The 57,332-nt window shown below is 56.3% G+C and carries 50 protein-coding genes and 5 pseudogenes (1 of these 55 running past the window's edge); 34 read left to right on the forward strand and 21 right to left on the reverse strand.

The window, feature by feature from the left end:
- Positions 1-178 precede the first annotated feature (178 nt).
- Positions 179-1,186 carry a hypothetical protein gene (locus tag A3OI_RS0103275; RefSeq protein WP_018402909.1) on the reverse strand — a complete coding sequence of 336 codons (1,008 nt, stop codon included), beginning with the start codon at positions 1,184-1,186 and terminating at the stop codon, positions 179-181.
- Positions 1,187-1,369: 183 nt separating this feature from the next.
- Here A3OI_RS0103275 and A3OI_RS0103280 point away from each other — a divergent pair, with 183 nt between their 5' ends.
- Together A3OI_RS0103280 and A3OI_RS0103285 are read left to right on the forward strand one after the other, a co-directional pair.
- Positions 1,370-3,157: an autotransporter assembly complex protein TamA gene (locus A3OI_RS0103280; RefSeq protein ID WP_018402910.1), complete on the forward strand. Its 1,788-nt coding sequence runs from the start codon at positions 1,370-1,372 to the stop codon at positions 3,155-3,157.
- Entirely contained in the window at positions 3,154-6,945 is a 3,792-nt protein-coding gene (locus tag A3OI_RS0103285; RefSeq protein ID WP_018402911.1) for a translocation/assembly module TamB domain-containing protein, read from the forward strand. Before A3OI_RS0103280 ends, A3OI_RS0103285 begins: the two co-directional genes overlap by 4 nt.
- An 18-nt stretch (positions 6,946-6,963) precedes the next feature.
- On the opposite strand, the gene A3OI_RS19215 is transcribed toward A3OI_RS0103285, so the two are convergent.
- Both A3OI_RS19215 and A3OI_RS22550 read right to left on the reverse strand, forming a co-directional pair.
- Positions 6,964-7,464: a gamma-glutamyl-gamma-aminobutyrate hydrolase family protein gene (locus A3OI_RS19215; RefSeq protein ID WP_018402912.1), complete on the reverse strand. Its 501-nt coding sequence runs from the start codon at positions 7,462-7,464 to the stop codon at positions 6,964-6,966.
- Positions 7,465-7,529: 65 nt separating this feature from the next.
- The gene (locus A3OI_RS22550) at positions 7,530-7,688 is read right to left on the reverse strand and encodes an amidoligase family protein (RefSeq protein WP_018402913.1); all 159 of its coding nucleotides are present in this window, start codon (positions 7,686-7,688) and stop codon (positions 7,530-7,532) included.
- Between the two features lie 202 nt (positions 7,689-7,890).
- On the opposite strand from A3OI_RS22550, the gene lexA reads away from it, so the two are divergent.
- Entirely contained in the window at positions 7,891-8,499 is a 609-nt protein-coding gene (gene lexA, locus A3OI_RS0103300) for a transcriptional repressor LexA (protein WP_007348730.1), read from the forward strand.
- 42 nt (positions 8,500-8,541) lie between these two features.
- The gene (locus tag A3OI_RS0103305; RefSeq protein WP_018402914.1) at positions 8,542-9,006 is read left to right on the forward strand and encodes a cell division inhibitor SulA; all 465 of its coding nucleotides are present in this window, start codon (positions 8,542-8,544) and stop codon (positions 9,004-9,006) included.
- A gap of 41 nt (positions 9,007-9,047) precedes the next feature.
- Here the strand turns inward: A3OI_RS0103305 and A3OI_RS0103310 are convergent, their stop codons facing one another.
- Together A3OI_RS0103310 and A3OI_RS0103315 are read right to left on the reverse strand one after the other, a co-directional pair.
- Complete coding sequence (locus A3OI_RS0103310) at positions 9,048-9,320, reverse strand: hypothetical protein (RefSeq protein WP_018402915.1); 273 nt, start codon at positions 9,318-9,320, stop codon at positions 9,048-9,050.
- A gap of 48 nt (positions 9,321-9,368) precedes the next feature.
- The gene (locus A3OI_RS0103315; RefSeq protein ID WP_018402916.1) at positions 9,369-9,845 is read right to left on the reverse strand and encodes a DUF6586 family protein; all 477 of its coding nucleotides are present in this window, start codon (positions 9,843-9,845) and stop codon (positions 9,369-9,371) included.
- A gap of 372 nt (positions 9,846-10,217) precedes the next feature.
- On the opposite strand from A3OI_RS0103315, the gene A3OI_RS23630 reads away from it, so the two are divergent.
- The 9 genes and pseudogenes from A3OI_RS23630 to A3OI_RS0103360 all read left to right on the forward strand — a co-directional run bounded on the left by A3OI_RS23630 (position 10,218) and on the right by A3OI_RS0103360 (position 17,336).
- Positions 10,218-10,385, forward strand: coding sequence for a hypothetical protein (locus A3OI_RS23630; protein WP_018402917.1), 168 nt, complete (start codon positions 10,218-10,220; stop codon positions 10,383-10,385).
- 19 nt (positions 10,386-10,404) lie between these two features.
- Positions 10,405-11,020: pseudogene (locus tag A3OI_RS24580) on the forward strand (sigma 54-interacting transcriptional regulator); the annotation flags it as partial.
- A 292-nt stretch (positions 11,021-11,312) separates the two neighbouring features.
- Positions 11,313-11,564 (forward strand): annotated as a pseudogene (gene fliE, locus A3OI_RS19225) (flagellar hook-basal body complex protein FliE); the annotation flags it as partial.
- Between the two features lie 76 nt (positions 11,565-11,640).
- Positions 11,641-12,429: pseudogene (fliF, locus tag A3OI_RS22555) on the forward strand (flagellar basal-body MS-ring/collar protein FliF); the annotation flags it as partial.
- Positions 12,430-12,510: 81 nt separating this feature from the next.
- Entirely contained in the window at positions 12,511-12,603 is a 93-nt protein-coding gene (locus A3OI_RS24390) for a hypothetical protein (RefSeq protein ID WP_323806867.1), read from the forward strand.
- Positions 12,603-13,553, forward strand: a complete 951-nt coding sequence (locus A3OI_RS23635) for an EscU/YscU/HrcU family type III secretion system export apparatus switch protein (RefSeq protein WP_018402922.1) — start codon at positions 12,603-12,605, stop codon at positions 13,551-13,553. Before A3OI_RS24390 ends, A3OI_RS23635 begins: the two co-directional genes overlap by 1 nt.
- Before the next feature lie 20 nt (positions 13,554-13,573).
- A complete protein-coding gene (locus A3OI_RS0103350) occupies positions 13,574-14,359 on the forward strand; it encodes an enoyl-CoA hydratase/isomerase family protein (RefSeq protein ID WP_018402923.1) in 786 nt (261 codons plus the stop codon).
- A gap of 2 nt (positions 14,360-14,361) precedes the next feature.
- Positions 14,362-16,506 (forward strand): acetate--CoA ligase family protein, encoded by a 2,145-nt coding sequence (locus A3OI_RS0103355; RefSeq protein ID WP_018402924.1) that lies wholly within the window; start codon positions 14,362-14,364, stop codon positions 16,504-16,506.
- A complete protein-coding gene (locus tag A3OI_RS0103360) occupies positions 16,503-17,336 on the forward strand; it encodes an enoyl-CoA hydratase-related protein (RefSeq protein ID WP_018402925.1) in 834 nt (277 codons plus the stop codon). The genes A3OI_RS0103355 and A3OI_RS0103360 overlap by 4 nt, the downstream gene beginning before the upstream one ends.
- 86 nt (positions 17,337-17,422) lie before the next feature.
- Here A3OI_RS0103360 and A3OI_RS0103365 read toward each other — a convergent pair whose 3' ends face one another.
- From A3OI_RS0103365 to upp, 6 genes are all read right to left on the reverse strand, one after another.
- Entirely contained in the window at positions 17,423-17,860 is a 438-nt protein-coding gene (locus A3OI_RS0103365; RefSeq protein WP_018402926.1) for a copper chaperone PCu(A)C, read from the reverse strand.
- A gap of 59 nt (positions 17,861-17,919) precedes the next feature.
- Entirely contained in the window at positions 17,920-18,540 is a 621-nt protein-coding gene (locus A3OI_RS0103370; RefSeq protein WP_018402927.1) for an SCO family protein, read from the reverse strand.
- Between the two features lie 43 nt (positions 18,541-18,583).
- Positions 18,584-19,435, reverse strand: a complete 852-nt coding sequence (locus tag A3OI_RS0103375; RefSeq protein ID WP_018402928.1) for a hypothetical protein — start codon at positions 19,433-19,435, stop codon at positions 18,584-18,586.
- Positions 19,436-19,546: 111 nt separating this feature from the next.
- Positions 19,547-20,719 carry a copper-containing nitrite reductase gene (gene nirK, locus A3OI_RS0103380; protein ID WP_018402929.1) on the reverse strand — a complete coding sequence of 391 codons (1,173 nt, stop codon included), beginning with the start codon at positions 20,717-20,719 and terminating at the stop codon, positions 19,547-19,549.
- A gap of 300 nt (positions 20,720-21,019) precedes the next feature.
- Positions 21,020-22,318: a uracil-xanthine permease family protein gene (locus A3OI_RS0103385; RefSeq protein WP_018402930.1), complete on the reverse strand. Its 1,299-nt coding sequence runs from the start codon at positions 22,316-22,318 to the stop codon at positions 21,020-21,022.
- A gap of 2 nt (positions 22,319-22,320) precedes the next feature.
- Positions 22,321-22,959 (reverse strand): uracil phosphoribosyltransferase, encoded by a 639-nt coding sequence (gene upp / locus A3OI_RS0103390; protein ID WP_018402931.1) that lies wholly within the window; start codon positions 22,957-22,959, stop codon positions 22,321-22,323.
- Between the two features lie 307 nt (positions 22,960-23,266).
- Between upp and A3OI_RS21570 the strand changes: the two are divergent.
- Both A3OI_RS21570 and A3OI_RS19250 read left to right on the forward strand, forming a co-directional pair.
- Positions 23,267-24,109 (forward strand): annotated as a pseudogene (locus A3OI_RS21570) (FHIPEP family type III secretion protein); the annotation flags it as partial.
- A 62-nt stretch (positions 24,110-24,171) separates the two neighbouring features.
- A pseudogene (locus A3OI_RS19250) lies at positions 24,172-24,381 on the forward strand (DUF2802 domain-containing protein); the annotation flags it as partial.
- Between the two features lie 38 nt (positions 24,382-24,419).
- Here A3OI_RS19250 and A3OI_RS0103405 read toward each other — a convergent pair.
- A complete protein-coding gene (locus A3OI_RS0103405; RefSeq protein WP_228702881.1) occupies positions 24,420-24,944 on the reverse strand; it encodes a hypothetical protein in 525 nt (174 codons plus the stop codon).
- 119 nt (positions 24,945-25,063) lie between these two features.
- On the opposite strand from A3OI_RS0103405, the gene ccmA reads away from it, so the two are divergent.
- The 9 genes from ccmA (at position 25,064) to ccmI (ending at position 32,460) form a co-directional block, all read left to right on the forward strand.
- Positions 25,064-25,705 carry a cytochrome c biogenesis heme-transporting ATPase CcmA gene (gene ccmA / locus A3OI_RS0103410; protein WP_018402935.1) on the forward strand — a complete coding sequence of 214 codons (642 nt, stop codon included), beginning with the start codon at positions 25,064-25,066 and terminating at the stop codon, positions 25,703-25,705.
- Entirely contained in the window at positions 25,695-26,402 is a 708-nt protein-coding gene (gene ccmB / locus A3OI_RS0103415) for a heme exporter protein CcmB (protein WP_018402936.1), read from the forward strand. Before ccmA ends, ccmB begins: the two co-directional genes overlap by 11 nt.
- A gap of 35 nt (positions 26,403-26,437) precedes the next feature.
- Complete coding sequence (locus A3OI_RS0103420; RefSeq protein ID WP_018402937.1) at positions 26,438-27,187, forward strand: heme ABC transporter permease; 750 nt, start codon at positions 26,438-26,440, stop codon at positions 27,185-27,187.
- The gene (gene ccmD / locus A3OI_RS0103425; RefSeq protein ID WP_018402938.1) at positions 27,187-27,435 is read left to right on the forward strand and encodes a heme exporter protein CcmD; all 249 of its coding nucleotides are present in this window, start codon (positions 27,187-27,189) and stop codon (positions 27,433-27,435) included. The genes A3OI_RS0103420 and ccmD overlap by 1 nt, the downstream gene beginning before the upstream one ends.
- A 14-nt stretch (positions 27,436-27,449) precedes the next feature.
- A complete protein-coding gene (gene ccmE, locus A3OI_RS0103430) occupies positions 27,450-27,920 on the forward strand; it encodes a cytochrome c maturation protein CcmE (protein ID WP_018402939.1) in 471 nt (156 codons plus the stop codon).
- A gap of 79 nt (positions 27,921-27,999) precedes the next feature.
- Positions 28,000-30,036 (forward strand): heme lyase CcmF/NrfE family subunit, encoded by a 2,037-nt coding sequence (locus tag A3OI_RS0103435; protein WP_018402940.1) that lies wholly within the window; start codon positions 28,000-28,002, stop codon positions 30,034-30,036.
- A complete protein-coding gene (locus tag A3OI_RS0103440; RefSeq protein ID WP_018402941.1) occupies positions 30,036-30,572 on the forward strand; it encodes a DsbE family thiol:disulfide interchange protein in 537 nt (178 codons plus the stop codon). Before A3OI_RS0103435 ends, A3OI_RS0103440 begins: the two co-directional genes overlap by 1 nt.
- Complete coding sequence (locus tag A3OI_RS0103445) at positions 30,572-31,084, forward strand: cytochrome c-type biogenesis protein (protein WP_018402942.1); 513 nt, start codon at positions 30,572-30,574, stop codon at positions 31,082-31,084. Before A3OI_RS0103440 ends, A3OI_RS0103445 begins: the two co-directional genes overlap by 1 nt.
- Positions 31,085-31,143: 59 nt before the next feature.
- Entirely contained in the window at positions 31,144-32,460 is a 1,317-nt protein-coding gene (ccmI, locus tag A3OI_RS0103450) for a c-type cytochrome biogenesis protein CcmI (protein WP_018402943.1), read from the forward strand.
- 76 nt (positions 32,461-32,536) lie between these two features.
- Here ccmI and A3OI_RS0103455 read toward each other — a convergent pair whose 3' ends face one another.
- Genes A3OI_RS0103455 through A3OI_RS0103480 form a run of 6 tightly spaced genes read right to left on the reverse strand, consistent with a single transcriptional unit; the run spans position 32,537 to position 39,405 of the window.
- Positions 32,537-34,027, reverse strand: coding sequence for a BatD family protein (locus tag A3OI_RS0103455; RefSeq protein ID WP_018402944.1), 1,491 nt, complete (start codon positions 34,025-34,027; stop codon positions 32,537-32,539).
- A complete protein-coding gene (locus A3OI_RS0103460; RefSeq protein WP_018402945.1) occupies positions 34,021-35,874 on the reverse strand; it encodes a VWA domain-containing protein in 1,854 nt (617 codons plus the stop codon). The genes A3OI_RS0103455 and A3OI_RS0103460 overlap by 7 nt, the downstream gene beginning before the upstream one ends.
- Positions 35,867-36,892 (reverse strand): vWA domain-containing protein, encoded by a 1,026-nt coding sequence (locus A3OI_RS0103465; RefSeq protein ID WP_018402946.1) that lies wholly within the window; start codon positions 36,890-36,892, stop codon positions 35,867-35,869. Before A3OI_RS0103465 ends, A3OI_RS0103460 begins: the two co-directional genes overlap by 8 nt.
- A complete protein-coding gene (locus A3OI_RS0103470) occupies positions 36,889-37,425 on the reverse strand; it encodes a DUF4381 domain-containing protein (RefSeq protein ID WP_018402947.1) in 537 nt (178 codons plus the stop codon). The genes A3OI_RS0103465 and A3OI_RS0103470 overlap by 4 nt, the downstream gene beginning before the upstream one ends.
- The gene (locus A3OI_RS0103475; protein WP_018402948.1) at positions 37,422-38,411 is read right to left on the reverse strand and encodes a DUF58 domain-containing protein; all 990 of its coding nucleotides are present in this window, start codon (positions 38,409-38,411) and stop codon (positions 37,422-37,424) included. Before A3OI_RS0103475 ends, A3OI_RS0103470 begins: the two co-directional genes overlap by 4 nt.
- A 7-nt stretch (positions 38,412-38,418) precedes the next feature.
- Complete coding sequence (locus A3OI_RS0103480) at positions 38,419-39,405, reverse strand: AAA family ATPase (RefSeq protein ID WP_018402949.1); 987 nt, start codon at positions 39,403-39,405, stop codon at positions 38,419-38,421.
- Between the two features lie 189 nt (positions 39,406-39,594).
- Here A3OI_RS0103480 and A3OI_RS0103485 point away from each other — a divergent pair, with 189 nt between their 5' ends.
- The 4 genes from A3OI_RS0103485 to A3OI_RS0103500 all read left to right on the forward strand — a co-directional run bounded on the left by A3OI_RS0103485 (position 39,595) and on the right by A3OI_RS0103500 (position 46,854).
- Positions 39,595-44,508: an NAD-glutamate dehydrogenase gene (locus tag A3OI_RS0103485; protein WP_018402950.1), complete on the forward strand. Its 4,914-nt coding sequence runs from the start codon at positions 39,595-39,597 to the stop codon at positions 44,506-44,508.
- Positions 44,509-44,573: 65 nt separating this feature from the next.
- Positions 44,574-45,254, forward strand: coding sequence for a carbonate dehydratase (can, locus tag A3OI_RS0103490; RefSeq protein ID WP_018402951.1), 681 nt, complete (start codon positions 44,574-44,576; stop codon positions 45,252-45,254).
- Positions 45,255-45,268: 14 nt separating this feature from the next.
- Positions 45,269-46,363 (forward strand): class I SAM-dependent methyltransferase, encoded by a 1,095-nt coding sequence (locus A3OI_RS0103495; protein ID WP_018402952.1) that lies wholly within the window; start codon positions 45,269-45,271, stop codon positions 46,361-46,363.
- Positions 46,360-46,854 carry a hypothetical protein gene (locus tag A3OI_RS0103500; protein ID WP_018402953.1) on the forward strand — a complete coding sequence of 165 codons (495 nt, stop codon included), beginning with the start codon at positions 46,360-46,362 and terminating at the stop codon, positions 46,852-46,854. Before A3OI_RS0103495 ends, A3OI_RS0103500 begins: the two co-directional genes overlap by 4 nt.
- A gap of 224 nt (positions 46,855-47,078) precedes the next feature.
- Here A3OI_RS0103500 and A3OI_RS0103505 read toward each other — a convergent pair whose 3' ends face one another.
- Positions 47,079-47,693 carry a riboflavin synthase gene (locus A3OI_RS0103505; protein WP_018402954.1) on the reverse strand — a complete coding sequence of 205 codons (615 nt, stop codon included), beginning with the start codon at positions 47,691-47,693 and terminating at the stop codon, positions 47,079-47,081.
- A 150-nt stretch (positions 47,694-47,843) separates the two neighbouring features.
- Between A3OI_RS0103505 and A3OI_RS0103510 the strand changes: the two genes are divergently transcribed.
- The 5 genes from A3OI_RS0103510 to A3OI_RS0103530 all read left to right on the forward strand — a co-directional run bounded on the left by A3OI_RS0103510 (position 47,844) and on the right by A3OI_RS0103530 (position 52,163).
- The gene (locus A3OI_RS0103510) at positions 47,844-48,761 is read left to right on the forward strand and encodes a hypothetical protein (RefSeq protein ID WP_040474908.1); all 918 of its coding nucleotides are present in this window, start codon (positions 47,844-47,846) and stop codon (positions 48,759-48,761) included.
- Positions 48,762-48,856: 95 nt separating this feature from the next.
- Entirely contained in the window at positions 48,857-49,540 is a 684-nt protein-coding gene (locus A3OI_RS0103515; protein ID WP_018402956.1) for a TetR/AcrR family transcriptional regulator, read from the forward strand.
- 38 nt (positions 49,541-49,578) lie between these two features.
- Positions 49,579-50,079, forward strand: a complete 501-nt coding sequence (locus A3OI_RS0103520; protein WP_018402957.1) for a L,D-transpeptidase — start codon at positions 49,579-49,581, stop codon at positions 50,077-50,079.
- Positions 50,080-50,158: 79 nt separating this feature from the next.
- Positions 50,159-51,403, forward strand: a complete 1,245-nt coding sequence (locus A3OI_RS0103525) for a mechanosensitive ion channel family protein (protein WP_018402958.1) — start codon at positions 50,159-50,161, stop codon at positions 51,401-51,403.
- A complete protein-coding gene (locus A3OI_RS0103530; RefSeq protein ID WP_018402959.1) occupies positions 51,387-52,163 on the forward strand; it encodes an S-methyl-5'-thioinosine phosphorylase in 777 nt (258 codons plus the stop codon). The genes A3OI_RS0103525 and A3OI_RS0103530 overlap by 17 nt, the downstream gene beginning before the upstream one ends.
- A 22-nt stretch (positions 52,164-52,185) precedes the next feature.
- Here the strand turns inward: A3OI_RS0103530 and A3OI_RS0103535 are convergent, their stop codons facing one another.
- Entirely contained in the window at positions 52,186-52,839 is a 654-nt protein-coding gene (locus A3OI_RS0103535) for a CsiV family protein (protein WP_018402960.1), read from the reverse strand.
- A complete protein-coding gene (gene mfd, locus A3OI_RS0103540; RefSeq protein ID WP_018402961.1) occupies positions 52,836-56,345 on the reverse strand; it encodes a transcription-repair coupling factor in 3,510 nt (1,169 codons plus the stop codon). The genes A3OI_RS0103535 and mfd overlap by 4 nt, the downstream gene beginning before the upstream one ends.
- 201 nt (positions 56,346-56,546) lie before the next feature.
- Between mfd and A3OI_RS0103545 the strand changes: the two genes are divergently transcribed.
- Positions 56,547-57,332: the 5' portion of a glyceraldehyde-3-phosphate dehydrogenase gene (locus A3OI_RS0103545; RefSeq protein ID WP_018402962.1), read on the forward strand. The gene runs 684 nt beyond the window's last position; the window shows 786 of its 1,470 coding nt (coding positions 1-786); it begins with the start codon at positions 56,547-56,549; its stop codon lies beyond the right edge, outside the window.

A 57,332-nucleotide genomic window follows, 5' to 3' on the forward strand; every position in this document is an offset into this window, starting at 1 on the left:
GTTTTACCTTTCGCCAGCATGATCTGAGTCTTCCAGAGCGCCGAACTGAGGAAGCATTCGGCGGTGGGTCTTAACGACCTGTCACGAACGTAGCGGGTTGGTGTCCGCTTTCCCTGGTCAACCTGGCTTGCAGAATGTTCTCTACAAGCCCCGTCCTTTAGGGCGGGGTAGTTGACTATCACGGCAGGTTTTCGCGCCAGCGTTTGACCTTCACCTGTTTTTTTACGGCTTCCAGAACTTCCTGAATCATCTCGGTCAGCGCCTGGTTGGCCTGGTGCCCCATGGGCGCTGATTCGCTGTTTGGCAACACAGCTGCCACCAAGTCATCAATAAAGGCGTGATTGGCGCTTGAGGCCAGGTCTTCCAGAATTTGATGAACAATGTTAGCGACAACATCCCCCACCGAGTCTTCCAGGGTGCGGGCGATGGTTCCACCAACCACCGGTAACAGCTTCAAACGCGACAGTTCGATGTTTTGCTGCAGAGCGTGGTCAACCCGAGCTTCCAGATAGTTGCGCAGGGCACCGCGATTTGGCACGTAGCTTTCCGCGGCGGCTTTTGCAACCCGGGCAGACAGCCAGTTACTGATCATTTGCCGTCGCGGATACAGCACCTGCTGCTGAATTCGGTTCACCAGCGGAGAACCCCGGCCGGCTTCGTACTGAATGCCACTGACGACTTTTAACACGATACGGTCTGAAAGCTCTTCCATGAACGCTTCGTAATAGAAGTTGATGAACTGATAAGCCCGATACTGGGTAATATCAATGATGCCGTAGCGGTGCAACCGGTGCACAATCGAGATCACTCGCAGCAAGCGTAAAATACGGAAGCCGCCAACCGGTATACAGCCCACCAGGTCGTACCAGTGAATGAATGGGTAGAAGTACCAGCGGCCGTATTCGCGGGTTTTCACCGCGTGACCCCAGCGGACAAAAAATTCCGTCAGAAAGACGGCTACAAACAGTAGGTCGTAAAAAATAAAGTTTTCGTGAATTGGCTGATAAGCCGCTTGCAGTGCCGGGAAGATTTCTTTCAAGGTATTTTGAATGGCGACAAAGCTGTAAATCGAATCCCAGATGATGAAGGCCATATTTACCATCAACAGGCCCAGCATCAGAAAATCCAGCAGAAACCAGATAAACTCATGGCTGGATCCGAGTTTTTGACGGTTTATATTCAACATAATGAAAGAGGTCCGGCTGGTAACTTGTGAGCGTTTTAAAGAGGGTTGCCCGCCAAGGTTAGCGCATTTTAGGTGGCTGAACGACTCTTGTCAGCAGTGGGTAAGCTACACTGCGGCATCTCAAAAAATTCAGGCGCGCCAGGTTGCACAGACTCCCGGCGGCTTAAGAACAGAATTCACTCCATGGCATCACAAACAATTCTGGCCGGCCTGCGGCGCACCGGGCTTGCAATGCTCGCACTGGTTGGCGTGTCAATGCCAGCTCTGGGCCAGCAGGTGAAAGTACAGGTGCAGGGCGATTATCCGCAATTGCAGGATAACGCCGAAGCGTTTATTGGCGATGTGGAAGGGCGCAGCGCGAGTAATCTGCGGCGTTATGCCTCTACCGCGGTAAGTCAGGTCAGCGAAGCGCTGCAGGCACTGGGTTATTACAACCCAGAGATCAGCTGGAAGCTAGAGCCGGGCGATGCCGATGCCGATGCCGACGCTGACGCTGACGCTGACAATCAGCCACGCCTGCTTCTAACCATTGTGCCCGGTGAACCGGTGCGAGTAAAAACACGGCAAGTCGATATTAGCGGGCCGGGGGCAGAAGACTCCAAATTTAGTGGCAACCTGCCGGCCAAGCCGGCGTTGGGCGACGTGCTCAATCATGGCGATTACGACGCCCTGCGCAATACTTTTCCTACCCGCGCCCGCCGCCGCGGTTATTTTGACGGCAAACTGACCACCCATGCACTGACCGTAAACCCGCAAATCCTCGAAGCTGACATTGCTCTAGCGTATGACAGCGGTGAGCGCTATCGCCTGGGCGAGGTTGCCTTTGCCGAAGGCCACTGGTTTGAGTTAGAACTTCTAGACAAGTTTGTCAGTTTTGAGCCGGGCACCCCCTATCACGCCGATGAAATTGCCAAGCTAAGCAGCGACCTGTCCGCAAGCGGTTATTTTGCCGGGGTTAATATTAACGCCGTGCCAGAGAGTGCGGAAGACGGCGTCATTCCGGTGCAGGTTGAGCTCACCCGTCGGGAACGTCGCTCGTTGTCTGCCGGCGTGGGTTTTTCGACCGACGTAGGGCCGCGTTTCCGTGGTAACTGGCGCGAGCACTGGGTAAACCCGCAGGGCCACAGTCGTGGTGCCGACACCGAACTCGCGCAGCTGCGGCAAAGCGTCAGCGCCTGGCATGAAATCCCGCTGGACCCGCCAATGACCGACCGCCTGCGTTTCGGTGGCGGTTTGCAGCGTGAAGACATCGAAGATGTTCAATCGGAGCTGGCCACCTTGGGTATGCAATGGCAACACCGATTTGAAACCGACTGGCTCCAGATTTTATCGCTGCGCTGGGAGGGCGAGCGCTATACCATCGGTAACGATGACGAATCCGATACCAGTAGCCTGCTGTTGCCAGGCGCGGGTTATTCCCGGCTGGCTCAAGACTCGGCGCTGGATCCTTCGCAAGGCTACAACCTGCGCTTTGACATCAGCGGTGCCCACAGTGCCTTGCTGTCTACCGCCGACATCCTGCACATTAAGGCTTCCGCCAAGGGCCTGACCACCCTGGCGTACAAGCATCGTTTTCTGGCGCGTTTCCAGATCGGCGGGCTAGGCACCAACAGCTTCACGGATGTGCCACCGTCGTTACGATTTTTTGCCGGTGGTGACCAGAGCGTGCGCGGCTACGGCTATGAAACCCTGTCACCACTAAATGATAGTGGTGCCACCGAAGGCGGGCGCTACCTGATTGCTGGCAGTGCTGAGTACCAGTACGAGTTTGTAAACAATTGGCGTGCTGTGCTGTTTGTCGACCACGGTAATGCCGTTAATGATTTGCTTGATCCGCTGGCCACCGGAGCCGGCGTTGGTGTGCGCTGGATAAGTCCGGTAGGGCCGCTGCGGCTGGATCTTGCCAAGGGCCTGAACCCGGAATTCGGCGGTGACTGGCGCATACACTTTTCCATGGGGCCGGAATTGTGAGTACAGAACAGAATCAAAAACAGCAACAGCCGCCGCCGGCTAAGTCCGCAGCCACGAAAAAACCGCGGCGCCGTGGCTGGTGGTTCTGGGTGCTTATTGTTACTGCCATCGTACTGCTCTTGCCGCTTTTGCTTTTGACTTTTATGCTGCTCGCGCTGCGCTCGGAAACCGGCACGGCTTGGGTTATTGAGCAGATCCCGGGGCTGGAAGTGCAAGCCGGGCAGGGCTCTTTGTTGGACCGCTGGCAGGCCACATCTTTAAGCTGGCGCGGTTATGGCGTTGATTTGCAATTGCAGGCGCCGGATTTGCAGTGGTCGCCGCAGTGCTTGCTGCAAAAGCGGCTGTGTGTGGACCATCTACGGGCGCAAACCATAGAGCTGAACCTGCAGCCGTCTGCCGACGAAAACGATGGCGCCAGGTCTGACATTCAACTGCCCGACATCGGTCTGCCGTTGGGTATTCGCGCAGACCAGATTCGCCTGGGCGAGTTTTTTGTTAACGGCAACAAAATCTGGGACACGGTAGAGCTGGATGCCGGCGGCGCCGGTGAAAGCTGGCTGATAGACCGGGCGTTTTATCAGCGTGACGACGTTCAGGTAACCGCATCCGGGCGGGTTCAAACCCGTGGTGACTGGCCGGTTGACCTGAACCTCAGTGCCGTATTGCCGCCGCCCTCAGGGGATCGCTGGAAAATAGATCTGGCTTTGGCGGGCAGCGTGCGCGACCTGCGCGTTAGCGGTAGCAGTCAGGGCTACCTCGACGCAATTCTTGAAGGCAGTGTCGAGCCACTGCAGGCAGACCTGCCTGCTAGCCTGAACATTCGTTCCGATACTTTTTTGGCAGCTCCGTCTTTACCATCAACGCTCACGCTGAACAGCCTGAAACTGGCGTTGCAGGGTTCTTTAGCCGACGGTTTCGAAACCAGCGCCCAGGCTACTTTGCCCGGCATCACTGGCCCGGTTGAACTTAACCTGGCTGGAAAAGTGACCACCCAGGGCGCCGACAATATTGAGCTGACATTGGCTGCAGACAACGCCGGGCGCGACGGAACCCTGGCGCTGACCGGCAGCGCAGCCTGGCTGCCTGAGTTGGCCGCCGATGCCAATCTGACCATGAACGCCTTTCCCTGGTACACCTTGCTGCCCGATATGCAGGAACCTCCGGTCAACATCGATACCTTGAAGCTGCGGGCAAACTGGCAAGACCAACGCTATACCGCCACGTTGGCGGCCACTGCCGGTGAGGCCAGTCTGGAGTCGCAACTTGAGGGCGATCTGCAGCAACTGACTATTTCCCGCTTACAGGTGCAAACCGGCGCCGGCAACTTAATGGGTAATGCCAACGTTGGTCTGGCGCAGCCGCTATCGTGGCAGGCTACGCTGGAGATGCAGAAATTCAACCCGGGTTATTGGGTGCCGCAATTGCAGGCCAGTCTGGATGGCAGCATCCGTTCCAGTGGCCAGTGGCCAGAATCGGCCAGCATGCCAGAGATGTCCGCAGACGTAGATCTTGCCGGCCTGTGGCGTGGGCAAACCACCCGTATAAAGGTTAAAGCCAGTGCCGCAGACGGGCTATGGCAGGTGTCTCAATTAAATGCCGCTATTGGTGACAACACCTTGGCTGGCAAAGGGCAGTGGGGCCAGCAGTTACAAGCCCAGCTGGACCTGGATTTGCCTGAGCCAGAAGCGATTCTGGAAAGTCTGCGCGGGCAGGCCCGCGCCCGTTTAACGGTAAAAGGCACGGTGCAGCAGCCCCAGGCAGATATCCGTATTTCAGCAACGGCTTTGGCCTGGGAAGACCAGCTGCAACTCGCGGGCGTGGAACTCAGCGCTAACCTTGATGCGGCGGGCGCAATCCGCAGCCGGCTTCAAGCCCGAGGCATTGAAGCCGGTGGCCAGACCGTTGAGCAGCTGGACGCAACGCTGGATGGCACGCGCCAGAAACATAAGCTGGTTCTGGACATGATTCACCGCGAGGTTGAAGTTCGCCTGGCGCTGGCGGGTGCGGCGGGTGAGCAGTGGCAACAATGGCAAGGCGAGCTCAGGCGCGGTGAGGTGCTGGTAACCGGGCAGGACCAACGCTGGCAGCTGCGCCAGCCCGCAGCCCTGTTTTTCAAGGCCGCGACAGGAAGCACCGAGCCGCAACTAACCTTTGCCGAACATTGCTGGCAGTGGCAACAAAGCGCCTTGTGCGCCGGCGACCAGACCCTGCTGCCGGTGGCAGATGTTGAATACCGCATCATTAACTTGCCGGCGAAGGCGCTGGCGCCATTGTTGCCGGAAAATCTGCGCTGGCAGGCCAATATCAATGGCAGCATCGATTTTTCCATGGGCGCCGGAGGCCCCAGCGGCGCGATAGAGCTGGATGCCGGCGCGGGTGACTTCGAAATTCTGCTGGATGGCGACTGGAAAACCTTGCGCCACAGCGCATTGTCTACCCGCTTAACGTTGCAGCCGTCTGAGGCGCAGTTAATGTTGGCGTTGGCCGGGCCAAAACTGGGATCGCTAAAAGCAGACCTGAGTATTGACCCGGCTGCGTCCGAGCGCACCCTTAGCGGCGACTTCCAGCTCAGCGGTATGGACATCGCGCTGTTGGGCATTTTCACTGGGCTGGAAGAGGTAGCCGGCCAGATTAACGGCCGGGGTGAGCTGTCTGGCCCGCTAATGCGGCCCGCGGTGAATGGCGAATTAACTCTGTCTGACGGCCGGGTGATTGACCCACGCCTGCCCCTGGCCATGGAGCAAATCAACGTCACCGTTGAAATGCTGGGCTACAACGCCAATATTAACGGTTTGATTCGAGCCAATGAGCGCAGCGAACTGGCGCTTCAGGGCGAGCTTGACTGGCAAAGCGACCTGCCCAGCGGCAGCGTGTCTTTGCGCGGCGAACGCCTGCCCATCAACATTGAGCCTTACGCCGAGCTGGAAGTAGCGCCGGACTTGACCATCGCCTTTACCCGCGGTGAATTGTCGGTGAACGGCAGCATAGACGTGCCTCGCGGCGCTATCGAAATCCGCGGGCCGCCGCCGCGGGCAGTATCGGTGTCTGATGACGAAGTGATTGTGGGGGTTGAAAAACCCGAGCCGGTGATTCGCTCGTTGATGATGGACGTGGTGGTGAACGTAGGCAGCCCCGATGATAAGGTCACGTTTGCGGCGTTCGGCGCTACGGGCGACCTTAGCGGTACCCTGCGGATTGGCAACAATATGGATACCCGCGGTACCTTGCGGCTCAACAACGGTCGCTTTGAAGCCTATGGCCAGGATTTGACCCTGCGTAAAGCCCGGCTGCTGTTTGTAGGCAACCTGAGTCAGCCTTATCTGGAACTGGAAGCCGTGCGCACGGTAGGAACGGTCGTCGCCGGGCTGCGCCTGAAGGGCCCGGTGCAGTCGCCTGAGACCGAAGTGTTCTCCAGCCCGGAGATGCCACAAACCGATGCGCTGTCGTACCTGATTCTGGGTCGGGCCCCGCAAAGCCAGCAGGACGACGGCCAAATGAGTCGCGCAGCGCTGTCATTGGGTCTGAACCAAGCCAACAAGATAACGGGCGCGTTGGGCGCAGAGTTTGGCATTCGTGATTTGACCCTTGAAGCCGAGGGCAGCGGCGACCAGACCGCGGTGGTGGCCAGCGGTTATCTGACCGACGAACTCAGCATCCGTTACGGCGTGGGCATTTTTGAGCCGGTGACCACGGTGGCGTTAAGGTACGATTTAGGGCGCTATTTCTATCTCGAGGCCGCCAGTGGTCTGGCGGCCTCGCTGGACATTTTTTATACCCGAGATTTTTGAAGTATGGTTAACGCACGGCTAAGGCTCCGCGTTTAGTCTGGCCATTTTCAGGCGACAGGCTTCGTCTACAAAATGGCGGAATATACGGCGGTGGCCGTTGTGGTAAAGCAGATACTCTGGGTGCCATTGCACCCCCATTAGCCACTGGCCACGGGTATTTTCGATGGCCTGCACGAACAGATCGTTATCCACCGCCACTACGCGCAGGTCTTGCCCCAGTCTTTTAATGGTTTGGCTGTGAATACGATTTGCACCGATAACCGGCGCCCGCATGATCTGGCTCAGGCGAGTGTGATCCACCACCTTCACGGTTTGCAGGGGCAATAGCAGCGGGCGATGGCGTGTGTTCTGCCGCAGTGGGGTCACGTTTTGGCACAGGGAGCCGCCGCGATGCACATTAATCAACTGTGCGCCGCGGCAAATTCCCAGCACCGGCAGGTTCAGGGTTTCCGCTTCTATCAGCAGGCTAACGTTCACCCTGGCACCGGGGCGTATGTAATGGGTGCGCGCACCTTGCATGCGCAGCGCCAGCGTAATCAGCCGCTGGGCCGGTTCGCGTCGGCGCGGTCCACTGATGCCAATGGTCAGCTCGGCCGCGGCGCGCCGTTCAGCAGATTGGCGACTTCGCGCACCAGCGCTTCATAGCTTAAACCCGAAAGCTCGATTTCTACACCAACCCGGCGCTCTGCTCCGCTGGCAGTGTGGGTTACAGAGGGAATTTTGCAGACGTTCTTTTGCGTCATTATTACACCCTTCACTCAGTTTTCAGCGCTGCAAGCGCGGCCTGTAACGACAGAATTACCATAGCATATTAGGTGCCTGACTCTGGTAACCGAGCAAGTGGGGAAAATGCCATAAACAGGGTTTACACTGGATAAAACACTGTATATAGTCAAACCACTGTATAAACAAACAGGGTATGTTATGACGCAGCGGATCCCAAATATGAAACTCACTGCCAGGCAGTCCCAAGTGCTGGATATCGTCCGCCGCTACCTGGATGAAACCGGGTATCCGCCCACCCGCGCCGAAATTGCAGCTGAGCTGGGTTTCCGCTCCGCCAATGCGGCAGAAGAGCATTTGCGGGCTTTGGCACGCAAAGGCGCTATTGAAATGGTGCCCGGCGCCAGCCGCGGTATTCGCCTGCCAGAAAGCGAGCAGGACCTGGGTTTGCCGGTGATTGGCCAAGTGGCAGCCGGTAGCCCGATTCTGGCTCAGGAGCACGTGGAAGACCACTGCACTTTAAAGCCCGGCTTTTTTTCGCCGGCGGCGGATTACCTGCTGCGAGTGCGTGGTATGAGCATGAAGAATATCGGCATTCTAGACGGTGACTTGCTGGCAGTACACAGCACTCAGGACGTTCACAACGGCCAGATTGTGGTGGCCAGGGTAGGTGATGAAGTAACCGTGAAGCGCTTCCGTAAAGAAGGTAACAAAGTGTATCTGGTGGCGGAAAACGATGACTTCGCGCCGATTGAAGTGGATCTGACCGAGCAGGATCTGTTCATTGAAGGGTTGGGCGTTGGCGTTATCCGCCGCTCAGATCTGCACTGATCCGTAGCGACAGTAAACCGACACAAAGAAGGGCGGGGAATCATGGAACAACTGAGCTTTAACGGCAATCTTGCATACCAGCAACAGATCGCAGCGCGAGTGGCAGAGCAGGCGCAGCCTGTGCGAGTTCAGCCCCGGCCAGCCCCGGTGTCTGCTGGTAACGTCACCGAAATCATCTTGCCCCAGGGTCAGGTGGAAAATTTTCAGCTGTTACTGCCAATGCTGACCCAGCTGAACCAGGAAAAGCGCTGGTTGGCATGGATTGACCCACCTCAAGAGCTGGTCAGAAAATGGCAAAAAATGCACGGTATTATTGCCGGTGAGCTGCTGGTTTTGCGTTCCAGCGCCGAGCATCCGGCGCGCAAGTTGGCAGAGCGGGCGCTCAGGGTGGGCACATGTCATGCGGTGGTGTTGTGGACCGAAAAGCTGAACAAAGCGTGTTTCGAGGCACTTCAGGCGGCATCCGCCGCGGGCAATAGCCACGGCGTCGTTTTGCGTCAGCGTTAATAGAGTCTTACGTCAGCGCTAAATAGAGTTCTGCGCTAGCGTTAATGCAGCGTCGGGCTGTGGGGCGCATCAAACCACTCAACGTCGCTGTCGCTGTCATTGCTATCCCAGTCCAGGTTCTGGGCGCTATCGCCCGCGGCGTCAATGCCTGCCGCAATCATGGCTTTGGCCACTTGCATCTGGCGGTCGTCCATCATGTCTTTGGCTTCTTCGGAAAAACTGATACGCACCAATGGCGCGCCGTCGTCGTCAACGCGGCGCAAGGCGTAATCGCCATTGCTGAGTTGAATAATTTCAAAAAACGATGGTGACATGATCCGAACCTTTATGTTCGCCAACGGGAAAGTGTACGCGGGGATGTTTTACCACTCGCTGTGTCTTGCTTCCACATCGGCTGAAAATTGCTTTATTGCGCTTAGGCTGGCTTGAACCGATGCCAGCGAACGGTCTGCGCCAACGGCCGCAGTGATGGCAATAATGTTGTCGTTGCTGACGGTTTTTTTTGCCGCAGGTGGCCGGTTCTGCGCGTCTCCAAGTTGCTCCAGATGGTTCCACCAACTGTCAGCGTTGGCTTGCAATGCCAGCAGTTGCTGAACTTCCGGCGCATCGGCTCCGATCAGCTTGCCCAGTTGGTCAATGCTCTGGGGTTGCCCTTTGCGTTGCTGATAGCACACTGCCAGCGTATAGAGCAGCAGCGTTCGCGATCGCAGCATCAGTTCAATGGCACCTTGTTTGCAGGCTTCCTGCTGTAAGGGCTGATTGCTGTTAACAGCAAGTCGTAACAATGTCTGCGCCAGTGCCAGTTTACCGGCAAGATGGGAATGCCACGCTGCTGCCATATACCCTCGCGACTGTTGTTGCTGTTAACGTTAGTGTAATTGGTGCTGTGAAATTCACGGGCACCGGAATTCGCTGAAACTTGAAATAAGCCGAGCATTATAACAGTTTCAAAGCCGCGTTGCCCGCTGTCTACTTCAGTTTTGAGAAGTTTGCCTGAACAATTAAAAGCCGCCTAAAAAATCGTAGCTGTGTCTTGAAACGTCCGTTCAAATCAAACAAAAAATACCTGAGATGTTTACCGGGATCAGGCCATGGCGATTCCCCGCGGTTGCCGTACGTCGTGCTGTGCGTCGCTAAGGTGTAATATGATTAAATATAAGCACGCTGGGCTTCGTACCCGGTTGCAGATCACTGAACAGGAGCAATGAACAATGGCCGCAGACCATCCTGCAATGGCACATCTGGACCAGCTTTTCGAGCACATGCAGCAGGCTCTGAAAGACCAGGACTGGGAGCCGGTTAAGGTCTTAAATATCGCACAAAACCTACAAGAGATTGCCTGGAATGTTGAAACCCAACACGGTGCTGGTGTTCAGTGAAACTGCTGACCGCTGCCGCGATAAACCCTTTGTGCCGGTAAACTGCGGCGCCATTCCTGCGGAACTGCTGGAGAGCGAGCTGTTTGGCCATGAAAAAGGCGCGTTCACCGGCGCGATAACCGCTCGTGTGGGTCGTTTTGAGTTGGCCGAAGGCGGCACCCTGTTTCTGGACGAAATAGGCGACATGCCGTTGAATATGCAAGTGAAGATTCTGCGGGTTTTGCAAAAGCGTACGTTCGAGCGGGTCGGGAGCACCCACACTAAATTTGCCAACGTGCGTATCATCGTCGCCACCCGTTGCCCCAATAGCGCCCATGGTATCAGCGGCCGTAAAAGTAGATGCAGAATCAACTACCGCGGATTCGCACGCAGTTGAGCTGGCTTCGCAGCCGGCAGTGTCCGACGCAGTTGGCACAGCGGGAGCCATGGCAAACCAGCAAGGTTCCCTGGGGACACTTGAAGGCGATCTGCGCCAGCAGGAATTCCGACTTATTATTCAGACTCTGCGCCAGGAGCGTGGTCGCCGTAACCGCGCCGCCGAGCAGTTGGGTATCAGCCCCCGCACCTTGCGCTACAAGCTTGCGCAGATCCGTGAGGCCGGTATTGATCTGGACTCGGAAATGGCTTTGGCCTGATTTAAGGGCCGCCGGTTTCCCTAACCGCTTTTTACGCAGTACTTCTTTTTTTCAGTACTATTCTTTATGTAGCACTCCTTCCTGGCACCCTTTTGGGTGCCTTTTTTGTTCGGCCGCAGGCTCCCCGATTCCCGTCAAAACTTCGACGCTTATCCGTTCCAACCTTTTGAAGTCCAGGTTTTGGCGCGTCAAGGAAAAGGTATATTACTGATTAAAAACACTTTAAAAAGTTGGTCTGGGCTTTGCTAAATCTTCGGTAACGAGACAGATAACCCAATTCCATCTGGGTAGCCCGCGCGAAGTAGGCGAAACCAACGGAACGGCAAGTTTTAGCTCTATGCTGGGGCAGGCTGTTGGCAATGTGGCGGATGCGCAGAAAACCGCGGGTGATCTGCGCACAGCCTACGACATGGGCGAGCCCAACGTGGATATTACCCGGGTAATGATTGCCGCGCAGAAATCATCGGTGTCGTTTGAGGCACTGACCCAGGTCTGTAACCGGGTCGTCAAAGCTTACGAAGACATCATGACCATGCCGGTATAACCGGCGCGTCTTATTTCAGAGCGTTTCAGAACGTTTCAGGATTTTGTTAGTCCATCAGATCAAGGTTTAACCGGAGAGCAGCATTCTTGACAGCAGCGGAATCGACTACAAAATGGACCCGCGCACAGGTGCACTCCTGGTGGTGGCCGATCAGGTATATAACGCACGCCTGAGGCTTGCGGCTGAAGGCGTTACCGACCAAAAAACCTTTGGCTTTGAATTGCTGAACCAGGACCGTGGCCTGGGTACCTCCCAATATATGGAAACCATCAGCTATCGCCGCGGCCCGGAAGGCGAGCTGGCGCGTACCATTGCCAGCATGCGCGGCGTGCGCAGCGCCCGGGTGCACCTTGCCATTCCGGAGCGTTCGGTGTTCATCCGCGATGCCCGCGAGCCGTCAGCCTCGGTGTTTCTGGAAGTGTTTGCCGGGCGCCGCCCGGAGCAGGAGTACATTGCTGCCATTGTTAATCTGGTGGCTGGCAGCGTGCCGATGATGACCAAGTCCGGTGTGACCGTGGTTGATCAGAATGGCAATCTGCTGACCGGCGCCGACGCTGAAACCGACACTGATCGCATGTCCGACCAGTACGACTACACCGACAGGGTGGAAGAACGCCTGAGCCGCCGGGTGTCGTCGCTGATTTCGCCGATTGTAGGGGCAGGCCGCTATCGCACCGAGGTGTCCGCAGATCTTGATTTCTCTTCGGTGGAACGAGCTGAAGAGTTGTTCAACCCGGAACAGCAGGCGGTGCGCAGCGAACGTCAGTTAACCGAAAGGCGCAGCGCTGGTGACGGCCCCATTGGCATTCCCGGAGCTCTGTCGAACCATGGCCAATCAGGACGACCTGCAGTACCAGTACCAGTACCTACCGAATTCGGTGCCGATCTGATAGGCTGGTGGGTTGGCCAGCATTTATGGTCGCTGTTCCGCATTGCCAGCTTTCTGATGGTAATCCCCATTTTTGGTACCCAGCTGGTGCCCGCGCGGGTGCGTCTGGGCCTAGCCCTGTTGATGACCATTATCGTGGTGCCGATGTAGTGGTGATTACCCTGCAGCAGATATTGATTGGTGTGGGGTTGGGCTTTGCGTCTATGGTGGATCTCGCCAACGGCGTGAACGTGGCGGTGCTGGCGCAAATCTACACCATCACCATCACCCTGTTGTTTCTGGCGATGAATGGCCACTTGGTGGCGTTTGAAGTGTTTATCGAGAGTTTTCGCACCTTGCCTATTGGCCTTGAAGGTTTAGGGCAGGCCGGTGTGTGGCAGTTGGCGCACCGTATCAGCTGGATGTTTGTATCAGCTATGCTGATGGCGCTGCCTGCGGTAACGGCGGTGTTGATTGTCAGTATTTCTTTTGGGGTGATGACCCGCGCCGCGCCGCAGATGAATATTTTCGCCCTTGGCTTCCCCATTGGCCTGGTACTGACCATCGCTATTCTGATTTTAGACGTGCGAACGGCAGATCTGCTGGCCATAGCCGAAGAGCCGACCGTACCGGCCATGGAGCATGTACTCTGGACCCTGGGTTGGAGCTTTTTTCTGTTGTCCTGTGCCACCATTATTATTGCTGTGATCGATGTGCCCTTCCAGATTTACGATCACCAGAAAAAGCTCAAAATGACCATGCAGGACGTGCCTACCGCTGACGTGGTCATCACCAGCCCGACCCACTACGCGGTGGCGCTGAAGTACGACCAGAACAACATGGGCGCGCCTATGGTGGTGGCCAAGGGCGGTGACGAACTGGCTTTCAAAATTATGGAAATTGCCCGCGAAAACAAAGTAGAGATTCTGCGCACACCGCCGTTGGCGCGGGCGGTGTATCACAACAGTGATATTGGTCAGGAAATACCAGACGGCCTGTACATGGCCATCGCCCAGGTGCTGGCCTATGTATTCCAGCTGCGCCAGTTCCGCAAAGGCCACGCCGACAAGCTCACCATGCCAAACTTCCCGATACCGTCGGATTTGCGACGTGACACCTGATGAGATAGAGGAAATTTATTGTGTCATTTGAAACCCTGATTTATACCGTCAAAGACGGCTACGCCGAGATTCGCTTCAATCGTCCCCATCGTTTAAACGCCGTTGTTGAGCAGTTTTACAAAGACTTATTGGCGGCGTTGAACCAGGCAGAAGCCGACCCTGAGGTCAGAGCCGTTTTATTAACGGGTGAAGGGCGCGCCTTTTGTGTTGGCGCCGATTTGAAAGAGCACGGTTCCGGCGAGCGCAGCCAGTATCAGCGCAGGCAATATCTGCAGTTGGGTAATGACGTTTGTGAAGCGATGTTTCGACTGAGTAAGCCGGTGGTTGCGGCCATTAACGGTTATGCATTAGGTGCGGGGGCCGAAATGGCCTGCTCCTGTGACTTCATATTTATGGGCGAGACGGCAAAAATCGGCTTTCCCGAAGTCAGCATTGGTACGTGTGTCGGCGGCGGTGTGACCAGTTTTCTGCCGCGTTTGGTTGGGTTAGCGAAAGCTCGTGAGCTGATCTTCACCGGCGTTAAAATCGACGGTCCCGAGGCTGAGCGTATTGGCCTGGCGACTCGTTCCGTGGCTGATGAAGCACTGCTTGATGAGGCAGAGGCGTTTATCAAACAGCTGGCCACTAAGGCGCCAATTTCCATGTCATTGGTCAAGAAGCTATTGAACAATGCCTCGCACGCGGATCTGGATGCGCAGCTTCAGCATGAGTTGGACGGCGTGCTTATGTGCACGACAACCCAGGACTGGCAGGAAGGTGTTGATGCCTTCGCTCAAAAACGCTCACCAGTCTTTAAGGGCTGCTAATTATGAAAAGCTCATTGCATGATTTTCTGGCTCCCGATTCAATCGCGATTCTGGGTGCCTCATCCGATCCCACCAAGCGCGGCTACAAGGCGATGGTCGGACTTATTAATGATGGCTATGAGGGCGCGATCTACCCAATCAATCCTAAAGCCGATACGATTTTGGGCTACAAAGCCTACCCGTCGATGGAATCACTGCCGGGCCCGGCGGCTTTGGCGCTGATCTGTACGCCAGCGAAGACCATTCCCGACCTGCTGGGCCAATGTGGCCGCAATGGCACGAAAGGGGCGATTATCCTGGCCAGCGGTTTTGGCGAGGTGGACGAAGCCGGTGCCAAGCTGGGGCAGGAGGTATTGGAAGCCGCTCAGAAAGCGAACGTGCGTATTGTTGGCCCCAACACGTCCGGGGTCTTCAACCTTCATAAAAAAGTTAATTTGCTGGCTCTCGACAACGTTAAGCCCGGCGATATCGGCGTCATCTCTCAGTCAGGCAATATGCTGTTGGCTCTGGCGCTCGAAGCGGAAAGCAACGGGCATGTGGGTTTCAGTACCTATGTGGGGCCCGGAAACCAGATTGATTTAGGCTTTGCCGACTACCTTCAGTATCTGGGCGAAGACGAGAACACGCGTGTGGCGACCCTTTATGTGGAGGGTTTCAAAGACGGCCGAGTGTTTTTAAACGTTGCCAAAGAAATCGCGAAAACCAAGCCGGTGGTGGTTTATAAGTCGGGCTCAACCGAGGCCGGCCAGAAAGCCGCCAAATCTCACACCGGAGCCTTAGCCGGCAGCTATGCGATGACGGTAGACCTGCTTCGTCAGGTGGGCGTAACCGTGGTCCGCCAGTCTGACGAGATTCTGCCGGTTGCCGAAGGCTTGGGTCTTTTGCAGCAGGCGAATGGAAACCGGGTTGCGATTTTGGCTGACGGTGGTGGCCAGGCAACGATCGCTTCTGATCGCTTGTGTGAAGCAGGGTTGGAACTGGCCGAGCTGTCTGATGCAACCCGATCAGCGCTGCGGGACATTCTCTTTCCACAGGCGTCGTTGGTAAACCCGGTTGATGTGGCTGGCAGTACCGACGCGAACCCGAGTCTGCTTGCAGACTGTATGAGTATCCTGGTTAAGGACGCGAACGTTGACATGGTGTTCCTGGTGGGCATGTTTGGTGGCTACGGCATTCGCTTTGCAGAGGAACTCAAGGCGGAAGAGCTGCAGACGGCCGATGCGATCGCGAAACTGTCTGGCCAGACCGATAAGCCGTTGGTGGTTTACAGTCTTTACAGCCATGTTCGGCCTGAACCGCTGGTTAGACTGCGTGAAGCAGGGGTGCCTGTTTACAATTCGATCGAGCACGCGGTCCAGGTCTTGAAAGCGCTGAACAAACGGGGTGCCTATATCGCCAGTAACCAGCGGGCGGAGCTGGCGCAGCCACTAAGCCCCGATGCTGGCGTTGTTGCAACCTTTAAGCAGGCTCAAAGAAGCGGTCGGGATCTGTTTGAGTTTGAGGCGAAGTCATTGTTGCGCACTTACGGCGTGGACGTGCCGAAAGAGTTGATTGTCCGGAACGAGGCCGAGTTTTTAAAAGCGGTGGCTGAGTTTGGTCACACGTCATTAGCGATGAAAGTCGTCTCCAAAGACATTCTGCATAAATCGGATGCCGGCGGAGTCAAACTCGACCTCAGTGGCGAAGCGGATTTGCGCCGCGGCCATGCTGAAATTCTAGCCTCGTGTAAGCTCTACAAAGCCGACGCCGAGATAGAAGGCGTTTTGTTAGCGCCCATGGCTCGTAAGGGCACCGAGGTTATAATCGGGGTCAGCCGTGACCCGGTGTTCGGGCCGGTGTTGATGTTCGGCTTGGGCGGTATTTTTGTGGAAGTTTTGGAGGACGTGGCTTTCCGCGCCATTCCACTGAGCCGCGATGACGCCCACTCTATGGTAAACCAGATCAAAGCCCGCAAGATATTGGATGGAGCCCGTGGCGAACCAGCGGTGAGTAAAGACGCGCTGGTCGAGCTGCTGTTGAAAGTGTCCAGTATCGTTGATGCACATTCGGAGATCCTTGAACTGGATCTTAACCCCGTGATTGCTTATGAAGACGGTTACGCGGTGGTTGATGCCCGAGTGATCGTTTGCCAGGAGACACCGCTATGAGTCACTCAAACACGAGTCCGTCAAATATGAACAACCTGCCGCAGCTGGTTGATGCACTCATTACTCTTGAGAACCGTGTTGCGACCTTAACCCTCAATCGTCACGACTTACGCAACGCCCTTACTGGGTCCCATTTGATCGACGATATTGTTACCACCGCCGAATGGGTCAATGATTGCGCCGATGTCTCGGTATTGGTTATTACCGGTGCCGGTTCCGCCTTTAGTGCGGGCGGCAACGTCCGCGACATGGCCGAACGCGGCGGCGATTTTGCCGGTGATGCAGCGGAATGCGCCGAACGCTATCGCAAGGGCGTCCAGCGTATTCCATTGGTCATGCAGGCTGTCGAGGTGCCGATTATTGCCGCTGTGAATGGGCCGGCCATCGGTGCGGGTTTCGATCTGGCAAATATGGCCGATGTCCGTATAGCGTCAGAGAAAGCCAAGTTCGGCGAAACGTTCCTTAATCTTGGAATCATTCCGGGGGACGGTGGCGCCTGGTTGATGCAACGCCTGATCGGCTACCAACGGGCTTTCGAGTTAACCTTGTCTGGCCGGATTGTTGATGCGCATGAAGCCAAAGAATTGGGCATTGTTTTGGACGTGGTGCCGGCCGATGAGCTGATGCCTACGGCCATGACGTTAGCCGGGCGGATGGCGAGTCAGCCGCCTAAAGCGACCCGGATGACCAAGCGCTTGATGAAGATGGCGCAGCGGATGGAACTGAAGGACTTTCTGGATCTTTGCGCCTGCTTTCAAGGCATGTGCCATAACGAGCCAGAGCACCTGGATGCGGTGAATCGGATGCTGGAGTCGATGGCGCGCCGTTAGGCCGCTCAGGGAGTTGAATTGGCCGGACAGGGCGGGATTTAGAGACTCCCCGCCTTCTTGCCAATCATTCCGCTCCCCACTGCCCTTTATGGCGTACGTGTTACTTTGGCATCTAGGCTAATGGTTTCACCGTTGTCGAAATTCAGAGTAAGCGGCAAAGTGTTGTCTTCTGTCGGCACGTCCAGAGCTAAGTTTTTGATCATGATATGTAACCCCATGGGAGCGAGTTTTACTTGCTCTTTTGAGCCAATGACAATGAAATCGACAGGCAACATTTTCATCATGTCATTTTCCATGATGGTTTGATGTAATTCCGCCTGGCCATACGTGCTGCTAACACTGACTAATGACACATCTTTAGCGCCATTATTACGTAAGGTCACATACACGGGTAGCACGCGGGCAGTGGGTGGCATGGCTCTGGACCATGCTTTCTCTGCCATGATGTCTGCCGCTAATACTGACGTTGCAGACATAAGACTTGCACTAAGCAGCAGGCCGCTTATAAGCTTAATTAATTTCATGTGTTAATCCTTTAATTTGTTGATTATCTTTTTTGATGTCATGATCAATGAAATTTGTATTAGAACAAACTTATCACTTGTTCTTTCATGTCAGTAACTGGGGTGCCAACGTAGAAGAATCCCCGTACTCGACTCTGCGTATCGATAATAAATATTTTGGCACTATGGGAGTAGAGATATCCTTTTTGCTCTTGTTGTTCATCATCCACGGAAAGTTTTTTAAATTCTGTGGTTACTTTCTCATTGGCAAGTTTGCTATATTCCGCATGATAGAGCTTTGCCACCTGGTCAATTTTTTCTCTTTCGTCCACTAGCCCAATGAAGCTAGGGTCAAAGTAGTCTAGATATTTGTTTAGATGTTCTGGGGTATCATAGTCAGTGTCTATGCTGATAAATAAAACTTGTACTCTTTTTCGCTGCTCTGGGGTGAGTGTCTTAATCATCTGACTAATATGGGCAATGGTTGTGGGACAAATGTCAGGGCAATTGGTATAGCCAAAAAATAGCATGACTACCTTGTCTTGATAGTCTGACAGGCTGACTTCATAACCTTTACTACTCTTCAACGTAAAATCACCCCCTATACCTTTGAGAATGGGCATTTTTGCCAATGCGGTATTACTTAAAAGGATCATCGTTAAGCAGAGCAATATCGCTGATATCAGTGTGCTGTTTTTCATAATAGCTAACTCCTTACAATGTCCCGGGGGAGTGCCTGGTAACTTAGCAGCGAACTTCTGCACCGAGATCGGTTTTTGGCGCAAGATATTGCTCAGTGTAAACTTGCATTAATACCTTGCCGTCTATGACGCTCAAGCGCATAGAAACGCCAATATTGGCTATCTCATTTTCACCTTGGGCGTTGAGCGCGCTCCATTGATACTCAAAATCTACTTGGTATCGCTGTTCGTCTAGTGGGCTTATTCTAAGATTTTTTATAACTCGCCGAATTTGAGTTAACCCTTGCGCCTTCATTTGGGCTTTATAGTCACTTAGGCTGCTTATCTGAGCTTCAGCCAATGTCACCTGAGCGTCACTCGCGAGCCAATGAGATAACGATGCTGAGCTGGGCTCGTCTAGTCCTTGGGTCCAACTATAAAGAAATGCGCGTATTAAATTTGTGCTGGCGCTGGCAATGTAGCGAGATTCGAAATCATCTTTTTCGTTAAGTTCGGTTTCTACCTTGAGCACCTGTTGTAAGTTATGGTCAAAGGTGACTAATTGCTGCACATACTGACCAACTACGTGATCGGCTCCCGCTGTAGCGGGGTAAAACTCTAAGGTCACGCGCACTCGTTGGCTTGCAGGCGGTGTATTTGAGGCTGGATTCTCAGCTAATGGGGCTATGTCTAAAATCCGATGCGCGCCTTTTCCCCAGCTATTCTGCGGGTACTCTTTAAAATCGAGTACGACGTGAGGATGGTCTTTGCGCCAATTTTCATTGCTGTCTAATTCGCCATACCATTGATAGACACTGGCATAAATTAAATAATCCTTCGTTTTTTTATCGACTTGTTGGGCTGTGGCAGTTTGGCAGGCTATAATCAGAAAAAATATAGACATTACTTTGAGCATGGCACTTTCCTTCGTTACCTCGCGCTAGTGGCCCAGAAATAGTTATTCTGAGCCACACCTTAGTACGGTATCTTTAAGTTCTTATCTGACCGAATAGCTTAGGACTAGTATTTAGGATTTGATGGGGGAAGGCTTGCTGACCTGAGTCATCAAATCATCATTCCACTCGCCGTCAACCTTGATATGGCCTGCAGCACCTTTCATGATGGCTTCAATTAAATTATGATTCACATAGACATACAACCCTGGTTGCATGAAGGTATATAAAGCTGCGCCAGCGCTGCCACCGGCAATATGCCAAGTCTCCAAATTTCGAGATGGTCTGTCACTGAATGAACCTGTGTTCCAAACATAATCCCCGTGACCACCAATAATATGTGGGCGAGTATCACGGTTCGCTTGAGAGTGAACAAACAGCACAGTTTCACCAAGCTTGGCTGTCATGGAATTCTGACCCGTTAAAGCCCCAACTGCGCCGTTAAAGACGACATGGGATGGTGTGAGAGTTTTCATCACTTCCAAGGTTTCATCCATGCTGCCTAAAACAGTGTCATAAGCCTTATATTGCCCTTGCTCATTCTTGGGAATATAGAAATCTTGTTCGCCAATGTAATAGGCCTTGTCGTAGGTTAGGTTGTTACCATCGCCATCGCTCAAGCCTTCACGGGGTAATACCATGATGGCGCCATTCATGCCCATCACGACATGCCAAGGGATCATGACGCCACCTGGCGCGCAGTGATATACAAAAGTGCCTACTTTAATGGCTTTAAATCTGAAGGTGACTTCTTCACCTGGAGAAACAAGCGTTAACTCTCCGCCTCCCAAAGCACCCGTTGCCGCGTGAAGATCTATGTTATGGGCTAGCGTGTTGGTTTTAGGATTAACCAAGGTTAATTCAACATAGTCGTGTTGGTGGCAAACAATTAACGGCCCGGGCACGCTGCCATTAAAAGCGCATATCCATGCCTTAGTGCCATTTTCTAGCTCTATTTGTTTCTCTTCTACATGGAGGCGTACTTCAACGACTTTAGGCTTGCCTTTGGCGACCTGGTCATGCACAGGTACCATAGGCGGGACGACGAGTACTTGCTCGACTCGCTCTAGCTGGTCCGCGGTATAGCTAGCCATACGGTCCACTGGTTTACCGGTTTCAGCCTGAGCCAGTGCTGGCACTAACCCTGCTGCAATGCCTGCGCCTAAAAAACCAGCACTGATTGAGCCACTGATAAAGTTACGACGCTGTTCATTGACTGCTGGTGTTTTTGAAGTTTTGCTTTCCATACCTAGCTCCATGATTCAGTAGCATTTTTCTACGTGTTGACAGCACAAAATCATTAAGTGAGTCATCTGAAACTGAGCATAGATAAGATGAGTAAATCACAATTGACTGAAATCAAATCGATATAATTAGCGTTATCCTAATTGACCGAGATCAGATAAATAATCATTTTTTTTGAATTTGCAGTAGAAAATAGCGGGCTGAATGTGATCCAGAATAGCTTTAGCTGGCTTCGTCGAGCCGTTAAATTGATGCCGCGACGCTTAAGTTAGCCGACCCCCAGGGCGGGGGCCGGGTGCTGATCAGTCTTTCTTTTCGTAAATGGCTTTGCCCCAGGCCTCGCGTGAGCCCGGCAGAATCAGGTTCAGGGCGATGGCCACGATCGCACAAAGCGCGATGCCTGCCAGATGGCCCAGCACCATGCCGCCAATACCGAATACCAGGGTAATACCGACAATCACCAGATTGCGCGGCAAGCCCAGATCCACCTGGTGGCGTATTAGCGTGCTCATGCCCACCACCGCAATAGAACCAAACAGCAGGCATAGAATGCCGCCCATGACCGGCACCGGAATGGTCTGCAGTACTGCGCCGAATTTACCCACAAAGGCCAGTACAATGGCAATAACTGCCGCCCACCACATGGTTTTTGGATTGAAGTTGCGGGTCAGCATGACGGCGCCGGTCACTTCCGAATAGGTGGTGTTGGGCGGGCCACCGAGCAGTGAGGCGGCGCTGGTGGCCAGGCCGTCGCCCAGCAGGGTGCGGTGCAGGCCGGGTTTGTCCAGGTAGTTTTTGCGGGTGACGTTGCCAATGGCCAGTACGTCGCCAATGTGTTCAATGGCCGGGGCAATCGCCACCGGGATCATGAACAGAATGGCTCCCCAGCTGAATTGAGGCGCGGTAAAGTTGGGAATGGCCAGCCAGGGTGCCTGTTGCACCGGCGTCGTATCGACCAGGCCCATGATGGCTGCCAGGCCATAGCCCACCAGCACGCCAAACATGATCGGAATCAGGCGAAAAATGCCTTTTGCCCACACCGAGGCGCCTACGGTACACACCAACGAAATCATCGCAATCCAAAGCGCGGTGTTTTCCGCAATCAGCTGAACGCTGCCGTCACCGGTACGGCCAGACGCCATGTGCACCGCTACCGGTGCCAGCCCCAAGCCAATCACCATAATCACCGGGCCAATCACCACCGGTGGCAGCAGGCGGGTAATAAAGCCGGTACCGCGGACTTTTACCAGGGCGCTCAGGATAATGTACAAAATACCCGCCGCCATAAGGCCGCCCATGGTTTCTTCCATGCCGAATTTGCCTTTGGAGGCAATCACCGGGGCAATAAAGGCGAATGACGACGCCAGAAAAATCGGAATCTGGCCGCCGGTCACAATGTGGAAAATGAGGGTGCCAAGGCCTGCGGTGAAGAGCGCGACATTCGGATCCATGCCGGTGATCAGCGGCATCAGCACCAGTGCGCCAAAGGCCACCAGTAGCATCTGCGAGCCGGCTAACGCTTGCTTCCACACCGGCTCATGAAAAGATTCGACAGGCTGGTTGTTAGCGTTGTTAACAGACTCGTTAGCGTGTTGGGACATATTTAAACGTCCTTCTGCTTGGTGCCGAAAATCTTGTCGCCGGCGTCGCCCAAGCCAGGCAGGATATAGCCTTTTTCATTCAGGCCGTCGTCGATCGATGCGGTGTAAATGGATACATCCGGATGCGCCGCCAGAACCCGTTCTATGCCCTCGGGGGCGGCCACCAGAATCAGCGTGCGAATGTCGGTGCTGCCGGCTTTTTTCAGTAAATTAATCGTCGAGATAATCGAGCCACCGGTGGCCAGCATGGGGTCGATAATCAGCGCCATGCGTTGGTCCAGTTCACCCACCAGCTTTTCCATGTAGGTGGTGGCTTCCAGGGTTTCTTCGTTGCGGATCTGGCCTACCACGCTCACCCGTGCTGCGGGCAAGAGCGCCAGCACGCCGTCCAGCATGCCAATGCCGGCCCGAAGAATCGGTACGATGGTTACTTTTTTACCCTGAATCTGTTCCACAGTGACCGGCCCGGCCCAGCCGTCAATCTGCTGTTTTTTCAGGGTCATGTCTTTGGTGGCCTCGTAGGTCAGCAGCGTACCCAGTTCCTGCGCCAGTTCACGAAAATTCTTGGTGCTGATATCGGCACGGCGCATCAGGCCGATTTTGTGCTGTATCAGAGGGTGTTTTACTTCGTGGATGGGCATGGCGGTCACCTGTTTGTCGTGATAATTGAGGGCGCGGGGTCGTTCACAAAGGCAACGACACAAAATGGCGAAAGGATACCGTATCTGGTGGTTTTCGTCAGGCTGCCGGTGGCAGAAAGTTGTAGGGGATTTCCTAAGGATTGGTATGGTTTTTGCGGTGTAGCTGTTCAAACGCGCAAAAGCGCCAGAAATCAGGTCAGATCAGATCGATTTAGATCAATCTAGAGAGAAATCCGGCATGGATCGAGCTTTAGTCTTTAATAACGTCAAATCCCTGGCGAAGGGGAACCTCGGGGTTCCACTGATGCTGATGGGCCTGCTGATTCTAGCCATTAACATCATTGGCGGGATTGCCATTGGTATGGCTCAGCACGGGCTGGATTTTAGCCTGGCGGTGGAGCGTTACGCGCTGCTGACCATTGGTGACGGCCTGGTGGCTCAAATTCCGTCGCTACTGCTGTCTACGGCGGCGGCGATTATGGTCACCCGTACCACCTCCAGCCAGGATCTGGGTTTTTTGATGCCTTCGGTGCACATCCGCGACAACCTGGACTTAATGCCCAACGTTTACCGCATCACTTTGATGGGCGTCACCATTGCCGAAGTGGAGATTCACCCGGAGCGGGAGCTGGCCATCGATCCTGGCCAGGTGTTTGGCAAAGTGGAGGGTATAGAGGGTATAGAAGGAAAAGACCCCGCTTTTGGCCTTGATGCCATCTGGATAGAGCCAGAGAAAAAAGACCAGGCCCAAAGCCTGGGCTACACCGTGGTAGACGCCAGCACCGTAGTGGCTACTCACCTGAATCAGGTTCTGCAGACCCACGCCTACGAGTTGCTGGGCCATGAAGAAGTGCAGAAGTGGCTGGGCCAGCTGGAAAAAGTATCGCCAAAACTGGCGGAAGAGCTGGTGCCCTCAGCGGTGAACATCAGCGTGTTGCTGCGAGTGCTGCAGAATCTGTTGAAACAAGAGGTGCCTATTCGTGACATGCGCTCTATCGCTGAATCCATTGTGAACCTGCATCCGCGCAGTCAGGATCCGAAAGTGCTGACCACGGTAATCCGTCAGGCCCTGCGCCGAATGATTGTACAAAGCATTGTTGGTAACGAATCCGAAATACCGGTAATTACTCTGGATCCAGATCTGGAACAGTTTTAGGTGACAAAGCGGTGGCAGCCACCAGCGGCACCCATCTGGCAGAGCTGCAGGCAGACCAGCGCTGGGTAGCCTGCGAACGCCAACTGCACGAACTGCGAACCACCATCGAAGAAATGCGCCAGAACGATCCGTTGCGGGTGTCTTATGACGAAGCCGCAAGGCTGGTTGATCTTGGCGCCTATATCGACGACCTGATGAACACCTGCGGCATTTCCCGGCCCGAGGCAGAACTGGTGTCTGCCCTGAAGAAACGCCAGGCAGCCTGAACCCCGGTTTTGGCGTTATTGACCGGTGTCTTCCGGTGTCATGCCCCGTATGTGAAAGGCGAAGGCCAGAATTTCTGCGACCAGCTGGTACAGCTGTTCGGCGTGTCGGTTTTCACGCCCTGCTGCAGGCCCGCCATCAGTCGTGCCAGGCCAGTGTCCAGGCTTTGCTGCCAGGGCAGGCGTTGCACCAGGGCCTGTGCCAGGCTGGCTTCCGGGGAAGCCGCCAGCTTGCCCAACAGCTGCAATTCGTTGCCTGCACGCAGCACTTTTATCCAGTCGCCGGCCTGAAGTTTGGTTTCGCCAATACTGGCCTGAACCTGAAGCGGTTTGCCGCGTATATCTAACAGCAGCTCGGCGCTGCCGCTCTGGCGTTGAATAACTTCGGTAACCCTTGCCAGCAGACTTTCGTTACGGCCCATCTGCAACTGGTTCAGTACCCGCTGGGCGCTTAGCGCGGTCGATGTAGGCGGGGCTGGGGCAGGCGCGTTGGTGCTGCCTTGCGGTGGCCGGCTGTCGGCGCTGGCGGGTGGATTGGGTTGGGGCGGGTTGGCGGGAAGTTTCATCGCTACCAAATTGACCTGGAGATGGGTAATCACTGGCTGCTTTCGCTATAATGCTCCGCGCCAATATTGAATACACCCGATGCCAGCCTACGCTGCATCGATACGGAACTGGGGCCCGGATGTCTGAACCGCTGCTACAGGCGATCAATTTACAGTGTGAACGCGACGGGCGGGAACTGTTCCGTGATTTATCGTTTTCCATACTGCCCGCAACCGTGACCCGTGTCGAGGGTGCCAACGGCTCTGGTAAAACCACTTTGTTGCGTATATTGGCCGGTCTTAGCAATGCCTGGGCCGGGGACTTGTTGTGGTGCGGCGAGCAACGTGCCCGCGTGCGCGAGTCGTTTTTACGCAATGTGCTGTATCTGGGCCACCGGCCGGGCATAAAACCGTTGCTGTCGCCGCTGGAAAACCTGCGGGCGCTGATGGCCGGTCGTCGCCCGATGGGCGACAAAGCCCTTACGCAGGCGCTTGCAAGAACCGGTCTGGCGGGCTACGAACAGGTGCCGTGCCGGCACCTTTCAGCCGGTCAGCAACGGCGGGTGGCGCTGGCGCGCCTGTTGGTGGCCGACGAGCCCCTTTGGCTGCTGGATGAGGTATTCACCTCCATCGATGCGAGCGGCGTGGCGGCTATCGAAAACCTGCTGCAAGAGCGCGCCGCTGAGGGCGGTGCCGTGGTGTTTACCACCCATCACAACGTACAGATTGCAGGTACGAAGCGACTGGTACTCACACCGGGGGCCGTTGGTTATGATGATTAAACCCCTGGATCAGGCCGTCGGTTCTATCGACGCCATGAAAGCGGTGTTCGCTCGCGACATGAAAGTGGCCTTTCGCCAGCGTCAGGATTTGCTCAACCCTTTGCTGTTTTTCATGATGGTGGTGACTCTGTTTCCGCTGGGCGTGAGCCCGGAAATCTCATTTTTGCAGGAAGCCGGGGCCGGCATTTTGTGGGTGGCGGCACTGTTGTCGGTGCTCTTGTCACTGGATCATCTGTTTCGTCACGATTTTGACGACGGCACACTGGAGCAGCTGGTGCTGCAGCCCCAGCCTCTGTTTTTGCTGGTGTTGGCCAAAACCATGGCGCACTGGGTGCTAACCGGATTGCCGCTGGTGTTGTTAACGCCGGTTTTGGGTGTAATGGTGCATCTGGACGGGAACTCTATCGCTATTTTGTGTCTAACGCTGCTAATTGGTACACCTGTTCTTAGTTTGATCGGTGCGATTGGTGCGGCGTTAACTCTGGGTTTGCGATCAGCGGGTGTACTCTTGTCCCTGTTGATTATTCCGTTGTACATTCCGGTGCTGATTTTCGGTACCGGCACTGTTGCCGCCGCCGCCGAAGGTGCCCCGGTTGGCGCCTATCTGGCGTTGCTGGGCGCGTTTCTGGTGTTGGCTTTGACTCTGGCGCCTTTCGCCAGCGCAGCGGCTCTGAAAGTCAGCCTGTCAAACAGCTGACAAACCGATTCAAACAGAGGCAAGGTATTTAACTGATGTGGCAATTTTTTCACAAGCTGGGATCACCAAAATGGTTTTACGGGATTGCCGCCCGGCTAATGCCCTGGTTGCTGGTACTGGGATTGCTGTGTCTCGGCGCTGGTTTGGTGTGGGGCCTGGCGTTTGCGCCTAAGGACTACCTGCAGGGCAACAGCTACCGCATCATTTTTATTCATGTGCCGTCGGCGTTTTTGGCCCAGTCGGTTTACATCATGATGGCCTCGGCCGCGGTGGTTACACTGGTGTGGCGCATGAAGCTGGCCGATGTGTTTGTCAAAGCCGCAGCGCCGGTGGGCCTGGTACTCACCTTTATATCGCTGTTTACGGGCGCGGTTTGGGGCAAACCCACCTGGGGCACCTGGTGGATTTGGGACGCACGGCTGACATCGATGCTGATCCTGTTGTTTCTGTATGGTGGGGTGATCGCTCTTGACCGCGCCATTAATGATGAAAAATCGGCGGCCCGCGCCGTGGCCATATTGGTGCTGGTGGGCGTGGTGAACATTCCGATTATCAAATATTCTGTGGATTGGTGGAATACTCTGCACCAGCCGGCCACCTTCAAGCTGACAGAGAAGCCCAGCATGCCGGCGGAAATGTGGGTGCCGCTACTGTTGTCGGTCATTGGCCTGTATCTATTGTTTGGCTGGCTGGCGTGTCTGCGTATGCAGACGGAAATTCTAATACGTGAACAGCGCACCCGCTGGGTACAGGACCTGTTTCATGTGAATGGAGGTGCCAGATAATGGCGTTTGATTCCTTCGGTGCGTTTTTGGCAATGGAAGGCCATGGCCCCTATGTATGGGCTAGTTACGGTGTATTTTTTGTATTGATGGCGGTGCTGATGGTGGGTTCTTATCGGCGCCGCAATGCGGTGCTGCAAAGCTGCCGTCAGCCCGCCGGTTCCCGCTCGTCGCGGGCGCCAGAACCAGATTCGGACACGGCGCCAGCGGCAGCGGCCAGCTTCACCCGTGTTGATGTTTCCCAAGACTGAGTGGCTGAAAAACCATGCACCCGATCCGTAAAAAACGTTTGACCATTGTGCTGTTCCTGCTGGCCGGCCTTGCCGTGGCGGTAGGCTTGACCACCTACGCCCTGCGCCAGAATATCAATCTGTTTTATGATCCTACCCAGATCGCCGCGGGAGAAGCACCGGCGGATGTGCGCATTCGTGCTGGTGGCATGGTGGAAGAAGGCTCTGTGCTGCGCGATACGGAAAGTCTGAAAGTGGCTTTCAAGGTGACTGACTTTACCGAATCGGTCACCGTTGAGTACGTGGGCATCCTGCCTGACCTGTTTGCCGAAGGGCAGGGCATTGTGGCCATGGGTAGATTAAACAGCGAAGGCGTGTTTGTGGCCGACCAGGTACTGGCCAAACACGATGAAAACTACATGCCACCGGAAGTGGCTGACGCTCTGGCAAAAGCCTCCGAAAGCCGCGACATCGCGGCTGAAGCTACCAAAACCCTGGCCAACTGATGTCCGTTAAGCGCCCGATACGCAGGGGTGTGCGGCAAATGTGTGGTGTATGGCAAATATGTGGAGTATGGAAAGTATGATGTATCCGGAACTCGGACAGTTTGCACTCATTCTGGCACTGCTGCTGGCGGTGTTGCTGTCGGTGGTGCCCTTGGTGGGTTCGGTCACCGGCCGCGATAGCTTGCAGGCGTTTGCCAGGCCGCTGACGGCGGGCATGTTTGTATTTGTCGCCGTGGCCTTTGGTATTCTGACCTACGCTTTTATGATAGATGACTTCTCGGTGGCTTATGTCGCCAACAACAGCAATAGCCTGTTGCCCTGGTATTACAAATTCAGTGCGGTTTGGGGCGGCCACGAAGGTTCTCTTCTGCTGTGGATTCTGATGCTGGCGGGCTGGACCCTGGCGGTTGCGGTGTTTTCGCAGCGCCTGCCTACGGTGATGGTGTCCCAGGTGCTGTCGGTGCTGGGCATCGTGTGCGTTGGTTTTTTGCTGTTTATCGTTGTTACCTCGAATCCGTTTGAGCGAATACTGCCAAACATTCCCGCAGACGGCGCCGACCTGAACCCGTTGTTGCAGGATTTTGGCCTGATTATTCACCCACCTATGCTGTACATGGGCTACGTGGGTTTTTCAGTCGCTTTTGCCTTTGCCATTGCGGCACTGATTAGCGGTCGCCTGGACGCCGCCTGGGCGCGCTGGTCGCGGCCCTGGACCACTGTGGCCTGGGCCTTTCTGACCATCGGTGTTGCTCTGGGCAGCTGGTGGGCCTATTACGAGCTTGGCTGGGGCGGCTGGTGGTTCTGGGATCCGGTCGAGAACGCGTCTCTACTGCCCTGGTTGTCGGGTACCGCACTGATGCACTCGTTGGCGGTGACGGAAAAACGCGGTGTGTTCAAAAGCTGGACTGTGTTGCTGGCCATTGTGACTTTTGCCCTGAGCCTGCTCGGCACCTTTCTGGTGCGCTCTGGCGTACTGACCTCGGTGCACGCTTTCGCCTCGGACCCCGAGCGCGGCACCTTCCTGCTGGTTTTGCTGGCCATCACGGTGATTGGCAGCCTGATTCTGTACGCGATTCGCGCACCCACTGTGCACGTGCGCGCCCGTTACGGTTCCATGTCGCGGGAAATTTTCCTGCTGCTGAACAACGTCATGCTGGTGTCGGCTACCTTGCTGGTGGCGGTGGGCACGCTTTATCCGCTGGTGCTGGACTCACTGGATATGGGCAAGTTGTCTATTGGCGAGCCGTTTTTCAATCTGACCTTTACGCCGCTGGCCATCGCTGCCGGGCTGTTAATGGGTGTTGGTATTTTTTCACGCTGGAAGAAAACCGACGCTGGCTGGTTGGCGCGCAAACTGCTGTGGCCACTGGCCCTCAGCATTCTGATCAGCGCCGCGGCGATTGTCGGTTACGGCGAGTTCAAGATGATGGCTTTTCTTGGCATTTTCACCGCGGTGTGGGTGGCTGTGGCCACGTGTTGGGACCTGTTGGACAAGTCGAACTCACGTAAGGGCCGGATGCATGGGCTCAAGCGCCAGTCGCGCAGCTATTACGGCATGGTGCTGGGGCACTTGGGCCTGGCGATGACCATCGCCGGCGCAACAGTGGTGTCCAACTACGGCATTGAGCGCGACGTTCGTATGGAGCAGGGCGATGTTGCCACCGTGGGTGACTATCAGTTTGTGTTTACCGACATTGGCCAGCGCCAGGGTGCGAACTTTACCGCCCAATACGGTGGTTTTGACGTGTTGTTGGACGGCCGTAAAGTGGCTGAGCTGCATCCGGAAAAACGCCAGTATTCGGCGGGCATGAGCGTGATGACCGAAGCAGATATAGATGCGGGCTTTACCCGCGACATTTTTGTCGCCATTGGTGAGCGCATCTCAGACAACGCCTGGGCCATTCGCTTGCAGTACAAACCATTGATTCGCTGGTTGTGGCTGGGGGCTTTCATAATGGCGCTTGGCGGCTTCCTTGCGGTGAGTGACAAACGCTACCGCATCCGCGAGCGGGCAACCGAGCCAAAAGCAAAACCTGCCGACAGTGGCTCCCTTGTTGCAAACCCGGTAATGGCTTCTGTTACAACACCGGTGATAACGTCGGAGGCTCGGTCTTGATGAAGCGGGTCCTGTTGTTTTTGCCGTTGCTAGTGGCTCTGGTTTTAGGCGTATTGCTGTTTTCCGGTATCGGTAAAGACCCGACAAAGCTGGATTCAGCTCTGGTTGGTAAAGCCATGCCGGAGTTCGCCCTTGAAGACCTGCACCAGCCAGAGGTGCAAGTCAGCCAGCAGGTGTTCCAGGGTGAGCCCAGCCTGTTAAATGTGTGGGGCACCTGGTGCCCGTCGTGTCGCGCCGAGCATGCTGACTTGATGTGGCTGGCCAAGAACGAAGGCGTGCCCATTGTGGGGCTGAACTACAAAGACCAGCGTGCCGAGGCCAAAGCATGGTTAGAGCGCCTGGGCGACCCCTACAGCACCAGTATTTATGATCCCAAAGGTAGCCTGGGTTTTGATCTGGGTGTGTATGGCGCTCCCGAAACGTTTGTAATTGGTGCTGACGGCACGGTGCTGCATCGTCACGTGGGCGTGGTGAACAAGCAGGTGTGGGAGGAGACATTACGGCCTCTCTTGAACCAGGCGGGAGGCCAGTACTGATGGCGATTTTCAGGCTATTCAGCCGCTTTGCACCGGCATGGTTGGCAGCCCTGCTGATTGTTTTGGCACTGCCGGCACAGGCGGTAGTGCGCGACGTTTATAGTTTCGATACTGAGGAAAAACAGCAGCGGTACCAGACCATGATCACCGAGCTGCGCTGCCCCAAGTGCCAGAACCAGAACATTGCCGACTCTAATTCTTCGATTTCCGAAGACATGCGTGACGAGGTCTATCGGATGATGACAAACGGCGCCAGCGACGTAGAAATCATGGATTCGCTGGTAGGCCGGTTTGGCGAGTTTATCCGCTACAAGCCCTTATTAGAAAAACGTACCCTGCTGTTATGGGCAACACCAGCCATTTCAGTGCTTGGCGGCCTTTTAATTGTGGGTGGTATTGTTTTGCGTTCGCGCCGCAACAACCAGATTGACAGTGAGCTGAGCGCCGAGGAACGGGCGCGGGTGGAGAAAATTATGGACGGGCACAACGGCAAATCGGATTCACAGGCGTAACGCCCAGGACAAACCGCAATCACATTTAACGATTTTCTCTCATCGGTAACGGGATTTTCATGAGCAATATGTTTTGGATTGCCGCATCTTTATTAATCGTGCTGGCATTGGCCTTTGTGCTGTATCCGGTTTTTTTCCACCGCTCTGGCCGGAGCCAGCAGCTAGACCAGCGCAATCAGAATCTGCTGGCTTACCGCTCACGCATGCAGGAACTAGACGCCGAATACGAAGCCGGCGTGCTTGATAAAGACAACTATCAACAGCTAAAAACCGAGCTTGGTGGTTCCATGCTCGATGACATTCCTGAAAATGAAACGCCTGCCGCCTCAACCCCCGGCCGTAAAACCGGCATGGCGGTGGCGCTGGTGTCCATTCTGGTGATTCCCGCTTTGACCCTTGTGTTGTATGAGCGTTGGGGAGCTATGGATCAGGTAGAGCAGTTCATCACCATGGAACAGCTGGGGGCCGGTAATGAAGCCGGCCGCGAGCAACAGATGGCGTCGCTGGCGGCGCAATTGCAGGCCAAGCTGGAAGCCAGCCCGGACAACCCCGACGGTTGGGCCATGCTGGGGCAAACCTATATGCGCATGGAGAAATACCCACAGGCGGCACAGGCGTTTCAGCGTTTGGAGCAAAGCGTAGAGCGTGCCGGCGGCGACGATCCGTCCCGTGCTCTGGCTTTGGGTCTGGCCGGTCAGGCGATGTTTTTCCAATACCAGGGTGCTATGAACGCAGAGGTGCAGCAGGTGATTTCCAGCGCGCTGGAGCTTGATCCAAACGAGGTCAATGCCCTTGGCTTGCTGGGCATCAACGCCTTTGGTCAGGAAAACTATCGCGAAGCGATTGGTTTTTGGCAGCGCATTGTGCAGGTAGCGCCAGACCACCCGCAGCGCGATTCTATTGCGGGCGGTATTACCGAAGCCTACAACCGCTTGGGCGAAACACCGCCTGAGAGTTTTCTGGCATCGATTCAGGCTTCCGACCAGCAGTCAGCTCAGGCCCTAAAGAGTGATGGCCCCGGTGTCACCGTCAGCGTTAGCCTGGACGAAGCTTTCTTGAACGACGTACCTGCCGACACCACGCTGTTCGTGTTTGCCCGCCAGGCCAACGTTAACAGCGGTCCACCGCTGGCGGTTGCACGCTTCACAGCCTCTGACATGCCGTTGGAGATCCGTCTGGATGACTCCTTGGCAATGTCTCCGCAGAATACGATTTCCTCGGTTGAAAAAGTGATGGTCACGGCGCGCCTAAGCCCCAGTAGCAGTGTTATGGCCCGCGCCGGCGACTGGCAGGGCAGCTTGGCAGCGCCGGCTACCGTAGCCGCTGGTGAGCACACACCGCTGACGCTTGTGATTGATAGTCTATTGATTGAATGAACATGGCCTTGCCGCGGTAGCGCCGCATACGTTTTCGCTACCGCGGTGGTTTGCAATGCCTATTGCCTGAGTGGTGCTACTGCTGCGATGCGTCAATGGTAGGCGGATACAGTGGCGATAACCCATTGTTTGCTGCCGGGCTGGCAGGCCTGCGCCCTAGCTCACGAATCGCCTGTTGCAGCTGCGCCGGGTTATTCGACGCCTTGTCTTCCAACGGTTGCTCTGTGCCATAACGCCGCTGTTCAAGCTTGGCCAGAGCGTCGGTGAGGGGCGGCAAATGACAGAATTCCGCCACCTGACGCCAGCTCTGAAATCCCTTGTCCGGATACTGAAGATTCATCCAGCGTAGCAACAGTCGCGGTGTATCCGGGTTGTTGTTGCCCGCAGCGGCCAGCAGCTCCTTGTAGAGCCGTGAATCGTCTGGCCCGAAGTTGCCCTCGATTGCCTTGTTAGCGCGATAACGCGAGCGCTTTGCGCGCCAGAACAAACCCGCCGTAATACCCCAGCCAACGGCCATAAACATCGCCAGCCAAGGCCAGAAGGCACCGCCGCCGGGGCTGCCTTGGTCGTTCGTATCCGATTCTGGATCTGCGTCGCCAGCGGAGTTATTCAGCTTTTCATCGATAGCGGTGACCGCCCGAACTTGGGCCTGAACCTGAGCCTGAGCATTGAAGTCTGAACCGGGCGCAACCACCAGCATGCGTGCTGGAATAATCGCGACTTTTTCTGAATCGCTTGCGGTATCCCACCAGGGAACGCGCACCTCGGGCAGGCGCAGCTCGCCGGCTTGTACCGGCACCAGGGCGCTGGCCTGTTGCAGTATAGACATCAGGCCGTCGGCGCTGATGTCGGTGGCGCGTTTGGCAGGCTCTGGATAACTGCGCAGCCCGGACGCTGTCTGAGCCGGAAAGGGCGGCAGCGTGGCATCTGGCAAGCCGTTGGCGCGCAGGGTTAGCTGGTGGGTCAGATTTGCACCGCTGGTGACGCGGTTATCGTTGGGGAGCCCACTTTCTTCCAGCGTTAGCCCCGTTGCGGGCAGCCAGACGCTGCCACTGAATTGCGGGGGTATGTCTTTCACCGGCAGGTCAAACAGTTGTTCGCTGCTGCGCAGGATCTGCAGACGGCCGTTGGCGCCGCGAAAGCTGCCTTCAAATTCGAGGGGCGCTAGGCTGAGTTGGCCCGGTGTCTGCGGGTAAACCGCGTAGCGGCGCTCAATCATACGGTAGCGTTGATCACCCCGAACCCGCGAGTATTCCTGCTGTGGGCCCAAGGATTCAATCACCGCGTTATTGCTGACCGGTTCCGACAGTTCGCCGCGGATGAGCTCATTGCTGAAGTACAGTTGTACCGTTAGCAGCAGCTGCTCCTGCACATAAAGTTCGGCTTTGTCGGTGGAAAGCTCTATAAAACTCTTCCGCACGTCTGCAGTCGGGTTTTGCGCCCATGCCGGCAACGCCAGCAGGCAAAAGACGATGATCAAAAACCGACCAAAGCCACGGCAATCGCTGTGACCGCCATAAACATGTCGCCGCAACGGCGCCGAGAATTTGTTGTTTCGCTCTACCATGGCGTATCGCCTCTGTCTGCTGGTGTCTGCCGTTGCCGGTATTGCTGAAGGAATTTCTGCTGCAACAGACCGCCAGGGTCATCTGGCACCCGCCTTAAATACTGCTTTTGGCTCTGGCTCAACGGGGCTTCACGGGTATCTGCCGGGGCCTGTTCCGGGCCAGGCTCTTTACCGGACTCACTCTCGGGCCCGTTCCTTGATTTTTTATCAAGTTCGGCATCGAGCTCTGCGCTATCGCCGTTGTTGTCAGATTGCTGATCGCGCCCGCTTTCACCTTTTTCCGGGCTCTTGGAGCTCCCGGAATCTTCGGAGTTCTCTGCATTCTCGGAATTTTCGCTGTTCTGCGGCTGCCCATCCTGGCTGTCAGAGCCCGGGTCCTGTCCGGATGACGGATCTTGCTGTTGACCTTGTTCTTGCTGCTGCTCCTGTTGTTGGAGCAAGTCGGAAACCAAAGTTCGGTTGGCAAGGGCGTCCGTGTGTTGGGGCTGTAGGGTGAGTGCTTGGTCGTAGGCGGAAATGGCGGATTCCAGTTTGCCCGCTTGGGCCAGGGCGTTGCCCCGGTTGTAGGCGCCGTCGGCTCCGGGCACCTTGGCGAAGCGCTCACCGGCGGCCTCGAACTCGCGGCTGCGATAGAGCGCCGTACCTTGCCATTCGGGCGCTTGCAGCTGCTTTGCGGCCTGCTTTGGGTCCTGCTCTATCAGAGCTGGCGCGCGCTGGTCTTCACGCTGCCACAGCTCGCCCCAGCTAAGGGCTTGCGCAGGCTGCGGCAGGGTAGGTAGCAAGGCCAGGGCGAACAGCGCTAAAGCGCCGCGGCGCCAGATCAGCAGTAATAAGGGAAAGGCCAGCCAAAGTAGCCAGTAGCCGTCTTCCTGCCACTGTGACTGTTGGCGTGTTTTTGCAGGATCAAGCCGTGCCGCGTCGGTTTTGGCGAAAGCCGCGTTTAAGCCGCTGACCGCCAGTGCGCTGAGGTCACGGCCATCCAGCGTCAGGGTCGCGCTCTTGCCGCCATTGGCCGCCGCCAGCTGCGCTAATGTCTCGGGCGCTGCCTGGCTGATCACAATGCGGTCGCCGTCGCGTATAAAACCGCGCTCGGCCAGGGGGATTGGGCCACCGGCGCGGGTGCCAACGGTGAGGGTGTCAAGTTGGAAACGGCTGCCTGTCAACATCTCGGTAATGGCCTGGCGGTAACGGGGTTGCACGTCGTCTGTGATTAACAAAATACGGCCGTTGCCCGGTGCTCCGCGTTCGAGCAGCTCCATGGCCTTGCGCACTGCCAGATCGGCGCGGTTGCCTGCGGCCGGCATCATCAGCGGGTCCAGAACGGCGAGCATGGATTCGGTAGTGGCGCTGTCGTCACTGAGGGGCGTTACGCTGTGGGCGTCTGCGGCGTACACCACCAGAGCTGTAAGGCTGCCTTGGCGCGCGGCAAGAATGTCGCGAATCTTGCGTTTGGCCAGTGTCAGGCGGTTGGGCTGCACGTCGGTGGCCAGCATCGACAGCGACAGGTCCAGCACTATCACCAGGCTGCTGGCGGGTGGTGCCGCGGGGCTTGGCGCCTGGCGCCACACTGGGCCGGCCAAGGCCAGACTGATCAGCAAAAACGCCAGCACGGCTGCGAGAGGGCTGGCGATCCGTGGCATTCTTCTTAGCATTTTTCGCTGGCCCGCAGCGCTGTGTCGCGGCTCCGGCAGCAGCGGCGCCAGAAGATGCTGGGGTATCAGTGCCGACCAGCCGCTGTTGCCGTCACCGCGATGCCGGGCAAGCCAGTACATCAGCGGTGTGGCCAGCAACAGCAAAAGCCACCAGGGCCGCAGCCACTGTAACTGCGAAATCATCAGCTCAGACATGGGGCTGTTTCTCTGTTTCGGGGCCTTGGCGAAGCGGTTGCTGGCGTAGCTTTTGGTAGCGGCGGAACAAGAGCGCAAACAGCCATAGCGTTACGGCCAGCGCCGCCGGCCAGACATAATATTCGCGCACCGGTCGGTAAAACTGACCTTCTTGGAGGGCCGGTTCGAGCTGGTTAATGCTGGCGTAAATACCGGCAAGCTCGGCCAGATTACGGGCGCGAAAATATTGGCCGCCGGTTTGCTGCGCCATGCGCGTTAGCAGGGCCTCGTTTAGATCCCGCGACGGATTGCGCTGCAGCAGTCCGATTATGGCGCTATCCGCGCCGGCGCCAATACCGATGGTGTAAAGCCGCACGGCACTGGCCTGTGCCAGCTCACTGGCTTTGTCAGGCGTTATTTCGCCGGCGGTGTTAGCGCCGTCGGTCAGCACAATGGCAACTCGTTGTTCCAGGGGCCGCTCGCGCAGGCGCTTCACCGCTAGCCCAACGGCGTCGCCAATGGCGGTTGCGTTCCCGGCCATGCCGAGGCCGGCTTCTTGCAGCAGAATGTTTACCGTTGTTCGGTCAAAGGTCAGGGGTGCTTGTACATAGGCCTGGCTGCCAAACAGAATAAGGCCCAGGCGATCGCCCTGGCGCTGATCAATAAACTCGGCCAGCACCTGTTTTACCGCCTGTAACCGGTTAATCCGTCGGCCCTGGCGTACCATATCCGGCTCGTCCATGCTGGGTGAAATGTCTACCACCAGCATCAGATCGCGCCCTGTTGTCGGCAGTTGCCGAGCCTCGCCCACCACTTGCGGTCGCGCCAGCGCCAGCACCAACAGCAACCAGCCCGACAGTGTGAATAAACGCAGCCATACAGGGTTTTTGGTGCTATGGCTGGAGACCCCGGGCATGTCGGTTAACCAGTGTCCGAGGGGCATTACGGGCGCCTGCACGGGGTGGGCTGCGCGGCGCCGCCAAAGCAGCGCGAGCGGCAGCAATGCAAGCAAGAGCACCCAGGGATACGCCAGTGTCATGGCGCACCCCGCAGTTGTTTTTTATGGTCTTGCAGCCAGCGCCCGGCAAAGGTTAGCGCGTGCTGCGGGTCGCAGCTGCTGTGGGGTTGCCAGCAGGCGTTCACTATTGTGGTAACCAGGTCTGCTTCAACGGCGTTATCGCTACTGTGCTGCAAAAACGCGACCCAATCGTCGCCGCTCAGGGCGGCTATTGACTGCAGTGGATAGATGTCACGGGCCACACGCTTTAGCAATGCGTTAAGCTGGCTGAACCAGGCGGCACTGTTTTTCGGTTGCGCCCGCAGGGCTTCCAGTTCCCGTTGTACCGTTTGCCAGCGCCGGTTGCGCTGCTGCCAGCGTTGCCATCCGCGCACGGCCAGCACCAGGCAGAGCAAGCCTGCAGCGGCCAGTAACCACCAGCCGGGCGCTGGCGGCCACCAGCCTTCGTTCACGGGTAAATGAATATCGCGCAGCTGTTGCAGCGCGTTGGCGGCGTTGTTGGCCCCATTGTTGGCCCCATTGTTGGCGGTATGGGTGGCGTTAGCATTGTTCATCCCAGGCGGCCTCCGCCGGCCATCAGCGCGCGCAGCGCCAAGCGCGGATGCTCGCCAGTAGAAACATCAATGCGGGTGACCGCCGCCACGCGCAGGCAATGTTGCAACCGCTCCTGGTGTTGGTTCATGCGCTGCTGCCAGGCCTGGCGAAATGTGTTATCCGCGGCGTCAAACCACAGCGGCCCAATGGCGCTGGCCACCGCAAACTGGCCGTGCCGGGGCAATGCCTGCTCCAACGGATCACTGATATGAACGGCGCTGACGCTGTTGTGCTGAGCCAGCTTACCCATCAAGCCAGCGCTGTGTTCGCTCAGCTGCATAAAGTCACTGATGATGAAAATTCGGCTGCCGGTGCGCGCAACGCGACGGGCTTCAACCAGTGCGTTATCCAGCGACCCCGGCTCTGCCAGCGGCGCGCTCGGGGTGGGGTGAAACTGGCCGGGCTGATGTTGTAGGTGGGCAAGGTTGTCTAGCAGTCGCAGCACCGAGGTCTTACGCCGTGCCGGGCGCTGCAGCGTTAACAGCTGGCCATTGAACACCAGACCGCCTACCCGGTCGCCGCCCAAAAGCGCAACCCAGGCCAGCATGGCAGTAGCCTGGGCGGCGCGCACCTGTTTGTAGGCGCCGGTACTGGCGAAAAACATGGAAGGGCTTAAGTCACACAGCAGCAGAGCCGGACGCTCCCGTTCCTCTTCGTAGATTTTAGTGTGAGCCTGTTGCCGCCGCGCCGTGACCCGCCAGTCAATGGTGCGAATGTCATCGCCTGGCTGATATTGCCGAACTTCGGCAAACGCCATACCGCGGCCCCTTTGTGGCGAGGCGTAAGCTCCGGCCTGGCGGCTGCGGGTGGCCTTGGCCGACGGCAGCCGCAGCGTATGGGCTTCTGCCTGTAGCTTTACCAACGCAGCTAATGGCAACGCGATGTCGTGCGTTGCGTTGGCGTGCGCGGCAGAGGCCGACACATTGGATGCGTTACCATGAGTCATGGGCAGATTATGCCGTTACCGGTAGGCATTCTAAGAGTCGCCGCAAAAAATCGTCGGTGCTGACGCCCTCAGCCTGGGCGTCGAAGTTTAGCAGCACCCGATGGCGCAGCACGTCAAAGGCCACATTGCGGATGTCGTCCGGGGTTACATAGTCGCGCCCATCAAGCCAGGCCTGGGCGCGGCTGCAACGGTCCAGTGCGATAGTGCCCCGCGGGCTGGCGCCAAAACTGGCCCAGCGCGCCAGTTCCGGGCCTACCTCCGGGCCTAGCTCTGCAGGCTTGCGAGTGGCTAGCACCAGCGCCAGTAAATAGTCCTCAACGGCCTCTGACATGTGTACGTCGGCCACTTGCAGGCGCGCGGCAAACACCTCGCTGGCACTCACACGGCGGGTAACGGCGGCCGCAGGCTGGCGAAAGTCGCGGCGCGCCAGGTGCAGAATCTTGCGCTCGGCGCTGGCATCGGGGTAATCAATCAACACGTGCATCAGAAAGCGGTCGAGCTGGGCTTCCGGCAGGGGGTAAGTGCCTTCCTGCTCTATCGGGTTCTGCGTCGCCATCACCAGAAACAGCGGTTCCAGCACGAAGGTGTTCATGCCCACGCTGACCTGGCGTTCGCCCATGGCTTCCAACAGCGCCGATTGCACCTTGGCCGGGGCGCGGTTTATTTCATCGGCCAGTACCAGGTTGTGAAACACCGGGCCGCGCTGGAATTCGAAAAGACCGGTTTCTGCGCGATAGATCTCGCTGCCGGTCACATCGGAAGGCAACAGGTCAGGGGTGAACTGGATGCGGTGAAAGTCGCCTTCAATGTGTTCAGCCAAGGTTTTGATGGCGGTGGTTTTCGCCAACCCCGGGGCGCCTTCCACCAGCAGGTGGCCATCAGCCAGTAGAGCCATCAATAGGCGGTTAACCAGGGTTTTCTGGCCAATAATACGGGTTTCCAGCTGGCTCTGAAGATCCAGAAAAGTCTGCTGTAGTGATAACGGCGATGACATAGGCAAGGTACTCGTGACCGGTAACGATAAAAGACAGCTATGCTACAACAATCTGACTGATAAGTAGTTGCCGTAATTTTGCGGAGATGCCGGAAAAAATCAAGCGCTTGGCATATCCTAGTGCGATAACAATGGCATAAAAACGATATAAAACCAGTTCCCATCGTTCACACGAACCAGAGGTACGCTATGAATGCGCTGACATTGGCCAGTAAGGAACAATTTTTTTCGAAGTTAGAGGAGGCGTTTGGCGAGAAGATTGCCAAAACCGAAGCCACCCGAATCAGCGAATTTGCCCGCCAACACTACTCGCAGATCCCTCTGGAAGAACTGGTCAATCGGCGATTTTCAGATATTTATGGCGGTGTAATGGCAGCATGGCAGTTTCTGCGCCAGCGCGGACAGGACAAGACCCCGGTTTCCGTGTTCAATCCGGATCTGGAAAGCGATGGATGGGCATCGACTCATACGATGATTTTTATCATTCATCCGAACATGCCGTTTCTGATTGACTCACTGCGCATTGCCATTAACCAGCGCGAAATTGGCACCCATTCCATTCAGCACGCGGTGCTTCAAATCAGCCGCGATAAAGATGGCAAGTTGGCCGATCTGCACGGCAAAGATGCGAGCAGGACTGCACCGGCCGAGTGTGCTCAAGAGGCGTTTATTGCCATTGAAATTGATCGCCACAGCGCGCCGGAAGAAATGGCCGAGCTGGAGCAGGTACTGCAAAGCGTGTTGCACGAAGTACGCATCGCTGTGGGTGACTTTCCCCGGGTAAACGCGAAAGTGATCGAAAGTCGCGAGGAGCTGGAACATTCCGCTGGAGGTATCAGTAAGCAGCAGAAGAAAGAAGCACAGGCATTTTTGACCTGGTTGCAGGAAGACCATTTCACGTTTCTTGGTTACGACGAGTACGACTTTGTAAACGATAAAAACGGCGTGGAAGTGCGCCGGGTAAAAGACTCCGAACTTGGCATATTGCGGGTGACCAACGAACGCCCCGTGTGTGTGCGTTTAAGTGAGTTGCCCAACCGCACCGGTCAGGAAATGACCCGCACTGACGATGTGTTTATCTTTGCTAAATCCGCCCAACGCTCGCGCGTGCATCGCCCGGCCTACCCGGACTACATTGCCATAAAACGCTTCAACCAGAAGGGTGAAGTGGTGGGTGAGCGGCGTTTTCTGGGCCTTTATACCGCTCGAGTGTACAACGAGCGACCAGATCAGACTCCATTGATTCGCCGCAAATTCGAAAGTGTGATGGCGCAGTCAGGCTTCCCCCGTGACGATTATACCGGCAAAGAGCTTGACCAAATTCTGACGGTGTTGCCCCGCGACGAGCTGTTCCAACTCAACACCGAAGAACTGCTGCGATTGGCCTCTGGCATACTGTACATTCAGGAACGCCGACGTATTGAGTTGTTCATGCGCGAAGACGTGTACGGTCAGTTTGTGTCTTGCCTGGCCTATTTCCCACGGGACATCTACAACACTGAGCTGCGTCTGAAAGTCGAGCAGGTTCTGGTAGAAACTTTGGGCGCCGAAGACGTCGAATTTGTGACTTATTTCTCCGAATCGGTACTGGCACGGGTGCAGTTCACCATTCGCGTGCCGCCGATGGAAAATCGCCAGCTACCACTGGCTGAGATTCGCCAAAAGGTGTTCGAGCTGGCGCAGTCCTGGAGTGACGGACTGTCAGAAGCCCTTACTGAAGCCTGGGGCGAAGAGCAGGGCAGCGAGATGAAACGTACCTGGAGTGCTGGTTTTCCCGCCAGTTACCTGGAAATGTTTTCACCACGCCGCGCCGCTATTGACCTGGAATACGTTGCCAGCGCCGTCAAAACCGGCGATATGGCCATGAGTTTTTACCGGGCGCTTGAAGAAGACGACAGCACAATTCACTTTAAATTGTTCTATCCAAACCATCCGGTACCCTTGTCTGACGTAATGCCGGTGTTCGACAACTTTGGCTTCCGCGTACTCAGCGAACATCCGTTTGAAATGACTAACCGCAATGATGAGGTGGTCTGGCTGCACGACTTCACTCTGCGTACGGTTTCTGGCGCCACGATCGACCTGCAACGTTTGCGGCCACTGTTCGGCGAGCTCTTTCGTCGTGTTTGGCGCGGCGATGCCGAGAACGACGCTTTCAACCGCCTGATGAAATCGTCTTATAAAAGCTGGCGCCAGATCGCGCTGTTGCGCACCTACGCCCGTTACATGCGCCAGATTCGGTTTTCCAACAGCCAGACTTTTATTGCCAAAACATTGTTCCACCACACGAACTTGACCGAAATTTTGCTGGCCTACTTTGAAGCCCGCTTTAATCCGGATAACGGCTACAGCTTCGCCAAGCGCGAGGCCACGCAACAAAAACTGCTGGTGGAATTTAACGCGGGGCTGGAAGAGGTTGAGAACCTGAGCGAAGACCGGGTGTTCAAGCTGTATATGGAGCTGATTCAGGCAACCTTGCGTACGAATTATTATCAGCCTGACGAGTCTGGTCAGCTCAAATCTTACATCAGCGTAAAGCTGGATCCGACCGGCATTCCGGACATGCCGCTGCCGATGCCGATGTTTGAAATATTTGTGTATTCACCGCGCGTAGAAGGTGTGCATCTGCGCGGTGGCAAAGTGGCGCGCGGAGGCCTGCGCTGGTCGGATCGTTTTGAAGATTACCGCACCGAAGTGCTGGGCCTGGTAAAGGCGCAGCAGGTAAAAAATGCGGTGATTGTGCCAGTGGGAGCGAAGGGCGGTTTTGTTGCCAAGCAGCTGCCAAAAGCCTCTAACCGCGAGGCCTTCCAGGCCGAAGGCAAAGAAGCGTATAAAACCTTTATTCGCGGATTGCTGGACATTACCGACAACTTGGTAGACGGCAATATTGTGCCGCCGCTCAGCGTGGTGCGCCAAGACGCAGACGATCACTACCTGGTGGTGGCCGCCGACAAAGGTACCGCGACATTCTCTGACATCGCCAATGGCTTGTCTGCCGACTACGACTTCTGGATGGGCGATGCCTTTGCCTCGGGCGGCAGCAACGGTTATGACCATAAGAAAATGGGCATTACCGCCCGCGGCGCCTGGGTATCGGTGGAGCGGCACTTCCGGGAAATGGGTATCAACCCGGCGGAAGACGAGTTTACCGTGGTGGGCATTGGTGACATGGCCGGTGACGTGTTTGGCAACGGCCTGCTGAGCTCGGAAAAAACCCGCTTGGTAGCGGCGTTCAACCATATCCACATTTTTATCGATCCGGCTCCAGACGCAGCCAAGAGTTATAAAGAACGCCTGCGCCTGTTCCAAATGCCGCGTTCGGCCTGGACGGATTACACCAGCGAATTGATATCCGCTGGTGGTGGCGTGTTCAGTCGCAGTACGAAATCCATTCCGCTGAGCCCCGAAATTAAAGCCCTGCTGGGAATCAAAGCAGACCGGGTGCCGCCCAACATGCTGATTGCCCACATCCTTAAAGCGCAGGTAGACCTGCTATGGGTTGGCGGCATTGGCACTTATGTCAAAGGGGGTGGTGAAAGCCACAGCGATGTCGGCGATAAAGCCAATGACGGCGTTCGTATCAACGGCGCCGAGCTGCGCTGCAAGGTAGTGGGCGAAGGCGGCAACCTGGGCTTTACCCAGCGTGGCCGTATTGAATACGCGCTCAAAGACGGGCGCCTGAACACCGACTTCATTGACAACTCCGGCGGTGTGGACTGTTCAGACCACGAAGTGAATATAAAGATTCTGCTCAATCGCTCCATTGTAATGGGCGATTTGACCGCTAAACAGCGCAACCTGCTGCTGGAAGACATGACCGAAGACGTGTCTGCGCTGGTGCTGAAAAACAATTACCGCCAGACCCAGGCCCTGAGTATCGCCAGCGAAGATGCCCCCAAACGCATTGAAGAATGTCGTAGGCTGATGAACACCTTAGAGGCAGAAGGCAAACTGAACCGCGAGCTGGAGTTTTTGCCCGACGACGAGGCCCTGAACCAGCGCAAGCAGGCGGGTAAAGGCCTGACACGGCCGGAACTCGCGGTGTTGATTGCGTATGTAAAAGCAGACTTAAAACAGACCCTGGTGGCCAGCAACCTGCCTGATGACCCGCTGTTGGTGGGGGAAATGTACAAGGTGTTTCCGCGGGAGCTTAATCGCAAATTTGCCGACGAGCTGGGCGAGCACCAGCTAAGGCGGGAAATCATTGGTACCCAGATTGCCAATGATATGGTCAACCACATGGGCATCATTTTTGTCGACAGCATCAAACAAGCGACCGGCGCCGATTCGGCGCAGATAGCCCTGGCTTGGCTTATTGCCCGCGATCTGTTCCGCGTTGACACCTGGTGGGACTGTATTGAAGACCTGGATTTCCATGTCAGCGCTCAGCTACAGATAGAACTGATGCAAGAAATGATGCGGCTGATGCGACGCACTGTAAAATGGCTTTTGCGTAATCGCCGCGCCGAACTGTCGATTGCCCATCACATTGAGCGCTTTGCCGACAGCGTTTGGGCTATTACTGCGGGCCTGCCAGACTACCTTAACGGACAAACCCGTACACTCTGGCAGAAGCGCCACCAGGCTCTGATGGATTCCGGAGTGCCGGAAGATCTGGCGCCGGTGCTGGCCGGTACCGACTATCTGTATTCGTCGCTGGGTATTATCGAAGCCCAGGAAGCGACAGGCGTGCCATTGAGAACCGTGGCCAGCTTGTACTACGAAATCAGCGAACGCTTGCAGTTGAACTGGTTTGCCGGCGCCATCTCGGCGCTGGTGCCAGCCAGCCACTGGCAGTCGCTGGCGCGGGAAAGTTTCCGTGAAGACCTGAACTGGCAGCAGCGGGCGCTGACCACCGGCGTGCTGCAGCAAGCAGGCGAGCCGGATGATGTGGCCTTGTGCGTGGATCAATGGATGGCCCGTCACCAGCCGATGATTGACCGCTGGCAGGAGATGTTGGTCGAGTTGAAACGCAGCCCCGAGCCGGAATACGCCATGTTTTCTGTGGTCCTGCGGGAATTACTGGACCTGGCGCAGACAACTCTTCACCAGGCACCAGCGGAACCGGCGGAACCGGCGGAAACGGCTTCTGATGTGAACTAGGTATTGATTAACGGGAGCAATTCCCGTTCAATCCTTCGCCTTAACTCAAAAATCGGAGCAAGTAGATGGGGCAACTGGATTATTTACTGGAAAAAAACCGGGCCTGGGCAGCGGGCATTAAGGCCCAAGATCCACAGTTTTTTGATCGGTTATCAAATCAGCAGGCCCCGGAATATTTGTGGATTGGTTGTGCAGACAGCCGGGTGCCAGCCAATCAGATTGTGGACCTGATGCCCGGTGAGTTGTTTGTTCACCGTAACGTGGCCAACGTAGTGGTGCACACCGACTTCAACTGCCTGTCGGTGCTGCAGTTTGCGATTGACGTGTTGAAAGTGAAACACATTCTTTTGGTGGGTCACTACGGCTGCGGCGGTGTTAAAGCCGCCCTGCTAAACGAGGGCTTTGGCCTGATTGCCAACTGGCTGCGCCACGTGCAAGACGTGCGTGATCGTTACCGGCACATTCTGGAACCCATCACCAGTGTGCAAGACCGCGCCGACCGCCTGTGCGAACTGAACGTGATTGAACAGGTGGACCACGTGTGCCAGAACAGCATTGTTCAGGACGCCTGGAAACGGGGCCAGGACTTAACCGTGCACGGCTTCGTGTACGACCTGCGTGACGGCATAATGCGGGATATGGGCACACCCATATCCAACGCTGCCACCAGCGAGCATGCCCGCCAGCAGTCGGTGGATGAAATGGTACTTCGCCCGGTGCGCTCCGGCCGCCTGATTAAAGCCTGAACTACGGAACGCCCATGTCTGCATTACCTAATTCCCACGAAGCGCTGCTTCGTAATCGCTCCTACCTGACCGGTAAGGTCGCCCTGCTGGGCGCTATTGCACCGGGTTTACTGACCGAGCTGGCAACGTTGGGCAGCACTGGCCTGGCTATGACCGAGCACGCCGGATACGCCCACGCCCTGGAGCAGGCCGACAGCTGGCCGGTGGCCTTTGGCTACGACGCCCCGGCTCTGACCGCCGCAGCCTTTGATTCTATTGTGGTGTTTTTGCCCAAGGCCCGCGCTGAGCTGGATGTGCGGCTGTCGCTGGCGCGTTGGCTGGTGCGCCCCGGTGGCCGCCTGCTGGTGTTGGGGGAGAAAAAAGAGGGCATTGCCGGCGCGGTAAAACAGCTGCGCGAGGCCTTGCCTCAGGTGCACAAAATTGACAGTGCGCGACATTGTCAGGTGTGGTGCGCAGAAGACGTAACACCGCTTGCGCACTTTGCCATCGCAGATTGGCTGGATTGGAGCCAGATCAGCGTTGCCGGCCGGGACCTAGAGGTAGCAGGCTTACCCGGTGTGTTCAGCCGCGGCGAACTAGACTCGGGCACAAGTCTTTTGCTGGAAACCCTGGCCAGCACCCCACTGACTACCCTGTCGGTTCGGGCGGCGCCCGGTATACCGCCGACGCGGGCCAGCAAGGCGCTGCGTGTTCTCGACTTTGCCTGCGGCGCCGGCGTTATTGGCGCCTGGTTGCAGACTGAGGAAAACACGGACCTGAGCGTTGACGCCGTAGACGTGCAGTCCCAGGCGCTGCTGAGCGCCCGCGCGACTTATGACGGAGTGGGTGCACGGGGCGAGATTATTGCGTCTGACGGCATTGCCGGGCTAGACGGCCGCTGGCAGGCGGTGGTGTCTAACCCGCCGTTTCATAGCGGCGTGCGCACCGATATGACCATGACTGAGCGCTTTGTGCGCGACTTGGCCAGCCATTTGGAACACGGCGGTGAGCTGCGGTTGGTGGCCAACAACTTCCTGCCTTATGAGGCCTTGATTCGTCGTTGTATTGGCCCGGTTGAACGCCTCGCGGAAAACAACAAGTTTACGGTGTACCGGGCCTTTCGTCAGTGATATGGCCGTTGAATCTGGAGCGTGCGGCGCCTGCGCCAACGCTTGGTAAGGCAGCGAAGCCAAATGCCAACGCTGCCAGCCTTCAAGCCTCGGATGCGGCGGACGAACTGCTGTTACAGCAGGCCACGCATTGGATGGAGGACAAGTGGCTGGCGGGCAAACAGCAGGCGGACAAACCACATCCGCGGGTGCTGGTGATTGATGACAACTTCGGAGCTCTTACGCTAGGGCTATGGGGATTGCAGCCGATTAGCCTGGCCGACAGCGCATTCCTCGCTATGGCGACAGACCGCAGTGTGGACGTATTTGCCCAAGCGGTTGTTACCGGAAAGGTGTGCCCTGCGCGCAAAAAAGCGCGGGTGGTGATATGCCGCAAAGGAAGCGCAGAATTAGCAAACTGGAACCCTGCGTGGCTGGGCTACTCGCTTGCTGCGGGCGCTGAAACAGCAAAAGCACTGAGCGTTGCAGCTCTGCCGGCGAGTTCGATCTGATACTGCTTAATCCGCCGTTTCACGACGGTGGGTTATATCGCCCTAGCGCTGTTTGCCGCCGCCTTGGCCGCTTCTTCCCCAGGTGCGCCAGCTAGACGCTAACCCGAAATTTGTGGTGTTCGACGCTAGCGGTTAAAACCAGGCGCTCGTGGCCGTCAATGACCGCTTTTGATCACAGCCTTCGGTCACGCTTTTTAATCACATCTTTCGAACACGCAACTGGATTAAGCGGCAGGGCGGTCGTAACCCAAGCGGGCCAAGGTGTCGACAATGATTTGGGTCTGGCTGTCTATTTCAATATTCACGCTCTGGCCCACGCTGGTTTCACCAAATACCGTGGCGCGCAAGGTTTCTGGAATCAGATGCACATTGAAACGGTTGTCATGCACTTCGCCAATGGTCAGGCTGGCGCCGTTAATAGCAATGTAGCCCTTGGCAAACACATAGTGGGCCCAATCTGTCGGTACCTCAAACCAAAGGCTGACGTTGTTTTCGCTGCGCACAATATCGACAACCTGCGCGCGGGTGTGAATATGTCCAGATAATAAATGCCCGCCGATTTCATCGCCAATGCGCGCTGCGCGTTCGTAATTCACCCGGCTGCCGGCTACCAGAGCGCCCAAAGTCGTCAGCCGCAGGGTTTCCTGCATGGCGTCAAAGTACAGCACATTGCCCTGCTGGCGGGTGACGGTCATGCAGGCTCCGTTAATGGCAACCGAGGCGCCGATGGAAACGCCATCGGCTTTGCCGGCGGGCAAGGCAATGGCAAAAGTGCTTAGCCCTGGCGCAGTGATAACGTCTTCAATGGTCGCAATGCTCTGAACAATGCCTGTAAACATGGGGAAAGCCTCGTTGCGGTTGAAAAGATGACGTAGCATACGGAAGGCCAGAATAACCAGATGACGCCAGAGGAACAACGCGCACCTCAAGATTCTGCCGCCTACGCCGTTAATCTGAATAAGTCCATACATTTTCAGGCGGAATTTCCCATGGCCCAGAACACAGGAACCAAGGCGCGACAGGCACCTGCAACGGCGTCGTCAGCCGCAGCGCCCGCGGTATTGCGCCAAGGCCGGGCGGCAGACCCGGCGCCGGCCGTGGCGGTTGCGGGCCAGGGCACTCAAAATAACACTCAACCGTCGATCGGCTCAAATGAAAGCGCCAAGCAGCCGTCTGAAGCAATGGCTGCCGACGCTGCGAGCAGCCGCGATGCTTCCTCTGGCAGCAATCGTGACAAAGCCGCCAACCACCAGCGACAGCTGCGATTGACGATGCGCCAATGTAACCGGGTGCTGCTGGCCGATTACGACTTGCTGGCGATGGAGAAATGGCCGAATAACGCCCGGATTTCTGCTGCGCGAAGGCGCCGGGATCTGTGGTTGCTGGCGGTGGCTGTTGCCGCTGTTTTCTTTGTTGGCGGCATGTTTGGCTTATTGCCGGCGTGGCTGGGCGGTGCGGGTTTTGGTGCGTTTGTTACGACGCTGCTGCTGGCGTTGCCGCCGGTGCGCAGGGTATTCAGTTCACGCCCGTCAAACCGGGAGCTAGTGCAACAGCGTGGGCAAATGCTGCGGGACGCCAGGCGCCATGTGGCGCATCTAGAGGGGGCTGATGGGCTGGTGTGGCAGTGCGAGCGTATGGCGGCGTTCAACCCTGCGCTGGCAAGTCACAGCTTTACGCGGTTACGGGAAGCATCGAAGACGCATACACTGGTGCGGCAATTAACCGAGCGCAAATACGTGCGCCTGTATCTGTTTTACTTGGTAGAGGCAGACAAAGCGTACCAGAGGCTGCAACAGGCGTTTCTGGACAGCCGCCAAGAGGGGCTGGAGCAGGGCTGGGTGCAGAGCCCGTTAGAGGAAGTGGCGGAAGGAAAAGCGGGGACAGATTTGAAATCTGTCCCCAGTTAGGTGCAGGTCACGGTTGACGTCAGCACTAACTTGACAAGCTGATTTTTCAAACGTATGTTTAAAACATATGTTTACTAACGGAATCAGGATTTACAATGGCGCAATCAGATACTGTAGATCGCATTCTGGACGCAGCGGAAGAATTGTTCGCCGATCGCGGATTTGCTGAAACATCGCTGCGGATGATTACCAGCCGGGCGAAAGTGAATCTTGCCGCCGTGAATTATCATTTTGGCTCCAAAAAATCCCTGATACAAGCCGTTTTTGCCCGCTTTTTAACGCCTTTTTCAGCCACCGCCCAAGCTGCGTTTGACGATCTGGAAAAAAGTTGTGATGGCAAAGCGCCAACGCTAAACCAGACCCTGCGGGCCCTGACCGACAGCGCGGTACGAATGCCACAGCGTAGTGAGCGCGGCATTGCGATCTTCATGCGACTTCTTGGCCTGGCTTATACCCAGTCGCAAGGGCACTTGCGAAAATTTCTGGAGCAGGAATACAGCGAACCCTTCAGCCGCTTCATGGGTTTGTTGAAAGAAGCCACGCCAGAGCTTTCGGCGGTCGATCGCTACTGGCGCATTCAGTTTATGCTTGGTGCCACCGCTTTCACTATGTCCAGTAACGAAGCTTTACGTGATATTCTGGCCAACAAGATGGGCGTGGAGACCAGCGTGCAAGAAATTGCCGCGCGGCTGGTGCCGTTTTTGGCGGCCGGCATGCAGGCGAAAGACCCAATGCTGACGCCTATGCCCTGCGACCAAAAATCACTGGCTGTGTTGTGATCAGCCAGTGTCGCTACTGAGCCCGAACGGAGCCTATTGTGGTTATCGGCGATTCTGCTGTCAGCCATCTGCTTATTGATATTGCCCGCCAGCGTCTGCAACTGTTTGACGTCGGTTCTATGTGCGTGGGTGATTACTCGGTGTCCACAGCGCGTAACGGTGCCGGCGAACTCGATGGCAGCGGTTGCACGCCACGGGGCCAACATTATATTCGCGCCATGATTGGCGCCGGGCAACCGCTGAACAGCGTATTCCGTGGCCGCCGCCCGACTGGCGAAATCTACAGCCCTGAACTGGCCATGGCCCACCCCGAGCGTGACTTTATTCTGTCTCGAATTGTGTGGCTGTGCGGCCAGCAGTGGGGTGTGAATCGCGGCCCCGGGGTCGATACTTTTCGCCGCTTCATATACATTCACGGCACTCCTGATACCGAACCGATGGGCACTCCGTTGTCACACGGTTGTGTGCGCATGCGTAACGCTGACCTGGTGGCACTGTTTGCCCGATTACAGCCAGGGATGCCGGTATTCATTTTTTAGTACGTCGATTTTAACCTGTTAGTACGGAGCACCGGCAGAGCTGCCAGGCGCATTCTTCGTTTTGCATAAGAGAGATTCCATGATTGAGGAAGGCATAGTGGCCTTTAATGGCTGGATGAAGCACTTCGAACTGCTGTCTTCGGGCTGGCGCGTGGGTCTTATTGTGTTTGGTCTGGTATTTGGTACCGCAACGGTGGCCTACATTGCCAGCCGCGTGATTGCCGCCATGGAACGCAAGTTTATTAAAACCCGCAATATCTGGGACGACGCCATACTGCACGCCATACGTTTGCCTCTGGTGTTTTTTATCTGGTTGCAGGGCGTTTACTGGGCGGCGGAAGTGGCCTACTACTATTCCGAGGCGGATGTGTTTACCGCCAACGATGCCTTGCTTGAAATTGGCTTCATCTGGGTGGTGAGCTGGGCTGTGTTGGGCCTGATCAAGCAGATTGAGCAGGTGTTAGTGTCGCCGGCTAAAATGAAAAAACCGATGGATTACACCACCGTCAATGCCATCAGTAAGCTGTCGCGGTTGGTGGTGATTATTACCGCGGTTCTGATTGCCTTACAAGCCCTGGGCTTTAGTATTTCCGGTGTACTGGCGTTCGGTGGTGTGGGTGGTATTGCCATCGGTTTTGCCGCTAAAGACCTGCTGGCCAACTTTTTTGGCGGTTTTATTATTCACCTCGACCGCCCGTTCAAGGTAGGCGATTGGATACGCTCGCCAGATCGCAATATTGAGGGCACGGTAGAGCAGATCGGCTGGCGTATGTGCACCATCCGTACGTTTGACAAACGCCCGCTTTACGTACCCAACGCTACGTTTACCACCATTGCGGTAGAAAACCCGTCACGTATGTCTCACCGCAGAATCAGTGAAACGATTGGCGTGCGCTATGACGATATAGGTCGCATACAAGACATTGTTAGTGACATTCGCGCGATGCTGAACAATCACAAAGAGATTGAAACCAGCCAAACTCTGATTGTGAATTTTCTGGCGTTCAGCCATTCCACGCTGGATATCATGGTGTACACCTTCACAAAAACCCGCGAGTGGGTGAGGTATCACGAAGTGAAGCAGGACGTGCTGCTGAAAATCAGCGACATCATTGTTGGCCATGGGGCCGAAGTGGCGTTCCCGACCCAGACGCTGCACGTGGCTGATAGCGTTAAGCTAAAGCATTTGGAGCACGCGTTCGATCGTAACCAGGGTCGCGACGATGCCGGTAACGAGGCCGGTGAGTGCTCTCTGCGCGACGACCGCGAACAAACCGCCAGCCAGGAGAATTCTGTGGAGAGTTATCGTGCAAAACCTTGTTGAACAACCCGTTGGCATCATCGGTGGCACGGGCCTGACGGCCCTCGAAGGTTTACAGATAACCGGCGAGCGGAACATGGCCAGCGCTTGGGGTACGCCTTCTTCAGTGCTTACCAGTGGCCTGTTGGGCCAGCAGCGTGTGCTGTTTCTGGCCCGTCACGGTAACCCGCACCGCATACCGCCTCATCAGATTAATTACCGCGCCAATATTCAGGCGCTTTTTGATGCCGGCGTGCGCACGTTGGTGGGCGTTAACGCTGTGGGCGGCATACACCCGGATATGGGCCCGGCCCACATTGCCATACCGGACCAACTGATTGATTATACTTGGGGCCGCAAAGGTACGTTTTTTGAGGGCGAGCTGGATAAGGTCACTCACATTGATTTCACCTGGCCTTACAGCGAGCCGGCGCGGGCGATTTTGATTGAGCAAGCGCAGCGTCTGGGATTGATCTTTTCCAGTCACGGGGTTTACGGTGCCACCCAGGGGCCGCGCCTTGAAACCGCCGCAGAAATCCGCTGTATGGAGCGTGATGGCTGTGATCTGGCGGGTATGACAGGCATGCCGGAAGCAGCTCTGGCTGCAGAGCTGGGGATGCAGTACGTCAGTTTATGCCTGGTGGTCAATTATGCCGCAGGCAAGTCCGACACGGCGATCACCATGGCGGATATTCAGCGCGCGCTTGATGACGGCATGATTGCCGTGAAAACCCTGCTACAGGCTTCTGTTGCTGGGTTTGGAACCCTGCAGGCGAGAGCCTGAGCCGTGTCTGGGGGCTAGCGGCTCAATCCTCAATTTTTGCGAAATAGATCAGCACGCCGATGGTGGGGGAATCCAGAAAATGGATTTCGCTGCTGCGCATGCGGCGGGTTTCACGGATCCAGGTCAGTAGCTGCGGTTCGGCCTGAGCGCCGGGCTGCGCCGCTGAGGCGGCATCTTGCCAGTGGTTCAGGTGCGCTTCCACATGCAAAAAGCGCTTGCGATCGATTTTTATATAACCTTCCACGTCACGCTGCCTTGCCTGAGGCAACCAGTCGCCAACGGCCACCGCCAGGCGTTCGCCACCGTAGTTCTGCGGAAAATCTTCGAGCCATCCGGCTTTGGCCAGAATGCGGAAACGGCCGCTGTTGGTCAGCCGTGCGGCGGCGCTGTCCAGATACAGGCCGCTGGCCTGGTCCAATGAGCTGCGCGGTCCACCGCCCTCAGGTGTTACCCAAAGCGCCTTGTTAATAACCGGCGTGGGGGTGACCGTTTGCCCGCTCATATTCTCGACCAGATTTTCAGGCGCAATAATGCGTTCCAGAATAACGAATTCCGCGCGATAGCGGTCGCTGGCTTGGGCCAGGGGCGCTCCAACTACCAACATCAAAAGAACCAGCACGGCCATCGTAAAGGGTGAACCCGGGTGTTTACGCAAGTCAGTTTCTCCAACAGTCATCGTGGCCGGCCTGAGGATTTGGCCGGTGCCAGTTCATCGAGCATAGCGGCAATGCCATCAAGTTTACCACCGGTTGAAGTGTCGTTCAGCCGAAAACGGAAACTGTTGGCGCCTTCCAGGCGATACTCGCCGGGGTCGGATTGCACTTTCTTAATTAGCGCCAGCGGGTCTACGCTGGTGCTGTTGCCAAATTCCAGTCGCGCCCATTCCTTGCCAGCGTCTACTTTGATTACGCCCAGGGCCTCGGCGCGCATGCGCAGCGCCGCCTGGCGCATCAGATTTTTGGCCGGTTGCGGCAGCAATCCAAAGCGGTCAATCATTTCTACCTGAAGTTCTTTTAATTGTTCATCATTGGAAACGCTGGCGATGCGTTTATACAGCATCAGCCGGTTATGAACGTCTGGCAGATAATCGTCCGGAATCAGCGCCGGAATGCGCAAATTCATTTCGGTGCAGTGGCTCAATGGCAGCTCGGCGTTGGGTGTACGATCTTCGCGAATGGCCTTTACCGCTTCGTCCAGCAGTTGCATGTACAGGGTAAAGCCAATGCTTTCAATTTGCCCGCTCTGTTCCTCGCCCAGCAGTTCGCCGGCGCCGCGGATTTCGAGGTCTTGGGTGGCCAGCATAAAGCCGGCGCCCAAATCCTGGGCTTCAGAAATGGCCTCCAGGCGCTTTTTTGCATCGGAGTTAATGGCTTTCGGTGGCGGCGTTAGCAGGTAGGCGTAGGCCTGATGGTGGGAGCGGCCCACCCGGCCTCGCAACTGGTGTAACTGGGCCAGGCCGAATTTGTCTGCGCGCTCGATAATAATGGTGTTGGCGGTGGGCACGTCTATGCCGGTTTCAATGATGGTGGTACACACCAGTACGTTGAAGCGCTTGTGGTAAAAGTCCGTCATGATCTGTTCAAGATCGCGCTCGCGCATCTGGCCGTGGGCCACGCCAACGCGGGCTTCGGGAATCAGTCGGCGCAGATCTGCTGCGGTTTTTTCAATGGTGGTGACATTATTGTGCAGAAAATAGACCTGACCGCCACGCAGGATTTCCCGCAGAATCGCTTCTTTTACCATGGGTTCGTCGCGCTGGCGCACAAAGGTTTTTACCGACAGCCGCCGCGCCGGTGGTGTTGCAATGATGGACAGGTCACGCAGGTGGCCCATGGCCATATTCAAGGTGCGGGGAATGGGTGTGGCGGTCAGGTTGAGCATGTCGACTTCGGCCCGCAGCGCCTTTAATTTTTCTTTCTGTTGCACCCCGAAGCGATGTTCTTCATCAATAATCACCAACCCCAGATTCTTGAACCGAATGTCGCCTTGCAGCAGTTTGTGGGTGCCAATAACAATATCGGCTTTGCCGTTTTCCATGGCCTCCAGCGCTTTATTGGTCTGGCTGCCGCTGCGAAAGCGGCTGAGCAGCTCTATATTAACGGCGGTATCCGAAAAGCGGTCGCGGAAAGATTCATAATGTTGCTGCGCCAGCAACGTCGTGGGCACCAGTACCGCCACCTGTTTGCCAGACCAGGTCGCTACAAATGCGGCGCGCATGGCCACTTCGGTTTTGCCAAAGCCCACATCGCCGCAAACCAAACGATCCATCGGGCGTTCACTGGTCATGTCTTCCAGCACCGCCATAATAGCCACTTCTTGATCCGGTGTTTCCTCGAACGGGAAACCCGCGGCAAAGGTGCGATAGGCTTCCTGCGGGTTATCAAAGCTGAAGCCTTTGCGGGCTTCGCGGCGGGCATACACGTCTAAAAGCTCAGCGGCGGTATCGCGGATTTTTTCCAGAGCTTTCTTTTTAGCGTTGTTCCAGCGATCGGTGCCCAGCTTGTGCAGCGGCGCGTGTTCGGTGTCGCTGCCGGCGTAACGTGAAATCAGATGCAGGCTAGACACAGGAATATACAGCTTGGAGCTGCCAGCGTATCCCAGCATCAGAAATTCGCTGGCTTCTCCTTCCACGGTGATGGTTTCCAAACCCTGATAGCGGCCCACACCGTGGTCAATATGCACCACCGGCGAGCCGATACGCAGTTCCGAAAGGTCGCGGTAGCCGTCGTCGTTCAGCTCAGTGGGCTTTTCCCGGCGCCTGCGCTGCAGCACCCGATCACCGAAGAGAGCCGTTTCGGTGATCAGCGCCAGTGGCCGGTCTGGCAGCACCAAGCCCTGCTCCATAGGCGCGATGGTAATGCCCAAGCTGCATTTCGGGCTATCCAGAAAACTTTGCCAGCCGTCCAGCGCCTGAAGTTGCAGGGATTGTTGGGCCAGATTGTCGATCAGCGCTTCGCGCCGGCCAGACGATTCGGCACAAATTAGAATACGGCCGTTGAATTCGCTGATGAACCGTTTCAAGCGCCCGGCAGGGTCTGCTGCGCGCCCGTCCATGGCTATGTCTGGCAGTTCGCGGGCGGCGCAGTTCACGCTGCCGTTGCCGTCATCGGTGGCTGTGCGTGTGGTTACCCGTGGAAACTGCTTGAGCAGCCCGAACAGCTCGTCCTGCTGCAAAAACAGCTGGGCCGGCGGCATGATTGGCCGCACGCGGTCGTGGCGCCGGTCTTCATAACGGTTACGGGTTTCGCTGTCGAACTGCTGCACCGATTCGTTCAGACCGTCGGCGGTGAACACCCGGGTACTGGCCGGCAGGTAATCAAAAAGCGTGGCGGTGGCATCAAAAAACAGTGGCAAGTAATATTCGATGCCCGGTGAAGTGATGCCCTGACTGACGTCCTGATACACAGGCGCGCTTTTGTCTGCGCTGGGGAATTGCTCGAACCAGCGCCCGCGAAACGCCGAACGGGCTTGTTTATCCCAAGGGAATTCAAACGCCGGCAGCAGTTCCACCTGCTGGATGCGATCAACCGAGCGCTGGGTGTCCGGGTCAAAGGTGCGCAGGGTTTCAATTTCGTTGTCGAACAAATCAATGCGGTAGGGCTGGCTGGCGCCCATGGGAAAAATATCCAGAATGGCGCCGCGCACCGCGTACTCACCGTGCTCGTACACGTTGTCGGCGTAGCGGTAGCCGGCCGCTTCGAGCTGCAAGCGCCAGCTGTTGATGTCCAGCGACTGGCCAACTTTTAATAGCAGGGTGTTGCCCTGAAGATAATTTACCGGCGGTAACCGGTGCATCAGGGTACGCGCGGGCACCACAAGCACGCCGTGTGCGGTAGAGGGCAGGCGGTGCAGGGTGCGAATGCGGCGGGAAATAATATCCTGATGGGGTGAAAATTGGTCGTAAGGCAGGGTTTCCCAGTCTGGCAGCGACAGCAATTCCAGGCCATCGGCGCTTATGGCCGGGCCGTCTTCTTCCGCTGGCAGGCCCAGAAAAAATCGCATTGCCTGTTCCAGGCGGATGGCATCGGCGGTGCTGCGGGTGATCACCAGGGTTAACCCCTGATGGCTGCGCGCGCTTTCACAAACTGCCAGAGCGTCACTGCTGCCATGAAGCTGACCCCAGACACGATGATCGGCGGGCTTTTTTGGGAATTCCGGGGCAAGCAGGGTAGTGCTGGTCATGTTGGAAAATGTGCCTTTTTCGAATTCGAGAGCCGGTAAATAGGCTGGCCATTCTACCGCTGCAGTGCATGGGGGGTCGAGTGGATGTAAAAACGGGCGTTGGATTTGCCGTAGGCGGCGTTAAATTGGATAATGCCTCATTCGATTTTTTCTATGTCTACTTTGCATGCCCAAAACGTTTCTATCCAGAGGTCCTAAACCGTGAGCCACGAACAGATCCACCAGCACCTGTCGAACTGGACAGAGCGCGAATCTACCGCCGAAGCCATGATCCCGCTAATTGGACGCCTGTACCGCCGCAACAATGTTGTCACGTCGGTTTACGGCCGCTCGGTGATCAACCAGTCAGTGATTGATATCATTCGCGCCCACCGCTATGTGCGTCAAGTTGAAGACAGCGAGCTGTCGGTACACGACACTCTGCCCATTCTTCAGGCGATGGACGCTATGGAGCTGGGGCGTGGCCACGTAGATATCGGTAAACTGGCGGTTAAATTCCGTGCTATTGGTGGTGATTTGAACGAGTTTCTTACCCAGGAAATCGGATCCATCGCGGGTTTGTACGCTTCCCAATCGGAAGAAGATGCCCAAAACGACACCAAAGACATAGTGCTTTACGGTTTTGGCCGTATCGGCCGCTTGCTGGCCCGTATTCTGATTGAAAAAGCCGGCGGCGGTAACAACCTGCGTCTGCGGGCCATTGTTGTGCGCCATGGCGGTGCCGAAAACGATCTGGAGAAGCGTGCCAGCCTGCTGCGCCGCGACTCCGTTCACGGCCCCTTTAACGGCACCATCCGGGTTGACGCGGAAAACTCCGCGCTGATTGCCAATGGCAACTTCATCAAAGTGATTTACTCCGCCGGGCCAGACCAGGTGGACTACACCCAGTACGGCATCAATAATGCCATCGTGATCGACAACACAGGCATGTGGCGCGATGAAGAAGGCCTGGGTCTGCACCTGAAATCCAAAGGCGTCAGCCGCGTG

It is taken from the genome of Marinobacter gelidimuriae, from assembly GCF_000372805.1.
Taxonomy (GTDB): Bacteria; Pseudomonadota; Gammaproteobacteria; order Pseudomonadales; family Oleiphilaceae; genus Marinobacter; species Marinobacter gelidimuriae.

Bases quoted from the DNA above. Each gene is read 5' to 3' on its own strand.
- A3OI_RS24390 (WP_323806867.1), top strand. From the start codon at position 12,511: ATGGTAATCCCCATTTTTGGTACCCAGCTGGTGCCCGCGCGGGTGCGT.
- A3OI_RS0103455 (WP_018402944.1), bottom strand. From the start codon at position 34,027: ATGGTAGAGCGAAACAACAAATTCTCGGCGCCGTTGCGGCGACATGTT.
- ccmE (WP_018402939.1), top strand. From the start codon at position 27,450: ATGCACCCGATCCGTAAAAAACGTTTGACCATTGTGCTGTTCCTGCTG.
- A3OI_RS0103505 (WP_018402954.1), bottom strand. From the start codon at position 47,693: ATGTTTACAGGCATTGTTCAGAGCATTGCGACCATTGAAGACGTTATC.
- A3OI_RS0103495 (WP_018402952.1), top strand. From the start codon at position 45,269: ATGTCTGCATTACCTAATTCCCACGAAGCGCTGCTTCGTAATCGCTCC.
- A3OI_RS0103305 (WP_018402914.1), top strand. From the start codon at position 8,542: ATGGAACAACTGAGCTTTAACGGCAATCTTGCATACCAGCAACAGATC.
- A3OI_RS0103480 (WP_018402949.1), bottom strand. From the start codon at position 39,405: ATGTCATCGCCGTTATCACTACAGCAGACTTTTCTGGATCTTCAGAGC.
- A3OI_RS0103535 (WP_018402960.1), bottom strand. From the start codon at position 52,839: ATGACTGTTGGAGAAACTGACTTGCGTAAACACCCGGGTTCACCCTTT.
- ccmA (WP_018402935.1), top strand. From the start codon at position 25,064: ATGTCTGAACCGCTGCTACAGGCGATCAATTTACAGTGTGAACGCGAC.
- A3OI_RS0103360 (WP_018402925.1), top strand. From the start codon at position 16,503: ATGAGTCACTCAAACACGAGTCCGTCAAATATGAACAACCTGCCGCAG.
- nirK (WP_018402929.1), bottom strand. From the start codon at position 20,719: ATGGAAAGCAAAACTTCAAAAACACCAGCAGTCAATGAACAGCGTCGT.
- A3OI_RS0103485 (WP_018402950.1), top strand. From the start codon at position 39,595: ATGAATGCGCTGACATTGGCCAGTAAGGAACAATTTTTTTCGAAGTTA.
- A3OI_RS0103375 (WP_018402928.1), bottom strand. From the start codon at position 19,435: ATGCTCAAAGTAATGTCTATATTTTTTCTGATTATAGCCTGCCAAACT.
- A3OI_RS0103275 (WP_018402909.1), bottom strand. From the start codon at position 1,186: ATGTTGAATATAAACCGTCAAAAACTCGGATCCAGCCATGAGTTTATC.
- A3OI_RS0103385 (WP_018402930.1), bottom strand. From the start codon at position 22,318: ATGTCCCAACACGCTAACGAGTCTGTTAACAACGCTAACAACCAGCCT.
- A3OI_RS0103515 (WP_018402956.1), top strand. From the start codon at position 48,857: ATGGCGCAATCAGATACTGTAGATCGCATTCTGGACGCAGCGGAAGAA.
- A3OI_RS0103445 (WP_018402942.1), top strand. From the start codon at position 30,572: ATGGCGATTTTCAGGCTATTCAGCCGCTTTGCACCGGCATGGTTGGCA.
- A3OI_RS19215 (WP_018402912.1), bottom strand. From the start codon at position 7,464: ATGCAAGGTGCGCGCACCCATTACATACGCCCCGGTGCCAGGGTGAAC.
- A3OI_RS0103475 (WP_018402948.1), bottom strand. From the start codon at position 38,411: ATGACTCATGGTAACGCATCCAATGTGTCGGCCTCTGCCGCGCACGCC.
- ccmI (WP_018402943.1), top strand. From the start codon at position 31,144: ATGAGCAATATGTTTTGGATTGCCGCATCTTTATTAATCGTGCTGGCA.
- A3OI_RS0103525 (WP_018402958.1), top strand. From the start codon at position 50,159: ATGATTGAGGAAGGCATAGTGGCCTTTAATGGCTGGATGAAGCACTTC.
- A3OI_RS0103315 (WP_018402916.1), bottom strand. From the start codon at position 9,845: ATGGCAGCAGCGTGGCATTCCCATCTTGCCGGTAAACTGGCACTGGCG.
- A3OI_RS0103470 (WP_018402947.1), bottom strand. From the start codon at position 37,425: ATGAACAATGCTAACGCCACCCATACCGCCAACAATGGGGCCAACAAT.
- ccmB (WP_018402936.1), top strand. From the start codon at position 25,695: ATGATGATTAAACCCCTGGATCAGGCCGTCGGTTCTATCGACGCCATG.
- A3OI_RS0103465 (WP_018402946.1), bottom strand. From the start codon at position 36,892: ATGACACTGGCGTATCCCTGGGTGCTCTTGCTTGCATTGCTGCCGCTC.
- A3OI_RS0103510 (WP_040474908.1), top strand. From the start codon at position 47,844: ATGGCCCAGAACACAGGAACCAAGGCGCGACAGGCACCTGCAACGGCG.
- A3OI_RS0103420 (WP_018402937.1), top strand. From the start codon at position 26,438: ATGTGGCAATTTTTTCACAAGCTGGGATCACCAAAATGGTTTTACGGG.
- upp (WP_018402931.1), bottom strand. From the start codon at position 22,959: ATGCCCATCCACGAAGTAAAACACCCTCTGATACAGCACAAAATCGGC.
- A3OI_RS22550 (WP_018402913.1), bottom strand. From the start codon at position 7,688: ATGACGCAAAAGAACGTCTGCAAAATTCCCTCTGTAACCCACACTGCC.
- A3OI_RS0103435 (WP_018402940.1), top strand. From the start codon at position 28,000: ATGTATCCGGAACTCGGACAGTTTGCACTCATTCTGGCACTGCTGCTG.
- ccmD (WP_018402938.1), top strand. From the start codon at position 27,187: ATGGCGTTTGATTCCTTCGGTGCGTTTTTGGCAATGGAAGGCCATGGC.
- A3OI_RS0103370 (WP_018402927.1), bottom strand. From the start codon at position 18,540: ATGAAAAACAGCACACTGATATCAGCGATATTGCTCTGCTTAACGATG.
- A3OI_RS0103405 (WP_228702881.1), bottom strand. From the start codon at position 24,944: ATGAAACTTCCCGCCAACCCGCCCCAACCCAATCCACCCGCCAGCGCC.
- A3OI_RS0103355 (WP_018402924.1), top strand. From the start codon at position 14,362: ATGAAAAGCTCATTGCATGATTTTCTGGCTCCCGATTCAATCGCGATT.
- mfd (WP_018402961.1), bottom strand. From the start codon at position 56,345: ATGACCAGCACTACCCTGCTTGCCCCGGAATTCCCAAAAAAGCCCGCC.
- A3OI_RS0103310 (WP_018402915.1), bottom strand. From the start codon at position 9,320: ATGTCACCATCGTTTTTTGAAATTATTCAACTCAGCAATGGCGATTAC.
- A3OI_RS0103280 (WP_018402910.1), top strand. From the start codon at position 1,370: ATGGCATCACAAACAATTCTGGCCGGCCTGCGGCGCACCGGGCTTGCA.
- can (WP_018402951.1), top strand. From the start codon at position 44,574: ATGGGGCAACTGGATTATTTACTGGAAAAAAACCGGGCCTGGGCAGCG.
- A3OI_RS0103460 (WP_018402945.1), bottom strand. From the start codon at position 35,874: ATGTCTGAGCTGATGATTTCGCAGTTACAGTGGCTGCGGCCCTGGTGG.
- lexA (WP_007348730.1), top strand. From the start codon at position 7,891: ATGAAACTCACTGCCAGGCAGTCCCAAGTGCTGGATATCGTCCGCCGC.
- A3OI_RS0103365 (WP_018402926.1), bottom strand. From the start codon at position 17,860: ATGAAATTAATTAAGCTTATAAGCGGCCTGCTGCTTAGTGCAAGTCTT.
- A3OI_RS0103440 (WP_018402941.1), top strand. From the start codon at position 30,036: ATGAAGCGGGTCCTGTTGTTTTTGCCGTTGCTAGTGGCTCTGGTTTTA.
- A3OI_RS23630 (WP_018402917.1), top strand. From the start codon at position 10,218: ATGGCCGCAGACCATCCTGCAATGGCACATCTGGACCAGCTTTTCGAG.